Annotated in this window: 52 protein-coding genes and 2 pseudogenes (1 of these 54 only partly in view); 35 read left to right on the top strand and 19 right to left on the bottom strand. The window is 67.8% G+C overall.

Annotated features, from left to right (window positions below):
• The 4 genes in view from AB0383_RS35415 to AB0383_RS35400 are tightly spaced (at most 35 nt apart) and all read left to right on the top strand, a layout consistent with a single transcriptional unit that may run on beyond the window.
• A protein-coding gene (locus AB0383_RS35415; protein WP_366189617.1) for a PE domain-containing protein crosses the window boundary here: on the top strand, window positions 1-121 show its 3' end. It extends 287 nt beyond the left edge of the window; the window shows 121 of its 408 coding nt (coding positions 288-408); its start codon lies beyond the left edge, outside the window; it ends in the stop codon at window positions 119-121.
• Window positions 121-723: a DUF3558 domain-containing protein gene (locus tag AB0383_RS35410; protein WP_366189616.1), complete on the top strand. Its 603-nt coding sequence runs from the start codon at window positions 121-123 to the stop codon at window positions 721-723. Before AB0383_RS35415 ends, AB0383_RS35410 begins: the two co-directional genes overlap by 1 nt.
• 35 nt (window positions 724-758) lie before the next feature.
• Window positions 759-1994 carry a hypothetical protein gene (locus AB0383_RS35405; protein WP_366189615.1) on the top strand — a complete coding sequence of 412 codons (1236 nt, stop codon included), beginning with the start codon at window positions 759-761 and terminating at the stop codon, window positions 1992-1994.
• A gap of 11 nt (window positions 1995-2005) precedes the next feature.
• Complete coding sequence (locus tag AB0383_RS35400) at window positions 2006-2779, top strand: ESX secretion-associated protein EspG (protein ID WP_366189614.1); 774 nt, start codon at window positions 2006-2008, stop codon at window positions 2777-2779.
• Between the two features lie 9 nt (window positions 2780-2788).
• Here the strand turns inward: AB0383_RS35400 and AB0383_RS35395 are convergent, their stop codons facing one another.
• Window positions 2789-3958, bottom strand: coding sequence for a hypothetical protein (locus AB0383_RS35395; protein ID WP_366189613.1), 1170 nt, complete (start codon window positions 3956-3958; stop codon window positions 2789-2791).
• 732 nt (window positions 3959-4690) lie between these two features.
• On the opposite strand from AB0383_RS35395, the gene AB0383_RS35390 reads away from it, so the two are divergent.
• Window positions 4691-5062 (top strand): transcriptional regulator, encoded by a 372-nt coding sequence (locus AB0383_RS35390; RefSeq protein ID WP_366189612.1) that lies wholly within the window; start codon window positions 4691-4693, stop codon window positions 5060-5062.
• Window positions 5063-5081: 19 nt separating this feature from the next.
• On the opposite strand, the gene AB0383_RS35385 is transcribed toward AB0383_RS35390, so the two are convergent.
• The 3 genes from AB0383_RS35385 to AB0383_RS35375 form a co-directional block, all read right to left on the bottom strand.
• Window positions 5082-6068: a hypothetical protein gene (locus AB0383_RS35385; protein ID WP_366189611.1), complete on the bottom strand. Its 987-nt coding sequence runs from the start codon at window positions 6066-6068 to the stop codon at window positions 5082-5084.
• Window positions 6069-6425: 357 nt separating this feature from the next.
• A complete protein-coding gene (locus AB0383_RS35380; RefSeq protein ID WP_366189610.1) occupies window positions 6426-7559 on the bottom strand; it encodes a tetratricopeptide repeat protein in 1134 nt (377 codons plus the stop codon).
• Between the two features lie 182 nt (window positions 7560-7741).
• The gene (locus tag AB0383_RS35375) at window positions 7742-8122 is read right to left on the bottom strand and encodes an XRE family transcriptional regulator (protein ID WP_366189609.1); all 381 of its coding nucleotides are present in this window, start codon (window positions 8120-8122) and stop codon (window positions 7742-7744) included.
• A gap of 170 nt (window positions 8123-8292) precedes the next feature.
• Between AB0383_RS35375 and AB0383_RS35370 the strand changes: the two genes are divergently transcribed.
• Genes AB0383_RS35370 through AB0383_RS35350 form a run of 5 tightly spaced genes read left to right on the top strand, consistent with a single transcriptional unit; the run spans window position 8293 to window position 12367 of the window.
• Entirely contained in the window at window positions 8293-8487 is a 195-nt protein-coding gene (locus AB0383_RS35370; RefSeq protein WP_366189608.1) for a helix-turn-helix domain-containing protein, read from the top strand.
• Window positions 8484-8819 carry a WhiB family transcriptional regulator gene (locus AB0383_RS35365; protein WP_366189607.1) on the top strand — a complete coding sequence of 112 codons (336 nt, stop codon included), beginning with the start codon at window positions 8484-8486 and terminating at the stop codon, window positions 8817-8819. Before AB0383_RS35370 ends, AB0383_RS35365 begins: the two co-directional genes overlap by 4 nt.
• Window positions 8816-9151, top strand: coding sequence for a hypothetical protein (locus tag AB0383_RS35360; protein WP_366189606.1), 336 nt, complete (start codon window positions 8816-8818; stop codon window positions 9149-9151). The genes AB0383_RS35365 and AB0383_RS35360 overlap by 4 nt, the downstream gene beginning before the upstream one ends.
• On the top strand, window positions 9148-10005 hold the full coding sequence (locus AB0383_RS35355; protein ID WP_366189605.1) for a hypothetical protein: 858 nt from the start codon (window positions 9148-9150) through the stop codon (window positions 10003-10005). Before AB0383_RS35360 ends, AB0383_RS35355 begins: the two co-directional genes overlap by 4 nt.
• Window positions 9998-12367, top strand: coding sequence for an FtsK/SpoIIIE domain-containing protein (locus AB0383_RS35350; RefSeq protein ID WP_366189604.1), 2370 nt, complete (start codon window positions 9998-10000; stop codon window positions 12365-12367). The genes AB0383_RS35355 and AB0383_RS35350 overlap by 8 nt, the downstream gene beginning before the upstream one ends.
• A 572-nt stretch (window positions 12368-12939) precedes the next feature.
• Here AB0383_RS35350 and AB0383_RS35345 read toward each other — a convergent pair.
• Window positions 12940-14469 carry a HEPN domain-containing protein gene (locus tag AB0383_RS35345; RefSeq protein WP_366189603.1) on the bottom strand — a complete coding sequence of 510 codons (1530 nt, stop codon included), beginning with the start codon at window positions 14467-14469 and terminating at the stop codon, window positions 12940-12942.
• On the opposite strand from AB0383_RS35345, the gene AB0383_RS35340 reads away from it, so the two are divergent.
• A complete protein-coding gene (locus tag AB0383_RS35340; RefSeq protein ID WP_366189602.1) occupies window positions 14458-16281 on the top strand; it encodes a hypothetical protein in 1824 nt (607 codons plus the stop codon). The two genes, AB0383_RS35345 and AB0383_RS35340, sit on opposite strands and share 12 nt — an antisense overlap.
• On the opposite strand, the gene AB0383_RS35335 is transcribed toward AB0383_RS35340, so the two are convergent.
• Window positions 16265-17875: a recombinase family protein gene (locus AB0383_RS35335; protein ID WP_366189601.1), complete on the bottom strand. Its 1611-nt coding sequence runs from the start codon at window positions 17873-17875 to the stop codon at window positions 16265-16267. The two genes, AB0383_RS35340 and AB0383_RS35335, sit on opposite strands and share 17 nt — an antisense overlap.
• A 53-nt stretch (window positions 17876-17928) precedes the next feature.
• Between AB0383_RS35335 and AB0383_RS35330 the strand changes: the two are divergent.
• Both AB0383_RS35330 and AB0383_RS35325 read left to right on the top strand, forming a co-directional pair.
• Window positions 17929-18743: pseudogene (locus tag AB0383_RS35330) on the top strand (alkaline phosphatase D family protein); the annotation flags it as partial.
• Between the two features lie 277 nt (window positions 18744-19020).
• Entirely contained in the window at window positions 19021-21000 is a 1980-nt protein-coding gene (locus tag AB0383_RS35325; RefSeq protein ID WP_364186301.1) for a S53 family peptidase, read from the top strand.
• 79 nt (window positions 21001-21079) lie between these two features.
• Here the strand turns inward: AB0383_RS35325 and AB0383_RS35320 are convergent, their stop codons facing one another.
• Together AB0383_RS35320 and AB0383_RS35315 are read right to left on the bottom strand one after the other, a co-directional pair.
• The gene (locus AB0383_RS35320) at window positions 21080-21514 is read right to left on the bottom strand and encodes a hypothetical protein (RefSeq protein ID WP_366189600.1); all 435 of its coding nucleotides are present in this window, start codon (window positions 21512-21514) and stop codon (window positions 21080-21082) included.
• Complete coding sequence (locus AB0383_RS35315) at window positions 21508-22296, bottom strand: MFS transporter (RefSeq protein WP_366189599.1); 789 nt, start codon at window positions 22294-22296, stop codon at window positions 21508-21510. Before AB0383_RS35315 ends, AB0383_RS35320 begins: the two co-directional genes overlap by 7 nt.
• 93 nt (window positions 22297-22389) lie before the next feature.
• Between AB0383_RS35315 and AB0383_RS35310 the strand changes: the two genes are divergently transcribed.
• The 8 genes from AB0383_RS35310 to AB0383_RS35275 all read left to right on the top strand — a co-directional run bounded on the left by AB0383_RS35310 (window position 22390) and on the right by AB0383_RS35275 (window position 29669).
• Window positions 22390-22578, top strand: a complete 189-nt coding sequence (locus AB0383_RS35310) for a hypothetical protein (RefSeq protein ID WP_364186304.1) — start codon at window positions 22390-22392, stop codon at window positions 22576-22578.
• A 30-nt stretch (window positions 22579-22608) separates the two neighbouring features.
• Window positions 22609-23982 (top strand): cytosine permease, encoded by a 1374-nt coding sequence (locus tag AB0383_RS35305; RefSeq protein WP_366189598.1) that lies wholly within the window; start codon window positions 22609-22611, stop codon window positions 23980-23982.
• A gap of 43 nt (window positions 23983-24025) precedes the next feature.
• A complete protein-coding gene (locus AB0383_RS35300; protein WP_364186308.1) occupies window positions 24026-24706 on the top strand; it encodes an SDR family NAD(P)-dependent oxidoreductase in 681 nt (226 codons plus the stop codon).
• Complete coding sequence (locus AB0383_RS35295; RefSeq protein ID WP_366189597.1) at window positions 24703-25740, top strand: S-adenosylmethionine:tRNA ribosyltransferase-isomerase; 1038 nt, start codon at window positions 24703-24705, stop codon at window positions 25738-25740. The genes AB0383_RS35300 and AB0383_RS35295 overlap by 4 nt, the downstream gene beginning before the upstream one ends.
• 115 nt (window positions 25741-25855) lie before the next feature.
• Window positions 25856-26914: an ABC transporter substrate-binding protein gene (locus AB0383_RS35290; protein WP_366189664.1), complete on the top strand. Its 1059-nt coding sequence runs from the start codon at window positions 25856-25858 to the stop codon at window positions 26912-26914.
• A 48-nt stretch (window positions 26915-26962) separates the two neighbouring features.
• Window positions 26963-27754, top strand: coding sequence for an ABC transporter ATP-binding protein (locus tag AB0383_RS35285; RefSeq protein ID WP_366189596.1), 792 nt, complete (start codon window positions 26963-26965; stop codon window positions 27752-27754).
• The gene (locus AB0383_RS35280) at window positions 27741-28622 is read left to right on the top strand and encodes an ABC transporter permease (RefSeq protein WP_220246860.1); all 882 of its coding nucleotides are present in this window, start codon (window positions 27741-27743) and stop codon (window positions 28620-28622) included. Before AB0383_RS35285 ends, AB0383_RS35280 begins: the two co-directional genes overlap by 14 nt.
• Window positions 28623-28670: 48 nt before the next feature.
• Window positions 28671-29669 carry a YdcF family protein gene (locus AB0383_RS35275; protein WP_364186314.1) on the top strand — a complete coding sequence of 333 codons (999 nt, stop codon included), beginning with the start codon at window positions 28671-28673 and terminating at the stop codon, window positions 29667-29669.
• A 65-nt stretch (window positions 29670-29734) separates the two neighbouring features.
• On the opposite strand, the gene AB0383_RS35270 is transcribed toward AB0383_RS35275, so the two are convergent.
• Window positions 29735-31498 carry a DEAD/DEAH box helicase gene (locus AB0383_RS35270; protein ID WP_366189595.1) on the bottom strand — a complete coding sequence of 588 codons (1764 nt, stop codon included), beginning with the start codon at window positions 31496-31498 and terminating at the stop codon, window positions 29735-29737.
• Between the two features lie 234 nt (window positions 31499-31732).
• Between AB0383_RS35270 and AB0383_RS35265 the strand changes: the two genes are divergently transcribed.
• From AB0383_RS35265 to AB0383_RS35245, 5 genes are all read left to right on the top strand, one after another.
• Window positions 31733-33445 carry an acyl-CoA dehydrogenase gene (locus AB0383_RS35265; protein WP_366189594.1) on the top strand — a complete coding sequence of 571 codons (1713 nt, stop codon included), beginning with the start codon at window positions 31733-31735 and terminating at the stop codon, window positions 33443-33445.
• A gap of 133 nt (window positions 33446-33578) precedes the next feature.
• The gene (locus AB0383_RS35260) at window positions 33579-34295 is read left to right on the top strand and encodes an alpha/beta hydrolase (RefSeq protein WP_366189593.1); all 717 of its coding nucleotides are present in this window, start codon (window positions 33579-33581) and stop codon (window positions 34293-34295) included.
• A gap of 22 nt (window positions 34296-34317) precedes the next feature.
• The gene (locus AB0383_RS35255) at window positions 34318-34866 is read left to right on the top strand and encodes a hypothetical protein (protein WP_366189592.1); all 549 of its coding nucleotides are present in this window, start codon (window positions 34318-34320) and stop codon (window positions 34864-34866) included.
• 12 nt (window positions 34867-34878) lie between these two features.
• Window positions 34879-35523, top strand: coding sequence for a helix-turn-helix domain-containing protein (locus tag AB0383_RS35250; protein WP_364189933.1), 645 nt, complete (start codon window positions 34879-34881; stop codon window positions 35521-35523).
• An 84-nt stretch (window positions 35524-35607) separates the two neighbouring features.
• A complete protein-coding gene (locus AB0383_RS35245) occupies window positions 35608-36114 on the top strand; it encodes a GNAT family N-acetyltransferase (protein ID WP_364189935.1) in 507 nt (168 codons plus the stop codon).
• A 2-nt stretch (window positions 36115-36116) separates the two neighbouring features.
• Here AB0383_RS35245 and AB0383_RS35240 read toward each other — a convergent pair whose 3' ends face one another.
• Window positions 36117-38519, bottom strand: a complete 2403-nt coding sequence (locus tag AB0383_RS35240; RefSeq protein ID WP_364189938.1) for a Tex family protein — start codon at window positions 38517-38519, stop codon at window positions 36117-36119.
• Between the two features lie 169 nt (window positions 38520-38688).
• On the opposite strand from AB0383_RS35240, the gene AB0383_RS35235 reads away from it, so the two are divergent.
• Window positions 38689-40185 (top strand): glycosyl hydrolase family 18 protein, encoded by a 1497-nt coding sequence (locus AB0383_RS35235; protein WP_364189941.1) that lies wholly within the window; start codon window positions 38689-38691, stop codon window positions 40183-40185.
• Between the two features lie 434 nt (window positions 40186-40619).
• Here AB0383_RS35235 and AB0383_RS35230 read toward each other — a convergent pair whose 3' ends face one another.
• From AB0383_RS35230 to AB0383_RS35220, 3 genes and pseudogenes are all read right to left on the bottom strand, one after another.
• A complete protein-coding gene (locus AB0383_RS35230; RefSeq protein ID WP_364189943.1) occupies window positions 40620-42326 on the bottom strand; it encodes a GMC family oxidoreductase in 1707 nt (568 codons plus the stop codon).
• Window positions 42323-43786, bottom strand: coding sequence for an NAD(P)/FAD-dependent oxidoreductase (locus AB0383_RS35225; RefSeq protein ID WP_364189946.1), 1464 nt, complete (start codon window positions 43784-43786; stop codon window positions 42323-42325). Before AB0383_RS35225 ends, AB0383_RS35230 begins: the two co-directional genes overlap by 4 nt.
• An 80-nt stretch (window positions 43787-43866) precedes the next feature.
• Window positions 43867-44955 (bottom strand): annotated as a pseudogene (locus tag AB0383_RS35220) (winged helix DNA-binding domain-containing protein).
• 81 nt (window positions 44956-45036) lie between these two features.
• Here AB0383_RS35220 and AB0383_RS35215 point away from each other — a divergent pair.
• Window positions 45037-46086 carry an AraC family transcriptional regulator gene (locus tag AB0383_RS35215; RefSeq protein WP_364189950.1) on the top strand — a complete coding sequence of 350 codons (1050 nt, stop codon included), beginning with the start codon at window positions 45037-45039 and terminating at the stop codon, window positions 46084-46086.
• Here AB0383_RS35215 and AB0383_RS35210 read toward each other — a convergent pair.
• Window positions 46013-46678: a helix-turn-helix domain-containing protein gene (locus tag AB0383_RS35210; RefSeq protein ID WP_364189953.1), complete on the bottom strand. Its 666-nt coding sequence runs from the start codon at window positions 46676-46678 to the stop codon at window positions 46013-46015. The genes AB0383_RS35215 and AB0383_RS35210 overlap by 74 nt on opposite strands.
• Window positions 46679-46875: 197 nt before the next feature.
• Here AB0383_RS35210 and AB0383_RS35205 point away from each other — a divergent pair, with 197 nt between their 5' ends.
• On the top strand, window positions 46876-47181 hold the full coding sequence (locus AB0383_RS35205; RefSeq protein ID WP_364189956.1) for a hypothetical protein: 306 nt from the start codon (window positions 46876-46878) through the stop codon (window positions 47179-47181).
• 56 nt (window positions 47182-47237) lie between these two features.
• On the opposite strand, the gene AB0383_RS35200 is transcribed toward AB0383_RS35205, so the two are convergent.
• From AB0383_RS35200 to paaI, 3 genes are read right to left on the bottom strand one after another with little or no spacing between them, the layout of a single operon-like run.
• A complete protein-coding gene (locus AB0383_RS35200; RefSeq protein ID WP_364189958.1) occupies window positions 47238-47831 on the bottom strand; it encodes a TetR/AcrR family transcriptional regulator in 594 nt (197 codons plus the stop codon).
• On the bottom strand, window positions 47828-49111 hold the full coding sequence (gene paaK, locus AB0383_RS35195; RefSeq protein ID WP_364189961.1) for a phenylacetate--CoA ligase PaaK: 1284 nt from the start codon (window positions 49109-49111) through the stop codon (window positions 47828-47830). The genes AB0383_RS35200 and paaK overlap by 4 nt, the downstream gene beginning before the upstream one ends.
• Window positions 49108-49503: a hydroxyphenylacetyl-CoA thioesterase PaaI gene (gene paaI / locus AB0383_RS35190; RefSeq protein WP_364189977.1), complete on the bottom strand. Its 396-nt coding sequence runs from the start codon at window positions 49501-49503 to the stop codon at window positions 49108-49110. The genes paaK and paaI overlap by 4 nt, the downstream gene beginning before the upstream one ends.
• A gap of 212 nt (window positions 49504-49715) precedes the next feature.
• Here paaI and paaZ point away from each other — a divergent pair, with 212 nt between their 5' ends.
• The 6 genes from paaZ to paaE are packed head-to-tail and all read left to right on the top strand — an operon-like array spanning window position 49716 to window position 55405.
• Window positions 49716-51743 (top strand): phenylacetic acid degradation bifunctional protein PaaZ, encoded by a 2028-nt coding sequence (gene paaZ / locus AB0383_RS35185; RefSeq protein ID WP_366189591.1) that lies wholly within the window; start codon window positions 49716-49718, stop codon window positions 51741-51743.
• Window positions 51740-52681: a 1,2-phenylacetyl-CoA epoxidase subunit PaaA gene (paaA, locus tag AB0383_RS35180; RefSeq protein WP_366189590.1), complete on the top strand. Its 942-nt coding sequence runs from the start codon at window positions 51740-51742 to the stop codon at window positions 52679-52681. Before paaZ ends, paaA begins: the two co-directional genes overlap by 4 nt.
• The gene (gene paaB / locus AB0383_RS35175) at window positions 52678-52962 is read left to right on the top strand and encodes a 1,2-phenylacetyl-CoA epoxidase subunit PaaB (protein ID WP_220246877.1); all 285 of its coding nucleotides are present in this window, start codon (window positions 52678-52680) and stop codon (window positions 52960-52962) included. The genes paaA and paaB overlap by 4 nt, the downstream gene beginning before the upstream one ends.
• Window positions 52963-52969: 7 nt before the next feature.
• Window positions 52970-53827: a 1,2-phenylacetyl-CoA epoxidase subunit PaaC gene (gene paaC / locus AB0383_RS35170; RefSeq protein ID WP_364189968.1), complete on the top strand. Its 858-nt coding sequence runs from the start codon at window positions 52970-52972 to the stop codon at window positions 53825-53827.
• On the top strand, window positions 53821-54327 hold the full coding sequence (gene paaD, locus AB0383_RS35165) for a 1,2-phenylacetyl-CoA epoxidase subunit PaaD (protein ID WP_364189970.1): 507 nt from the start codon (window positions 53821-53823) through the stop codon (window positions 54325-54327). The genes paaC and paaD overlap by 7 nt, the downstream gene beginning before the upstream one ends.
• Window position 54328: 1 nt before the next feature.
• A complete protein-coding gene (paaE, locus tag AB0383_RS35160; protein WP_364189972.1) occupies window positions 54329-55405 on the top strand; it encodes a 1,2-phenylacetyl-CoA epoxidase subunit PaaE in 1077 nt (358 codons plus the stop codon).
• Here paaE and AB0383_RS35155 read toward each other — a convergent pair whose 3' ends face one another.
• Both AB0383_RS35155 and AB0383_RS35150 read right to left on the bottom strand, forming a co-directional pair.
• Entirely contained in the window at window positions 55406-56509 is a 1104-nt protein-coding gene (locus AB0383_RS35155) for an adenylate/guanylate cyclase domain-containing protein (protein WP_364189974.1), read from the bottom strand. It lies immediately after the preceding gene.
• Window positions 56510-56512: 3 nt separating this feature from the next.
• Complete coding sequence (locus tag AB0383_RS35150; RefSeq protein WP_220246882.1) at window positions 56513-56962, bottom strand: universal stress protein; 450 nt, start codon at window positions 56960-56962, stop codon at window positions 56513-56515.
• Window positions 56963-57122 lie beyond the last annotated feature (160 nt).

The raw sequence follows: 57122 nt of genomic DNA, 5'->3' as shown, positions 1-57122 counted from the left end.
TCAGCGCGATTTCGTGGGCGTCTTCATCGGAAAAATTGAAGAGGCGCTCGGGATTTATGAGTCCAGCGACGAGCAGGCCGCGCAGACCGTGAATACCCAGGGCGACGGAGGTCACTTCTGATGGCTCGTGTGTCCCGACTCGCCGGTGCCGCATCCGTGTTGGCTCTTACGTGCGTAGTCGCCGCATGCTCAGGATCTACAGGGGGCACGCCGGAGCCGAGCCCGTCGTCCCCGTCTAGCGCTGGGCCCGCGACCCCCAAGATCGAGTCACCTTTGCCCGCGTCACTCATTCAGGGCGACCCATGTGCCGCTCTGACTCCTGCGCAAGTCGACAGCCTGTTCACGAATCCTCCGACGCGTGACCAGGCTGCGAAGGATACTGGTGTAGCCAAGTCATGTGGTTGGCACGACATTGATCGCGGCTCCCTCGTTGGCATCCAATTCGTCTACGCGTGGAAGCACGGATTGTCCGACGTCTATGCGACTCAGGGTCGGGGATTTTTCAAGGTCTTGGCTCCTGTTCAGGGATATCCAGTGGCCGCCTATGGCCCGTCGGACCTGCGCTCCAAGGGTATGTGCAACGTGGCGGTCGGGATCGCCGACAACGCCGCGTTCGAGGCCGATGTTCAGTTCGCCAACTCGGCGGTGGGCAAGGGGGATCCCTGTGATGATGCACGGAAGGTTGCGGATCTGGCAATCACGACCTTGAAGGCGAGTGTGTGATGTCTGGTGGGCCTGCTGAGGTTTTCGAGTCGTGGATGGACCAGCAGCAGAAAGAGGGAAAGTTGATCCTGCCCGGCGAGCTGGTGCGACGGGTTAAGAACGGCGCGGGGTTGGATAGCTGGGGACGAGCGCAGCACGTGACCATGTCGCAAGCCGCAGAGCAACAGGGGATCGACTCGGATACGCGAGCGATGATTGCACGGTTGGAGGCGGCGTGGTCCGGGCAGAGCGGCGACGCAGCTCGCGCCGGGTTGCAACCGATGGCGGAATTCGCTACCTCGTCGTCGTCCGCGCTGTCCACCAGTCAGGGCACGCTTACTGATCAGGGTCATGCGTTCCAGTCCACTCGCGACTCGCTCCAGGAAGTGTCCGATTGGCCGCCGACACGGGATGCCGTCGACGTGGTAACTCCGTGGGATACCGACACCGAGGACCAAATCAACCAGCGCAACGCGGCGGTCCAGCGGAACAACGAGATCTATCAAGGCTTCACCTCGATCAGCGACGGTCACGCACGGGCGATGCCGACCGAATACGGCCAGATGCCTTATGCGCAAGGTGACGTCACGGCCGGGAATCCTTCTGCCGTAACGAATCAACAGGCAACGAACAGTGGGCCTTCGACGTTCCGGCCGCAGTCGTCCGGTCTGAACGGCGGGTCGTCGCAGTCAAGCCAGAACAACTCGTTCGTCTCACAGCACGTGCAAGACCACGCCGGGAATAGTCACGGGCCGATCGGCAACGAACAGTTGCCGGCCGCGCAGGAAAACGGCGGCGACGGCACGCAGTCGGCCGGTTTTGTCCCGCCGGCGGAGCCGGGCACGGGTGGTGGCGACGCGACCCGATTCACGCCGAACGGCCCGGGCGTAAGTGGGTCATCCTCCTACGGCCCGGGGAACGGACCCGGCGGTGGCTCCGGCTTCAGTGGCGGCTTCAGCGGTGGTGTCCCGGGTCTGGGAGAGCCGGGTTCCGGTGGACGTACGCCGGGAACGCCTGGGGCGGATCCGCGTACCGGCGGCCTTGGCGGGCCGGGGCGCTCGACCGGTTCGGGCCGGCTCGGCGGCGCGACGGAAGAGCCGGTGACGCGCGGCGGAGCGGGTGCGACTGGTGCGCGTGGTGCTAACGGCATGCCGATGGGCTCTGCTGGTGCCGGGAAGGGCGCCAACGAGGAGGACAAGGAGAAGAAGTCCGCCTCCTACCTGCTGGAACCGGACCCGAACGCGTTGTTCGGATACGACGGTAAAGCCACTCCACCGGTGATCGGCAAATAACGGCTACCCGCATGCTCATCGACGAACCAGTGACGGTGCCGCGCGTGGCCCTGGCCAGGGCGTGGGAGTGGGAACGAATCGGTGCGGCGCACCCCGTGCTGGGTGTGGTCGAGTGGTGGCTGGAAGACGACGCATCAGCCACGTTCGACGATCTCACGCGGCAGGTCCTCGCCGAGCCCGGGTTCTACGACCTGCGCCGGCAGCGACTTACGGGGGATTTCCGCGACGTCCTGTGGGCAATTTCGACTGCGGACGCGGAGTGCTATCGCCTCTCCGGTGCTCGTGACCGGCAGACTTCCGGAGCGTTGGCCGTCGTCGCTGGACGCACGGGTTTGCTGGTCACAGTTGAGGACGAGCAAGCGACGCTGGTGCGCATCCCGACCGGGCGTTTGTGTCGAGCGGTCGTCGACACCCTGCCCAACGCCCGTCCCGCCGCGATCGGAGAGATCAGGGTGCCTCGCGCGGAATACGGCGCGGGGTCGGTGTCCGAGTCGTTCGACTTGGACACGACCAGCGACTACACCGCGCCTGATGCTGCCGGGCAGCTTCGAGAGCTGATGGCCGCGCCCCGCAGCGCAATGCACCAGTTCTACGTGGCCAGCCGCGCAAATGGCCCACGTTCGTCGAGCTATCCCCTGAGTGCGATCGACACTGTTGACCACGGACGGGTGCTGACGATGCTTCAGAACGGCGCCGATGGCCAGGACATCATCTCCTGCGGCCCGGGCAGTGCCGAGTACATCACTGCAACCCTGGAAACCACCATGCGCGGACTGGACGACTGATCCCGGCCGTTACTGACGCTTGCCAGGCAGACGTGCCAGCCGCCGCAGCTGGCGCGCTGAGCCAATTTCCGTTGCCAAGTCACGTGCCTTGGTGATGTGAAGGCTCGCTTCGTCGTGTTCTCCTGAGACGGCAAGAGCGGTGGCCAGATCAACGCGGAGCCCCGCTTCGGCGCGCGTAAAGGTCGGATCCAGACCTCGTAGAGCCGTGTCGAGAACGTGTACGGCGTCCGCCTCTCCGATGCGCGCGAGGGCGTTCCCACGCCAGCGAGTGAGGTGCACTGAGTCGAGAACGAGGTAGGGCCCGTCATCCGTCGACGGGTCAGGCGGAAGCATCAATTCAGCACGGTCGAACGCTCGGAGGCTGTCCGAACGCCTGTCGCTCGCTGCGAGTGCTTCGCCATGGGCAGCAGCCAGCCACGTACGCAGCAGCGGGCTGCCATCTCCCCGGGCCTTGCGTTCAGTCATTGCCAGCAAGTCGACGGCGTCTGTCGCGTGGCCGACGTCGAGCAGCACGAAGGCCTGTTCAGCTTCAACGTGCCGGGCGAAAGCGGCATCGTCAGATTCGCTCGCGGCCTGTTTTGCACGTTCGTAGTGTTTCCACGCGGTGGAGACCCGGCCTTGGTCGAGCGCTTGCCACCCGGCAAGGGCACTCCATTCAGCGAGCAACGCGGCCAGCTGACTGCGAGTTCCGGCGGACAGGCTGTACGAGTGCAGCTGCGCCACCTGGTCAATCTTGACCGCAACTTCGCGATACGCAGTGGCAGCACCCAATTTCCGGTCGAGCTTTCGCACCGTCGCCAGCTGATCACGTAGGAGCGCGACCACGCCCGGATCGATCCGTTTGGCAGTCGCGATAGCTGACCGCAGCTCCTGTCCGGCTGTATCGGCGCTGGCGGCGGACCGCTCGATCGGTACCAGAAGCTCGTCAACGCTGGTTCCGAAGATCTGTTCGAGCAGGCGCGCCGTGGCGGGGCGCGGGCGGCCGACACGGGTGCCGTCGGTGCGGCGTCCAGCAACCAGGCGCTTGAGGTTGCGCTCGCTGAGCGTCCCCGGCTCCCCGGACTGGCGGGCGAACGCCTCAGCGGATTCGACGAACTCGGACAACGACTGGTTGCGCTCCCAGATCTTCTGTTCGAGCAGCGTCCGCGGTTGTCGTGCTCCCTCATCGCCTACTGCCATGTCCCCACCTCTGTGGCCCCGCACTGGCCTGTCACTGGCCTGCCAGTGTCCTTCCGCTGAAATAGCTACATCATACACGCTTATATCAGCTTAATGAACACGCTGAACTCCGGCTGTGAAGCGTGCCGGCGGGGAGGGCTTGGACGATGGAACCGGATCGGGCGCGGCTCTACATCGCGTGGCACCGCTGCGCGAACGATGGACACGACCACGCGATTACCGATGACGAGTTCGTGCGAGCTCGCCGCATGAGGTCTTGCGGTCAGTATCAGGCCGTCTGCGGGCACGTCGTCACTGTAGGGTCGATGCTGGAAGCTCCTGGTGCGCTTTGCGTGGCGTGCCGGACATACGTCTTCGTGCGAAGCCGAGTGCCATCTTCGGATGGGCAAGCTCGCCATGCCCAGCGTTCGGCGCCGTCGCTGTGGTCCCGTGTCCGGCGTCGCGTCACCAATGGCGCGCGCCTCTCCGGCGCGACGTCGGCTGCCACTGAGGGCGCGCAGTGACCGGACACGTGTTCCTTGCGCGTGCCGTGCGCGGACTGGTCGGTGAAACGCGCAGGGTCGTGCACATATTCGCAGCCACTCGTGGTGAAACGCCATCTCGCCTCGTCGCATTCTGCGGTGCAGATTTCGGTCCCGGAGAGCTTGAAATCATGAACGTTCCGGGCGGAATGCCCTGTACGCAATGTTTGCGTGAGGTGCCTTTTGTCGACGATTTGGCGGGAAGAATCTGATGGCACGTTTTGTACACGTCGAAGGATTTACTGAGGGGATCGATCCGATTCTTGTCCCGCCGGTGCGAATACTGATCGCCGTCCTTCTGATTGACCAGAGATGGCGCGAGTATGCCACGCTGCGAGAAGATCTCGGGCTGGAACCGGCCGTGCTTTCGAAACAACTGGCCACGCTACGGTTGGCAGGCTACGTGATCACTAGGTCAGCAACCGATGGTCGAAGATCAGAATGGCGCATCTCGGAGCTCGGAATAGAAAATCTAACCGCTCACCTGGCCGGATGGCATCGCCTTACTGTTATCGCGTCAGAGGCGATATCTGCGGCTCGCGCCGCAGATTCGCGCTCGTCGCGATCTTTGGGAGCTTGCTGACGGGGAAATATTTCGAAACCTACAACTTATGACTTAAAGCCAGGATCGCCACCGTAAGAAAGACTGCCACCACGCCCAGCGCAAAGCCCCACAACCCCCACTTCCACCGCTGGCCGTCGTCTACAATAACTGGCGGTTCACCGACGTCGATAGCCTCGACTCGACGCTCAATCCGCGCGATAGCTACATCTGCTGCCGACTCGATCGATGCCGGTACATCCGGAATCCATTGGTAACCCTCGATGAACTGCGTCAAGCGCCGAGAAGATCCATTAACATCATAATCGGCGAGATTGCCAGCCGCCGTGCTCAGCATACCTGCGGTGTCCTGTAGGTGTTCCAGTTCCCTCGCCGCATGTGCCAGCAGGCCAACGCTGTCTTCAAAGTTTCCCAAGCGCTGAGCGGAAGCATGGAGGAGACCCGCAGTGTCCTGCAGGTGTGAGAGCCGATATGCGGCGTCACTCAGCAGTGCGATCGTTTCCGTGTCGAGGTATTGACTCTCGATTTTCTCGAACAAGGCACGAAGTAGCTCAGCTGCTGATTCACTGACATTCTTAAACTTTGTGATAGCACCATCAATCTCGACCTTCGTGTTCTGAGCTGCGGTTGTCAGCATAACGTTCAGTCGTTCTTCTGTCAGTCGATCAAGACCGTCGACCTTGGCTCGAATATCCCGTTCTGCCAGCTCTTTCCAATCAAGCAGTAGGTCAACCGTGTAGATACGCTCGTTAACCTTGTTGTCAACAAGCCGGTGGTGGCGTTGACACAAAAGTATGAGGTTCGGGAAGGCGTTCCGTTCTTCGGGTGTCATCGACGGTTGACCGGGAGGATCGTACCGTGGCCCATTGGGCTTCACGGCACGGATATGGGCTATCTGGACATTTTTGTCTGGATCATCGACGAATACGGTGACCGTGGGCTGTTGGCACTGTGGCTCGTAGCACGACACGCTCAGTGCGAAGAGCGCCGCCTTCGTTGCTTCGCTGTAGTTCCGGTTATCGCCCACGGCGCTGTCCTCCAGAGTTGATGGTTCGACGACGGGTACGGTAGCTGAAGCCTCTGACAATTCGGCTCCAGCAGCCAGCGCCGCTGCGCACACCCAGGACGACGGCGACCGGCACCTGCCTAGCCATTTGGCGGGCTGCCCCGCACCACTCATGGCCAGTCGCCATTGCCGTCGGCGAGCAAACTTGCCACCGGTCCGTCCGGCGCGCCACGGGCGGCGCTCCCCGAAGACGCTCGCGGTGAGCAGCGGCCATACCGGCAAAGTCGTCGTTAAAACGCCCGGGCAGCGCCAGAAGGCGCCTGACGACGCTGAGGCCAAGGCCAGGCCGAGGCGTCGTTAACGCACTGCGGGCCGGTGTCACGCAGCGCGGGATGTGCTGCCCGGCAAGATCAGACCACTGAGACGGCGTAACTGCCGATCCGACTTGATCTGCGCCGCGAGCCGCCGGGCCTGCCGTGCGTGATCGAGCGAAGCATCTCGGTCGTCGGCCGCCGCGTAGGCGAATGCCAAATCGACCAACATGCCAGTCCTGGCACGAACGAAGTCCGGCGGTAGGAGAGGCAACGCCGTGGTGAGTTGCTGGATCGCATCCGGCTCGCCGAGTTTGCTCAACGCGTTGCCGCGCCATCGGTCGAGGTGTGCTCCGCCTAGAAACAAGAACGGCAACGCCGGGTCCACGGGGTCGGTGGGCAGGTGGGTGCCCGCCGCGTCGAATGCCCGCAGCGCGTCGTCCCTCTGGCCCGCAGCCGCAAGCCCCTCCCCATGCGCTGCGGCCATCCATGCGCGCAGCACGGGCGGTGCCGTGCGGTCCGCAAGCGCACGTGCCTCCGCGAGTTGTCCGACTGCTGCTTGGACTTCGCCCAGGTCAATCAGGATGAACGCCTGCTGCGCGGTCGAATGCGCTAGCAGGATCGGCGACCCCTCTTCACGCGCGGCAGCCTTGGCTGTCTCGTGATGCTCCCACGATTGCCTGATGGCGTTGCGGTCGAGCGCTTCCCAGCCAGCCAGTGCCGATGCCTCAGTCAGGACGCCGGCCAATGCCTGGCGTTGGCCGTTCATCGTGCTGAAACCGAGCAAGCTTTGAAGCTGGTCGATGTTGCTGCGCAGCTGATCGAGCAATGACACGCCGCCAAGACGTCGGTCGACGTGCCGCGCCTGATCTACCTGCCGCTTGAAGACCTCGATGGTCTCGGAGTCAACGGAGCGGGCAAGCGCGAGCCGCGAGATCAGTTCGTCGGCTTCGTCGTTCGCTTCCTCCTCAGGGAAGCCGAGTTCTTCGCTGGTGCGGCCATAGATGTCACGGAAGAGCCGACGGTACGGCTGGCTGACCGCCTCTCGTCCGTTCTCCCAGCGCGAGAGCTTGGTCTTGAGGCTCGTTGCCGACATGACAGGCACCGCGAGCGTGTCGGCGCGGCGGAGCAGCATCCTGATGACCTCGTCGGCCTTGTAGCCGAGATGCTTGCGGACGGCCTGAAGGTTGGTCTCAGCCATTGGCGACTTCTCGCGGATAACGGCTCTGACCTGCGTAGTTAATTGAAGTTAATGGGATTGGGGTTAACCTCAGCCACCTGCGGAATGGTGCCTCGCTGCCGTTTCCTTGAGGCATGAACGCAAACGAAAACCACCTGGCGCTCCGGGTACGAGAGCATTCGACGCCGCGGAACATAGGACTCCTAGCGCCCGTCCGGCCGGCTCAGTACGTCGGCGATGTCGGCTCGCAGCGCGGCGAGCTGCTCAGTGATGTCGGACAGTCGGCGCTCGATCACGGCAAGCCGGGCCGACACGGCGTCTTCCATGTCCTCACGCGGCTGGCCTGGGGCCGGCGGTATGCGGCCGTGCAGCAGGGCGAGCAGGTGCTGCGGGTGCAAGCCGAGCGCCAAGGCCAGCGCTTCAAGCGTCCGGTCGCTGCGCTTGCGCTCCACGGTGTGGTTCTGGATTTCGCGGACGATCGCCTGAGAGACCTGCGAGCGTTCGGCGAGCTCGCGTTGCTTCCAGCCGAGCTCTTGGACGCGCTCGTTGATGGCCCTAGCGACCGCCGCCCAGTCTTCCGACACCCATTCCTCCGTGGTCCGCCTCAGCGCCGACATTAGTGCTTGACGGAGCCGACCGGCGCAGAGATCAACACTGCGTCGCGCGTTCGGACCATTCTCACGCCTATGTGCGACTAAATCAGCGCACATTCTTCGACTAAATCGTCGCTCTTGACTCAAAGGGACTAAATCCAATGACTAAGAAGACTCCTGACGCCGGTCGACCGGCGTTCTACACCCCGGCCGAAGCCGCGTGGATTCTCGGCGTCGACCGCAACGAAGTGCACCGCGCCATCCGAGTCGGCACGATCCGCGCGGAGCGTCGCCGCTCCCGGCTTGTCGTCGCCGCCGCCGAGTTGCGGCGCGTGCTCGACGGCGGTGCGCGATGACTGCCCACGACTACAAGGAGATGGCTGCTCAGCTCGACCGGTACGCGGACGTGCCGCGCGAGGTGCTGCATGAAGTAGTGGCCAGGGACGGCCTGTGCTTCTGGGCTTTCGACCGGGCCGAAATGCCGGAACTGTCCGGTGAGGACTCGCCGGACCGCGAGCTGGCAGCACTGCTGTGTGCCGGGTGCCCGGTGATCGACCACTGCAGGGAACTGGAGTTGCGGACGGCCGGGCCGGACACGGTCGGGGTGTGGGGTGCGCTGCCGGACACCGACCGGCGTGCGCTGTACCCGGTGTGGCTGCGTCGGCGCCACGGTGGTGAGGCGCGATGACCGTCAACCTCACGCCGACACAGCTCCTCGTCGGAATCGGAGTGCTGCTGGCTCTGTTCATGGTGTGGCGCTACAGCGCCAGGAAGGCCCGCCGGGCGGCCGACGCGGCGCGGGCGAGTGCCCGGGTGGTGTCGTTGGCCGGACGGGTGCTGTTCACGGGCGCCGGATTCATGGGCGTTCAGTGGCTGGTGATCACGCACGTGCACAACCCGACGTTGGCTTTGGTCGTCCTCGGAGTGCCGGACATGATCGCCGCGTTCGTCCTGACTCGTGTCCTCACGGTCACGTCGGTGGACAGCACGACACACCGCCGGGGTGGTGGTCGCCGATGACCACTAACCAGAACGAGACGAACCCCGGGCGGGCGCAGCGGCTGGCTGATAACGCGGCCGAGGCTGCCGACGTCCGCCGCTGGCAGACCCACCCGGACGTGGTGGCGCTGCGGGTGGAGCGGGTCCGGACGCAGGTGGACCGGTTGTGCTGGTCCGGGATTGTGCTCGGCTTGGCGTTCACCACGGCCAACGTGCAGTGGTTCGCTGCGTCCGGGGCTGCGTTCGGCTCGCTGCCGTGGCTGACGGCGTGGCTGCTGGACCCGACTGTGTGTCTGGTCCTGCTGGCCATCCTGCGGGCCGAACAAGTCACCGCCCGGTACCAGGTCCACACGGGAACGTGGGTGCGGACGGCGAAGTGGTTCACGTTGGCGGCGACGTACGTGATGAACACCTGGTCGTCGTGGGCGGCCGGTTCGCCGGCCGGGGTGGTTCTGCACTCGGTGCCGCCGCTGGTCGTGTTCGTCGCGGCCGAGGCGGTGACCGACCTGCGGGACAAGCTCACCGACGCGGTGGCAGTGGCGTTCATGAACGCCACCGACCAGGCCGAACCTCCCGCAGCGGCCCCGGTTCACGAACTGGCCGAACCGGTTCATGAACTGACCACCCCGGCACATGAACCGACCACGCAGCCAGCTGAGCTGACGGTGCCCGGTCGGGACTCGGCGGTGCCGAGTCCGGCCAAGCGAAAGCTGTTCGGCGACTACCTCACCGAAGCGCGGGAAGCGTGGACGCCTGGTGTGGAGATCAGTCCCGTGTGGGTGCGCGAAGCCACGGGGTGTTCGCGTGGCTTGTCCTCCCGCCTCGCTGGTGCATTGGCGGCCGAGGTCGGCAAGGGGGTGCGCGCCGATGACTGACCAGAATCGAGAGGAGCAGGGACACGCCGCGCTGGCCTGTTCCGACGTGCGGGACGTCGAACACGTTGGCCCCGTGCTCGACGGGGAGTTGATCGACGACACGTTGCCTCAGCCGCGCGAACGGACGGCGGCGCGCCCGTTGGCGTCGTGGTGGCAACGCTGCCTCCACGCGGCCGGGCGGGCGTGGCGGTCCGGCCCGGTGGTGCGGGCTCGGTCGCTAGCCGCCTACCGGGTGCGGAAGGGCCCGCACGACGCCGCCCGGCTGGTGTGGTTCGTGTTGCGCGGCAACTGGCGGTGGCTGGTCAAGTTCTGGAGCTGGGCCACGTACGCAGACTTGAGGGCAGACGCCCGACGCGCACGGCTCGTCGGGGATGCCGAGGCGCGGCGAGCCGCGCAGGAGCTGATCCGATCGGATGCCACGGCGCGGTGGGCCAAGTTCGGCATTGCCGTGCGCCGCTTGGTGATCACGACGCGAGTAGCCGCGCCGGTCGTGGCGGTGTTGTGGTTGCTCGACGCCGTGATGGACCGAGCGGACATGTGGCCGTGGCTGGCGGACGTCTACACGGGAGTCGATGCCGTGCGGTCGGCAATCACGGTGGTGGTGCCCCCGCTGCTGGTCGTGCTCCCCGTCGTGTGGGCCGTGGCGGCCGCGTTCGAGGGACGTGACCGCACACCAGGCGCTGGGTGGCTGGTCCGACCGGACCGCGACGACGCCGACTCGTGGATTGACGAACGGATGATCTCGAAGGCGTTGGCGCACTTGGGTATCAGTCCGCTGGACCGGTTCTACCGCGACGGCGGGGAGCTGGTCTACACGGTGGCTGCCCGTAAGGACGGTGACGGCACGTTCGCGCAGGTCAGATTGCCGTTGGGGGTAACCGCGGACATGGTCGCGGCGCGTCGGTCCAAACTCGCCGCGAACCTCGGGCGGGCGTCGCTGGAAACGTGGCCCGCCAAGGGAGACGAGGACGGAATCCTTGACCTGTGGGTCGCAGACAAGGGCGTTCTACGGGGCGGGGCCGGCCAATGGCCGTTGGTTCACGATGGACAGGTCGACGTGTTCGAGGGTGTCCCGTTCGGCTTGTCTCAACGCGGTCTGGTCATCAACGCCCCTTTGCTCGGGGTGAACTGGCTGATCGGTGGCCGCCCCGGGCAGGGGAAGTCGGCGGCGTTGCGGACACTGCTGCTTGGTGCCGCGCTCGACCCAACGGCTGAACTGTGGGCGTTCGTGATGGGTGAGTCGCCCGACTTCGAACCGTTCCGCCCGCGCCTGTCCCGCTACCGGATGGGCATGGACGACAGCGTGGCCGAGGCGGCCACGCAGGCGCTGGCGGACTTGCTGACCGAAATGGAACGACGCGGCAAGACACTAGGGGAGCAGCCGGGCCGCCCACCGAAGGTCTCCCGCAAGCTTGCCGACAAGCGTGCGCTCGGGCTGCACCCGTTGGTATGCGGGATCGACGAGTGCCACGAGCTGTTCCAACACCCCAGGTTCGGTAAGAAGGCCGCTGAACTGGCCGTGCGGCTGATCAAGCGGGGACGCAAGTACGGCATCGTGCTGCTGCTGGCCACCCAGTCACCGACGAAGGACAGCATCCCTCGGGAGATCACGCGCAACGTGTCGTGCGGTGTGGCGTTCTCGGTGGCCGATCAGGTCGCCAATGACGGGCTTCTCGGCTCGGGCAAGTACGCGGCCGGCATCCGCGCGACCGAGCTGCGGATCAACACCGACCGGGGAACCTGCGTCGCGGTCGGCATCACCGATGAGACGTTCGAGCTGGTGCGCACGTTCTACGTCCCGTTCGAGGACGAGGTCGACGACGTCACACCGGTGATCGCTCGGGCCGTGGCGGTGATCGAAGAGATTGGCCGCGTGGTCGAGTCCAGTGCACGGCCGGAGATTGTTGCAGTACCGATGGCTGACCACTTGGCCGATGTAGACATGGTGATGAACGGGGAGCGCCGAGTCCGGACCCAGGTGATCCTCGCGCGGCTGGCCCGGCACGATCCCGGCGAGTACGAGGGTTGGACGTTTCGGCGCTTCACGGCCGCGCTCGGTAAGTACGGGATCGCGCCCATCAAGTCCGACGGAAACAAGGTAGTCCGGGCAGAGGACGTAGCTGCTGCGCTCGCTGATAGGGATGGTGACAGCAGGGAGCCGGACAGGGATCCACCAGGGAGCCAGGGAGTTCTCCCCGGCGCGTCCCTGGCCCAAAGCTTTGGCGCTGACCAGGTCATACCTGACCCAGGGACCCCAGGAACCGCCCTCCGGCAAACCTCGAAATCGGGCCGAAAATCGGATGACCTCGGGACGGGTCAAGGTCCCTCGCTCACTCTTCGTCAGTCGGACGGGGAGAGGTGACCAGCCCTTTGCCCGACCACGCCAGCCATGTGCCACACGCGTCCGCTTACCAGCATCCGAAAGGCAGCGACCATAACCGTAGGGGCCACCATGAAGCAGCGCGCGACCACCGAACCGTTGATGGAGGAGCGAGCGATGTCGCCCGTTCAGGAGGAGACGATCGTGCCCACAATGAAGAGGGAGGAGAGCCGCCAGACATCGATCGGCCCCAGCGCACCCAACAGAGCGCCGCCTCCCGATGGCCCGCGCGGGCCGCAAACGCTTCGACGCCATCCAAGCGGGCCGATCTCTCGGCGACGCTCATGACTGGGCCAGACGGGGCACTGTGGGTTGCTATTGAGGGCTCGGATGTCGACGAGGTGGCCGCCAGAATCAGCGTGGCGTGTGATTTGCTGATCCGGCAGAAGTTGCCCTACGAGTGATGACAGCGCGCCCTCCGCCACGCGGCGGAGGGCGCGCTGTCAGTTGTTGCATCGACTACGGTCTGATTGGACTGTGCAATGCGCTCTGCCGGGAAGGAAACCATACTTTCCGAGGTTCGAGTCAGAATTCGACTGCCGACGCCGGCCGGGTCACTGATTTATGTACACATGCGGAAAGGCTAGCTTTGATCGGTGCATGAAGAAGCTAAATTCTGCAGACCTCGCAATACTATCAGACAAGGTCTCTTCACTTATTCCCGCCTCAAGTAAGAGAACGCATCGAAGAAGCCATCGAAGTGACTCAAGAATAGTTATCAATCCATCGATTGCATCAGAGTCAAGGAATCCACCCGTCCTATGCGCATACCCATTTCGGATAGTGGAAACCTCCTCGGCCCACTTGTTCGGTTTCCCGTATATAGCTGGTGCCACACGCTCAAGGCGTTTAGCCAGCGTCTTCAAACGTAAGGTGTAGCCGGGTTCCTCAAGGTGGCTCAATTTTCCGCGAACAATGTTCTTGACCTGATCGCCCATGTGGTCGACTGCGGCGCGCACTGCAGCCTCTACAGCCGAACATGTTTCCTGATCAAGCCGCACTTGGTCTGGGTATAGGCGCGCATGCAGACCTTCGGCCACAGTCGTCATCTCAAGGAGTTCAGTCTCGAGATTGACGCGCGCACCCCTCGATGCGAACCGTGCGACGACCGGCGGAAGAGGGCCAAGTCGATCAACGGTGTTCAGCCATGTGCCAATAGACGCTAGTCCAACCTGTCGAAAACTAAGGAACGCGTCTCCCCGTCTCAGTTCTGGCTCAGCGTGCACAAAGTAGTTCGAGCAAATAGGCATCCAGCCGTTCTCGTCATTCCTCACTTCGACGTCAATGACATCGTTGCTAGTGCCGGTACATAGTGAGATAAGCGTAGTAATGGGTGCTATCACGTTGACATCAACTTCTTGCCAGCACAAATTGCTGAGATGGTCGACCTGGGCCCATACCTTACGTTCAATCGACCCTCCGGTGGAGGTTGGCCCTCGCCTGACCATCGACTGTTCGAACGTTAGAGAAGAGCCGTTGACCAATGGAATGTCAGGAATATCGGGGAGTTTTAGCGAAATTCCGATGCTACCTTCCCCGTTGACGCGCGAAAATCCAATTAGGTCAGCCCATTGATCGAGATCTCTGGTGCGGAGTCTCACCCCCGTAAATTGCTGGCAGTTGGTGGATTCGCGAACATTGAACATTACGTACTTCGGCGCTAGTCGGTATTCCCTTGGCCTGTCTTCAAAAATGTTATACTGCTCATGAACGGTTATGCATTCAATGGCCACGACGGAGCCATTCTGATCGCCGAGAATTCCCTCCACGGTGATCGGAGTATTGTCAGTCGACGCCAAAGGGTCTTCAGTTACCCACTCCGCCGACGAGTCTCCCTGTCGAGAATTAAGGCGAGGCCTTAGATCGCGAAACAGCTGGATCTGCACCCCATCATCAGGCGTTCTAAATATTCGGCCCGGTGAACGGTCAGTACTTTGTCCTTGCAGCCAGAACAGTCCGTACAGATCAAAGGGTTGGTTTACTTCCAACTTGTGCAAAGTGTAGCGCCTCCACTCGAACCTATCGCTTGATGAGGTTATCCTAGTCGCACGGGGATCGTAACGCTGTAACACATGGCCGATCATTTCAGTGAAATCTCGCCATGCCACGGATTCACAGCTCGTTTGGCGCATAGCGACCGGGCAAGCCGCGTGGAGATTTGTTATCATTTGGATATGACATCCGAGGAGTCGCCTGAGATGGCGAACCAAGCATGCGCCGGCGCGCTTTCGTTACTGACATTGCCGTATGTATTTACGCAAGATAAGTTGCTGACCTCAGGTGACTTCATTAAAGCCGCGGAGGAGCGAGGGCACCGCCTGAGTCTTGATGACCTTCAGGCCTTGCATAGCCATAGATTGCTTTTACCTCTGTACCGGGTTAGTGACTGCCCCGTAGAAGGTCGCCGGGTCCCAATTGAACTATCCGGTGCAATGAACATCGACGTACGACGTCGGACTTTCGAAGCCGCTGTCAGTGGGAGACTCCGTGACTCCTCTCGGGAAGGTTACTCGATTGATTGGCCTTACAGGCGTCCAGAAGGTGAGAAGTCTCGGAACTGGTGGAACGGGTTCGTCTACTCCTCCTGGCAGGTGCTTAACATCGATTTCGCCTTGCAGAATTACGAGTTCATCAAACTTGGTTGGCCCTTGTCGCCGCAAGTTGCAAGGAATGCAGAAGGCCAGCGCAAAGTCGCACTTACGCTTTCTGCCCTCGCAACTCGGTACCTGCCTGGGGTTATAGGAAATCTGCATCTTCCTTCGGATGTGGACGAAAATAGGCTTCGGGCGTGGCGGGTCACTTCGGAAATTCCCGATCTGCTTGCGTTCGTCGGCGCGAATTCTTCAGAATTGGTCGCGGAAGCCGAACTATTTCTTCTGGAAACCCGTAGTGACCCGGCCGTCAAGTGGCTACCATTGATTAGGCACGCAAGCTATCAAGGCTGGTCGAAACTTCGGGGCGAGCCTCTCGACGCGATGTGGCGACGTGTCGCCGCAGAGCTGCTATTGGGTGCTTACGAAGAGCTCGCAGGTCAGGGAATCGTCGCCTCGCTGCCAGATCTTACCGGTGCAACCTGGCACTCACCTCAGCATGACCGACTGGCACCGCGCTACGAAGAAGCCGAGACATTAGAAGCAGCGCTCACGGACCTAGGCTTGTCACCTCATCCCAAAGTCCTGCTTCTAGTAGAGGGTGAGACTGAGCGTTACCATTTTCCGAAATTGTTGGCCGAATTTGGAATGGGACAACCCCAAGACATTCGTGTCCAACATGCGAAAGGCTCAAACGTTAACCCCCACCTCGTTGCACGGTATAACGTGGCTCCGCGGGTGGGTCGAAAACTGAACGAGGGGTGGCTTCTGGACTCTTCATCGACGGCCCTACTTGTCGTTATGGACCCTGAGAACAAGTTCAAGACCGTCGCAGATCGCGAAAATATCAGTAGAATCCTTAAAGATTCCATTCGCGAGGAGGTGCAGCTGCAAGAAGCTGAGATCAACGAGGATGAGCTCGACTTTCTAGTACGTGTGAGAGTTTGGGGCGACGACAAGTATGAGATCGCAAACTTCACTGACGACGAGCTTGTGGCCGCGATCACGCAACTCGCGAAGGAGCAACATAATGATCGTGTCGAACGTTCGTTTTGGGAGGACGAACTTCGCGCTGCTCTTGAGAATGCCCGCCGTCATCATAAAGATATTAAGGAGGTCTTTTGGCCGTTAAGAATCCGCGAGGACAAAGTTAATCTAGCAAAGCTGTTATGGCCAAGTCTGCGTGACAAGTGTGAGAAGGAGTATGTTGCGGGCAATATTGTGACTCCGGCCCTCAAAATCGTAATTGAAGCACGGGAAATTGTGGGGCGACTAAATGGAAGGTTCCTCATTGGGGGTCGATAATAAACCTGCTGAGATCATCAGCGGTTTCGAACTTCTTGTCGGAATTGGTGGCCTGCTTGCGCCATTGGGCTATTTCCGGCATTGCCACCTGCCAGCCGTCAGGGACGCGCCAGCCCGTCGACCATGTACCGTCCGACCGCTTTTGCGCTGCAAACGAGAATCCCAATTCGAGCCACCTCAGCCGACGGTCCGCCGGTGTCAGTCCTTGAAGCTCTTGCTGCCAGGTTCGTTCGGTCGGGACCCACTGCACGCCCCCGGGGTCAATGGGCAGTGCCCTTAGTGCGTCAATGTCGGCTAGAATCTTGTCTCCGTCGTCTTTGGCGCGGTGGCGCTCTTCCGGCGACTTGGCTCGTGCCACGTTTGACATAGCCTTGCCGTACTCACGTTCGAGCTTCGCGATCTCGTTCGCGTGGTTAGTCGGCGGTAGGACTACCCGTTCGCGAACCGGAACCATTGAGAAGATCTTGTAGAAGGCTTGTGTGGCTAGCGGTTCGACTTCTTCCGCGTGCATCGCCGGGCCGTGTTTACGTGTTGGGCACTGCCAGTAGTTGTACTCGTAAGCGGCCGAAGTTCCGTCTTTGCGTTTCCGATCATGGTGCGCGATTCGGTGCCAGAGCGGCTCGAAGCACTCCGCGCACACCAGAACTCCGGAGAACTCATAGGGCTGATTGCTTCCGCGTGATTTCCGACGTGATTTCTCGTCGAGCCGGGCGACTATCTCTGCCTGTTCGGCGGGCTCGAAGATCCCGAACTCGACCAAGTTTTGATGTATTAGCAGGCGGCGGAGTACGGTCGGATGCCATTCGTGACCCTTGAACTCGATTGTTGAAGGGTCGTCACCTCGTCGTTCTGCCCCTAGTTGTAGCTGCCTGTCGCGCGGGGCAACAACCTTGTTGTCGTTCAGCCATGCGCACAAATCGGTGAGGCTCTTGCCTTCTCGGGCCAGTTTCGAAAGCTTCTGAAGAACCTTGACTGCATACGGGTCGAGTCCAAGGATCCACCCGCCACCGGGCAGTTCCACCGGCATGGTGCCGTAGTGGTGGCCCTCGCCGCCCCAGCGGCCAGCCTCCTTGAGCGCAGCCTTTGCCGAGCGGAAACGCTCTCGCATGCGTTCTCGTTCCATACGGGCGAACGCAGCTATCAGCGTGATCAGGAACTCTGACATGGAGTTGCTTGAATCGATACCCTCTGCTATGCAGATCAGACGTTTTCCGCGTGCGCGCAACCAGCCCAGCAACGTCAGCGCGTCCATCACGTTGCGCACCAGGCGATCCAGCTTGGAGACAACAAGCGTCTTCCACGGCTTCGGCGGTGCGTCGGACAGCCAAGCCTTGAGGCCGTTTCGCTTGTAGGGCTCCAAGTCTCCGGAGACGTGCAGGTCTTCGACGGTCTCAACGATGGGAATTCCGTAGGCGTTTGTCCACCGGTGAGTCGTGTCCGTCTGAACCTCGCTCGACATGCTCTCATCCGAGAAGAACGACTGACGGATGTAGCAGACGGCCGCGTCGTCCTCGGGCGTGAACGGGACGACCGGCGGCCGTTCGCTGGCCTGCAACTTGTACCGGCGCTTCTTCTGGGGTGTCGGTGCGCTCATCTTCGGTATCCTCGCTGGTAGACGCCTTGATCGAGTGTAGTCAGTTGACGCGCTTCGACGACCACGAGGTGATGAACAACTGGAACTCCACCACGAGCCCGGCTTCGGCCGCCCGCAAGGGCTACGGATTCCAGGCGTTCTACGAGCACATGCCGATCCGGTCCACGGCCAAGCCCAGCGGGTCGTCGACCAGCTGTACCGCCAGTTCCTGTGGGGCGACCTCGCGCGCTTCCACATGATGGACACGCGCCAGTTCCGCAGCGCGCAGGTCACCGGCACGGCGTGCGGTCCGTACCGCGACACCTCGCGCACGATCACCGGCACGGCGCAGGAACAGTGGCTGCTCAAGGCGTTCGAGACGCACCCGGCGACGTGGGACTTTCTGGGCCAGCAGGTGTTCTTCGCCCAGCGTGACGGCGACGGCAATTCGACCACGTGCGAGAGCCCCGACTCGTGGGACGGCTACCAGGCTTCGCGCGATCGCATCACGCAAGGCTGGATCGACCGCAAGGTACCCAACCCGGTGGTGCTCACCGGCGACGTCCACCGCCACTGGGCGGCCGACCTGCGCAAGGACTACTTCGACCACGGCGACCCGATCGTCGGCTCGGAGCTGGTGACCACCTCGGTCACGTCCAACAGTGACGACGCCGCGCCGCCATCGGCCGCGTGGCTCGCGAACAACCCGCACATCAAGTACTGCAAGGGAGAACGCGGCTACGTGCGCGTCACCGCGACGCCGGCGCAGATGCTGGCCGACTTCGTGGTGGTGTCGGACACGAGCGTGAACGACCCGGCGAAGCTGTTGATCAAGACGGACAAGAGCTTCGTGGTCGGTGCGGGTTCGAAGGGGCTGCAGGCGGTGTGAGCAACCGACGGAAGTAGGTGGTGCTTCCCCGTTCGGCGTGCTCCGTGATACCGCGATGCGGAACTTTCGAATCGGACTTTTGTTCCATTAGGCGACATTCCACTCGGGACAGTGTGGACGAACCGGACTTCCTCCTTGTGTGCCAACGAAGATCGAGTGTGGCTTCGAGATAACGGTTCCGCACCGGCGGGCCGGACGCTTCCCCGGCGGCCGGTGCGGACCTAGTCTCGGGCCGGACGTCTGCGGCCTGGGGCCGCGATTCACGAGGGAGTTGCCTGTGCGAAGAAGTCTCACCGTGTTCCTTTCGCTGGCGATGGCGGGTGGCCTCGCGGCCGCCACGCCGGGGCTGGCGTCTGCGGCGTCGGCCCCGGGTCGGGCCGACATCCCCGCGTCGCACCCGCTCTGGGCGAACGCCGGGGCCAGGGTCGCGAACACCGCGCCGGCGTCCAAGCTGGACTTCCGGGTGTACCTGAACCTGCGTGACGAGGCCAGTGCCGAAGCTGTGGCGGCGGGCGTGTCCGACCCGCAGTCCAAGAGCTACCGGCAGTACCTGTCGCCGCAGCAGGTGCGCGACCGCTTCACCGCTTCGGACCAGACCGTGTCCGCGGTCAAGACGTGGCTGTCGGGCGCCGGGTTCCAGATCGGCGACGTGCCGTCGAACCGCGCGTACGTGGAGGCCGTCGGTACGGCGGACCAGGTGCAGAAGACGTTCGACGTCACGCTCGGCAAGTACGCCGTGAAGGGCCAGACGCTGCGGGCGGCGGACAAGAACCTGTCCGTGCCGGCAACGCTTGCTTCCTCCGTGCTGGGTGTCGTGGGCATCGACCAGGCGACGAGCCTGCTGGAGCCGGACCACACTTCGGGTGCCGACACCGCTTCCGCGAAGTCTTCCGGTCCGGCGACCGCGCCTCCCGGCGCCGGTTTCCGCAACTCGGGCCCGTGCAGCGACTACTACGGCCAGAAGACCGACACGACCGACCCGGCGTACAACGGCAAGCAGCTGCCGTACGCGCCGTGCGGCTACAAGCCGGCGCAGCTGCGTTCGGCGTACGGCCTCGACCAGGCCGCCAAGCTCGGCGCCGACGGCCGCGGCACCACGATCGCGATCGTGGACGCCTTCGCCTCGCCGACCATCTACGCCGACGCGTCGGAGTACGCCAAGCGCAACGACCCGGCGCACCCGCTGACAAAGGCGCAGTTCAGCCAGCACGTCTTCCCGGTCAACCCGGCCGACGAGGGCCCGGACCAGTGCGACGCCTCGGGCTGGTACGGCGAGGAGACCCTCGACGTCGAAGCCGCCCACGGCCTCGCGCCGGGTGCGAACATCCTCTACGTCGGCGGTTCCGACTGTGAGGACCTCTCGCTCGACACCGCGCTGAACTACATCATCGCCGGCCACAAGGCCGACATCGTGTCGAACTCCTACGGCGACACCGGCGAGGACCTGCCGGCCGACGAGATCAAGGCGTTCAACCAGATCGCCGTGCAGGCCGCGCTCGAGGGCATCGGCGTGTACTTCTCCTCCGGCGACAACGGTGACGAGGTCGCGCGCCTCGGCACGCCTTCGCCGGACTTCGCGGCTTCCTCGCCGTGGGTCACCGCCGTCGGCGGCACCTCGCTGGCGGTCGACGCCTCCGGCAAGCGGACCTTCGAGACCGGCTGGGAGACGGGCAAGTCCACGCTCACCGCGGGTGCCTACACCCCGTCCTTCCCGGGCGCCTTCAACGGCGGCGCGGGCGGCGGCACCAGCCGCGTGTTCCCGCAGCCGGCGTACCAGAAGGGCATTGTGCCGGACGCGCTGTCCACGAAGAACCAGAAGGGCAAGGCCAAGGGCCGCGTCGTCCCGGACATCTCCGCGGTCGCCGACCCCAACACCGGCATGCTCGTGGGCCAGACCCAGCGCTTCCCCGACGGCGACTACTACGACCAGTACCGCATCGGCGGCACCAGCCTGGCGTCCCCGGTCTTCGCGGGCGTGATGGCCGTGGCCGACAGCCTGGACCACTTCCACCACGGCTTCATCAACCCGGCGCTCTACCAGCTCACGTCACGCACCGGCACGATCTACGACGTGAAACACGTGGACGCCGCCGTGCAGCGCGTGGACTTCGCCAACAGCGTCGACGCGTCGGACGGTCTGCTGACCTCCGCCCGCACGCTCGACTACCCCAACCTGACGATCCACACCACCAAGGGCTACGACGACGTCACCGGCCTGGGCTCGCCGAACGGCTTGCCGTTCTTGTTGCTCGTGTGATCCGCTACTGAGGGTCGGTGCAGGCCCCCGCTTTGCCGCGTTTCGGCAGGGTGGGGGCCTGCGTCGTTTTCGGGGGACTTCAGGCGCCGCCCGAACCCGCCTCCACCGGTGTGTGGCGCATCTTCCGCACCGCCGGCGACAACAACGGCACCAACGCCGCCACCGCCAGCACCACCCCACCGGCCGTGGCAACGGGCCCGGTGCCGAACGCCGACGCCAACGGCCCTGCCGACAGCTGCCCGATCGGAATCCCCACGTACGACCCGAAGTCGTCATACGCGGCCATCCGCGAGAGCAGGTGCTCGGGGACGTTCTCCTGCACCGTCGTATCCCAGGCCACGTTCGCGACCCCACCCCCGAGCCCCGCCACCAAAGCCGCGCCCGCCAGGGCCACGAACCCCGGCTGCAAGCCGAGCACGATCAGCGGCGCGGCCGACAACGCGGCGCACACCTGCCCCAAGGTCAGCAGCCGGCGAGCCGCCACCCGGTACATGACCACACCCGTGATCAGCACCCCGCGGCCCGTACGCTCAGCACCGCACCCCACGACGCCTCGCCGATGGTGGCGCGCGCGATGGTCGGCCCGAGGACCTGCCAGACGCCGGTTTGCGCGATGTTGACGACCGTGAACGCGGCCACGATCTGCCACAGCCACGTGATCCGCCGGAACGCGTGCCAGCCCTCGCGGATGCCCGGCAAGACGCCCGCCCGTGACGAGCCGGCGACCGGGGGCAGGCGGAGAAAGCTGAACACCAGGCCGGCCACCACGAACGACAAGCCGTCCGCCGCGATGGCCCAGCCGCCGCCGACGGTGGCCACGAGGACACCCGCGACGGAAGGCCCCGCCACCTTCGAGATGTTGCGCGCCGAGGACAACAGCGAGTTCGCCTGACGCAACAACCCCCGGTCGACCAGCTGCGGCACGATCCCGCGCAGGGCCGGCGTGGTGAACGCCGTGAGCACCCCGTTGGCGAACTCCGTGCACACCAGGAACGGCAGCGAGTAGTTCCCCGTCAGCAGCACCCCCGCCGCCACGAGCTGGGTCGCGCCGCTGCCCAGGTTGGCGAGGCGCAGCACCAGGTCACGCGGGAAGCGGTCGGCCACCGAGCCGCCGACCAGCAGCAACGCGAGCAATGGCACCATGTTCGACGCCAGCACGATGCCGAGGTCCCCGGAGTCCGGGCTGGCGTCGAGCACCGCGAACGCGAGTGCCACCGGCGTCATCGAGCTGCCGAGCAACGACACCATCCGCGCGCCGAAGAACACGGCGAAGCGCCGCGACGCCAGAACCCCCATTCGATCATCGTGCCAGCGGGGACGGAGGCCGTCGAAAGAGTTTCAAGACCGAGCTGGAAAGGGAACAACAATGACCGGGCGCATTGTCGTCCTGTGGCGAGCGGGTACCGCTCCCGAGCGCCGAACCCGTTCGAACGGCTCGCGGTGTCCGGGACGATCGTCGAGGTCACCGGCAACCTGGGCAACTCGATCACTTTCGACCTCGAAGACCCCGAGTTCTCCTGGCCAGGGGAGACGTTCGTCGCGGAAGCTTCCCCCAGCCCCGGCCAGCGGCAATCATGACACCCGGCAAAACGGGAGAAGGGCCAGTACATGAGCGGGATCGACGCGGACGTCTTCGGGGGACGCATGCCGTCCGGCGCGGGCGACTTCGCCATCGAGACGCACGGCATCACGCCCGTGCCCGAGGCGAACCGGTTCGGCCGGCCGTGGCGGCTTGCGAGCGTGTGGTTCGCACCCAACCTCACCATGACCGCCGTCTTCACCGGCACGCTCGGGTCGACGTTGGGGCTGGGCTTCACGACCGGGTTCATCGTCGCGCTCGTCGGCACGGTCCTCGGCTCGCTGCCGCCCGCGTACCTGTCCACGTGGGGCCCGAAAACCGGCGCGGGACAATTGCCGCTCGCGCGCCTGCCGTTCGGCAAGACCGTGGTGCTGCCAGGGCTCGTGCAGTGGCTCGGCAGCATCGCGTGGGACGCGCTGGTGGGGCTCTTCGGCGGCGAAGCGCTGGCGGAGTTGACCGGGCTGCCGTTCTGGCTCGCCGTGGTCCTCGTGCTTGCCCTGCAATGCCTGCTCGGCGTGTTCGGCTACGCCGTGATCCACCGCGTCCAGGCCGTGATGAGCGCGGTGCTCGTGGTCGCGTTCGTGGCGCTCGCGGTCAAGGTCGTGCTCGACCACCCGATCACGTTCACCGACTCCGCGACCGGCGGCGACTATGCGGGCGCCATCGTGCTGTTCTCCACGATCACGCTCAGCCTCGCCATCTCGTGGGCGCCCTACGCCGCCGACTTCAGTCGCTACCTGCCCGCCGACACGAAGCCGGCCGGGGTCTTCTGGTTCACGCTGCTCGGGCTCGTCGCGTCCTACGCGCTGGGCGAGGGCATCGGCCTCGCGCTCGGCTCGGCGCTGGGCGACCAGACCGCCGCCGGCGTCTCGCAGCTGGTCGGCGGCGGCGTGGTCGGCGGCCTGGCGCTGCTGGTGATCGCGCTGGCCGCCGTGTCGTCCAACGCCATGAACGACTACAGCGGCTCGCTCGCCCTCCAAACCGTGGGCGTGCGGCTGCGCCGCCCGGTGTCCGCGGTCGTGGTGACCGTGCTGGCATTCGTGCTGATCCTCTGGATGCACAGCGGCGACCTGTCGGCGAAGTTCGAGAACGTGCTGCTGTTCGTGAGCTACTGGATCCCGCCGTTCCTGGGTGTCGTGGTGCCCGACTGGCTACGTCGCACGAAGGCCGGCCGGCGCTTCGACATCGGCGCTGAGCTGCGTAAATCCACCCGGACGTGGGCCGCGCTGGTGGCGTTCCTGGTCGGTTTCGCGGCGGCGGTGCCGTTCATGAACACCACTGTCTACACCGGACCTGTCGCCGCCGCCCTGCACGGTGCGGATCTGGCGTACTACGCGGGGTTCGTGGTTTCACTGGTGGCGTATTTGATCCTGCGCGGCGGAAAGAAGGTTGACCTCCAGTAAAGTAGAGGTCGCACGCTGGTTGGTACCTACTCCAGGAGGAACCATGCCAGTCGCCGTCATCACCGGCGCGTCAGCCGGGCTGGGGCGGGCCCTCGCCGGGGCCCTCGTCCGTCGCAAGTGGACAGTGCTGGGCACCGCGCGGGGTGCGGAAGCGTTGCGGACTACCGCCGACGAGATCGGCTTCACCGCCGTGCCCGGCGACGTCACGGACCCGGCGCACCGCGCCGCCCTCGCCGAGGCCGCCGGGCCGCGGCTCGATCTGCTCGTGAACAATGCCAGCAGCCTCGGCATCAGCCCGCTGCCGCCGCTGGCCGACTACCCGCTCGAAGCCCTGGAATCCGTCTACCGCACCAACGTCTTCGCGCCCCTCGCACTCACTCGAACGCTGCTGCCCGCACTGAAAACCGCGAACGGCACTCTCGTCGACATCAGCTCCGACGCCGCCGTCGAACCCTACGAGGGCTGGGGTGCCTACGGCTCCGCGAAAGCCGCGCTCGACCACGCCACGGCCGTGCTCGGCGTCGAGAACCCGGAGCTCGCCGTCTACGCCGTCGACCCCGGTGACCTGCGCACGGCCATGCACCAGCTCGCCTTCCCCGGCGAGGACATCTCCGACCGGCCGCTGCCCGAGACGGCTGTTCCCGCGTTCCTCAGGCTGCTCGACGAACGCCCGCCCAGCGGCCGCTACCGCGCCGCCGACCTCGCCACGGCGGTGCGCTCGTGACCACTCCGCACACCCGCTTCACGCTGTCGGACGATCTGCTCGCCGTCGCACCACCCGAAGCACGGGGCCTCGCCCGCGACGAGGTCCGGCTGCTCACCGCGAGCCCGGCCGGGGTCCACCACGCCACGTTCCGCGAGGTCGGCGACCACCTGCGGCCCGGTGACCTGCTCGTCGTCAACACTTCGGGCACGCTCCCGGCGGCCGTCGACGCCGTGCGCGGCGACCACGTCGTCGGCGTCCACTTCTCCACCGAGCTCGACGCCGTGGAGTTCGACGAGGGCACCTGGGTCGTCGAACTCCGCGCCACCGGTGGTCCGCTGCTCGACGGCCGCGAAGGCGAGCACCTCGCGCTGCCCGCCGGAGCCGGCCTCACCCTGCTCGAGCCGCACATCGCCGGCCGGCGACGACTCTGGCGCGCCCGCGTCGACGTCGAAGGCGGCGTGGGGAAGTACCTGGCGCTCGTCGGCCGCCCCATCCGCTACGGCTACGTCCCGCGCACGTGGCCGCTCACCGACTACCAGACCGTGTTCGCCCGCGACCCCGGCTCGGCGGAAATGCCCAGCGCCGCCCGCCCCTTCACCGCGGAACTGGTGACGCAGCTGGTCTCCCGCGGCGTGCTCTTCGCGCCGATCCTGCTGCACACCGGCGTCTCGTCGCCGGAAGCGGGAGAGCCCCCGTACGCGGAGCGCTTCCGCGTCCCCGTCACCACGGCCGCGCTGGTCAACTGGGTTCGCACGCAGGGTGGCCGCGTCGTCGCCGTGGGGACGACCGCGGTCCGCGCGCTCGAGTCGGCCGCGGTGGACGGCTCCGTCACCGCCGCGTCGGGCTGGACGTCGCTGGTGCTGGGCCCGGACCACCCCGCCCAGGTCGTCGACGGGCTCGTCACCGGCCTGCACACGCCTGAGGCCTCGCACCTGCTCCTGCTCGAGGCCGTCGTCGGCCCCGCCCTGGTGCAGCGCGCCTACGACGCGGCCGTCGAACGGAGGTACCTCTGGCACGAGTTCGGTGACGTCTCGTTGCTGCTGAGCAAGTAACGGCACCCCTGTCAAGGGCCTCCCGCCGGTTTTCCCGCGATGCGGATGTCGATGCGCCCGGGTGAGTGACCGTGCGAACCTCGCCGGGACCCGTCGCCGCTGGAAGGGCCCACCCGTGCGCAAGCTCCCGAGAACCCGTCTGTTCGCCGCCGCGCTCGTCGCGCTGACCGCAGTGGGCGCACTCACGGGCTGTTCACGCGCGGACCGGCCCCAGGCCGCGGCCACGGACGAGGGCGCGGCGACGGAGGTCCGCCTCGGCTACTTCCCGAACGTCACCCACGCGCCGGCGCTGATCGGCGTCGACAAGGGCTTCTTCACCCAGCAGCTGGGCAAGACGAAGCTGACCACGCAGACGTTCAACGCCGGCCCCGACGAGGTCAACGCGCTGCTCGGCAAGTCGCTCGACATGGCGTTCATCGGCTCGGGCCCGGCCATCACGGCCTTCAGCAAGTCCGAAGGCGCCATCCAGCTGGTCTCGGGCGCGGTCTCGGGCGGTGCCCAGCTCGTGGTGAAGCCGGACATCACCAGTGTCGACCAGCTCAAGGGCAAGACGCTGACGACGCCGCAGCTGGGCAACACGCAGGACGTGGCGCTCAAGAAGTTCCTCGCCGGCAAGCAGCTCACCGGCCAGGTCACCGTGACCACGATGGACAACCCGAAGACACTCGACGCCTTCCGCAAGGGCGACGTCGACGGCGGCTGGCTGCCCGAGCCGTGGTCCTCGCGGCTGGTGCTCGACGCCGGCGCGAAGGTGCTCGTCGACGAGAAGTCGCTGTGGCCCGACGGCCGGTTCCCGACCACCGTGGTGATCGTGCGCAGCGAGTTCCTGCAGCAGCACCCCGACACCGTGCGCGCGGTGCTGCAGGGCGAGCTGGCGGCCATCGACTGGGCCAAGGCCAATCCGGCGGACGCGAAGACGGTCGTCAACGGAGCGCTCAAGAAGCTCGCCGGCAGCTCGCTGAGCCCGGCCGTGCTCGACCGCGCGTTCTCCGGCATCGAGCTGACCACGGACCCGATCCCCGAGCAGTTCCCGCAGCTGGCGCAGGACTCCGTCACCGCGGGCGTCGCGAAGTCCGCCGTGGCGCTCAAGGGGTTCGCCGACTTCGGTCCGCTCAACGAGGTCCTGCAGGAAGCGAAGCAACCCGCCGTCGAAGCCCCCGCCCTGGCCAAGTGACCGCGTCCCGGTGATCCAGCCCTGGTGATCGAAGAGAGGCAGCGAGCGATGACCATCACCCTCCCCAGTGGACGGACCGAGTTCACCGGCACGGCCGCGGTGCGGCTTTCCGGCGTCGGCAAGGCGTTCGGCCCGGCCGGGCGCGCCGTGGTGGCGCTCGACGGCATGGACCTGGCGGTGGCGCCAGGTGAGTTCGTGTGCCTGCTCGGCGCGTCGGGCTGCGGCAAGAGCACGCTGCTGAACCTCGTGGCCGGCCTCGACGCGCCGTCGGCGGGGGAGATCACGCTCAACACCTCGCGCCCGGCGGTGATGTTCCAGGAGGCCGCGCTCATGCCGTGGCTCACGGCCAGCCGCAACGTCGAGCTGCCGCTGCGCCTGGCCGGGTTCGGCCGCGCCGAGCGCCGCCGCAAGGCCGCCGAGCTGCTGGACCTGGTGCGCCTGAGCGGAGTGGGCGACAAGCGTCCGCACGAGCTGTCCGGTGGCATGCGCCAGCGGGTCGCGCTGGCCCGCGCGCTCGCGGCGACCCACCGCGTCGGCGGTGACGCCGAGCAGGCACTGCTGCTGATGGACGAGCCGTTCGCCGCCCTCGACGCCATCACCCGCGACGTGCTGCAGGGCGAGCTGCTGCGCGTGTGGGGCAGCACGGGCACGTCGGTGCTGTTCGTGACCCACGACGTGCGCGAGGCCGTGCGGCTGGGCCAGCGCGTGGTTCTGCTGTCCTCGCGCCCGGGCCGCGTGGTGCGCGAGTGGACCGACGTGCCGCTGGCCGACACCGAGGAGCTGACCGAAGAAATCACCGGCCACCTGCGAAAGGTGATCAGCACCCATGCCGCAGCCTGACGGACCCGTCGACGAGCTGGACGCCGTCGGTTCCGGCCTCGACGCGCTCGACGCCCCGGTAGGGGAGCGCCGCCCGTCGTTCTGGCGGCGGTTCGCGTGGGGTTTCCTGCCGCCGGTCGTCGCGCTCGTGCTGCTCGTGGTCGTGTGGCAGATCCTGTGGGCCGCCGCGTTCTGGCCGGAGGCGCAGCTGCCCGCGCCGCTGGCCGTGTGGAACGAGTTCTGGGACCGCCTCACCGACGGTGAGGTGTTCGGCTTCATCTGGACGTCGCTGCACCGCGCCGCGCTCGGCTTCGCCGCGGGCGTGGTGATCGGGACGCCGCTCGGGCTGCTCGTCGCCAAGGTCCGCGTGGTGCGCGCGGCGATCGGGCCGCTGCTCACGGGGCTGCAGAGCCTGCCGTCCGTGGCCTGGGTGCCGGCCGCGATCCTCTGGTTCGGCATCAACGACGCGGCGATCTACTTCGTCGTGTTGCTCGGGTCCGTGCCCTCGATCGCCAACGGCCTCGTGTCCGGCATCGACCAGATCCCGCCGATCCTGCCGCGCGTCGGCCAGGTCATGGGCGCGCGCCGGCTGGCCGCGGCCCGCCACATCCTGCTGCCGGCCGCGTTGCCCGGCTTCCTCGCCGGGCTGAAGCAGGGCTGGGCGTTCTCGTGGCGTTCGCTGATGGCGGCCGAGCTGATCGCGCTCTCGCCGCAGCTCGGCATCGGCCTGGGCGCGTACTTGAACCAGGGCTCGTCGCTCAACGCGATCGAGAAGGTGATCGCGGCGATCTTCTTGATCCTGCTCGTCGGGATCGGGATCGAGCTGCTGGTGTTCCGGCCGCTGGAGCGCGCCGTGCTGCGGGCGCGCGGCCTCACGTCTTCGCTCTGACGGGGTTCATCGGACGCGGTTTCGCGGCACCCGCCACAATGTCCGATCATGGCCCCCGCGATCCTGGCGCTGCTCGCCGATCTGATCTTCTTGGTGCGGTTCCTGCGCGAGCCACGGCGGTTCGGCAACGCCGTGTGGTTCGCGATCGCTTTGGTGTTGACGGCGTTGTGGCTCTTCAGCCTCACGGCGGGGCTGGTGTGGCTGCAGACCGTGGTTCTGATCGTCGTCGCGGTGGTGGCGGTGATCGCCGCGCTGGTGCTGCCGTGGGCGCTGGTCGCCAACGGCGCGGTGATGTGGCGCCGCGAGGGGCATCGGCCGGCGAACCTGCTGTCGCTGCTCGCGGGGCTGGCGATTCTGGCGGTCTACGTCTTCACGGTGGGCGCGGTCGCTTTCACGCGCGCGGCGCCGTGGCTGATCGTGGTGGCGCTGTCGGCACTGCTGCTCTCGGCGTATCTGGCGTTCGTGTTCACGGCGCTGCTCATGTACTCCGTGCTCTACAGCCGGTTGAACCGCCGCGCCCGCGCCGTCGCGATCATCGTGCTGGGCTCCGGTTTGCTGGGTGACCGCGTGCCGCCGCTGCTGGCCAGCCGGCTGGACCGCGGGGTGCAGTGCTACCAGCGCTCGCCCGAGGCCGTCGTGGTCGTGTCCGGTGGCCAGGGCAGTGACGAGCTCACCTCGGAAGCCGTGGCGATGGCTGCGTATCTGGAGAACGCCGGAGTGCCTCGGGAGTCGGTGCTGCTGGAGGACAAGGCCACGACGACCGACGAGAACCTGCGCTTCAGCGTGGAACTGCTGCGCGCGCGGGGGATTTCCGGCCGGATCCTCGCCGTGACGAACAACTACCACGTCTTCCGCACCGCCATCCTCGCTCGCCGCCTGCGGTTGCGCCTGGACGTGATCGGGGCGAAGACGGCGTCGTACTTCGTGCCGAGCGCTTTTCTGCGGGAGTTCGTGGCTTTGCTGGTGCAGTACAAGAAGACGAACATCGCCGCGTTCGTGGTGCTGGGCGGTTTCCCGCCGGCGTTCGCCTTGCTCGGCCAGCTCTGACGCGCCTGCGGCACAAAAAACCGGCCCGCAGGCGAGGAGCCTGCGGGCCGGTCTGAAGTGGACGGTCAGCGCCCGGTGCGGCGAGATCCCGCGCGGGTGCCGGCCGAGAATGCCGCGGCGCCACGGCTGGAGCCGGAGGCCGAGCCGGCGCGGCTGGGCTGCTGCGAACGCGTCGCCGACTGGCCGGAACCACCGCGGCGCGGTTCGCCCTGCGTGCGGGCGGCGGCTGCGCCACCGCGACCGCCACCGGTGCGGCCGGCTGCGGCGCCACCGCGGCCGGCGTTCGCGCGCCCGGCGCCGCTGCGCCCCCCGGCTGAACGTCCGGCGTCACCACGACCGCGCCCGGCGCCGTCGGCGACGGCTTCCCGCGAAGTGCCGCCGCGACCACGGCCGCCGCTCTCACCGAACGATTCGCGAGCAGCACCGCCGCGACCGCGGCCTTCGCCGAACGAGTCCCGCCCGGCGCCACCCCGGCTGCCGCGGCTGGAGCCGCCGCGTCCGGCCGGCTCGCCCCGGTGCGACTGGGCGTTGGCGCGAGCGCCCTGCCCACCGCGGTTCTCCGGAGCCGGCCCGCCGCGACGGCCGCCGCGGGCGGAAGCGTCGCCGCCGGAAGCGGTGACCTTCTTCGGGCGGTTGTCGACGATCGGGCGGCGCGGCGAGGCGTCGAACGTGCGATCGCCGGGGGCGAGCTCGGCCAGCAGCGGGTGGCCGGGGCCGATCTGCGTGGTCGTGGGCTTGATGCCGGCCTTGCGGGTGAGGTCGCGGACGTCGGCGATCTGGTCGTCGGTCATCAGCGTCACCACGGTGCCCGACGCGCCCGCACGCGCGGTGCGGCCGGAGCGGTGCAGGTAGGCCTTGTGCTCCACGGGCGGGTCGGCGTGGATGACGAGGGTGACGTCGTCCACGTGGATGCCGCGGGCCGCGATGTCGGTGGCGACCAGGGTCTTGGCCGCACCGGAGGAGAACGCCTCCAGGTTGCGCGTGCGCGCGTTCTGGCCGAGGTTGCCGTGCAGCTCGACGGCCGGCACGCCGCTGGCCACCAGCTTGCGCGTGAGGCTCTTCGCGCGGTGCTTGGTGCGCGTGAACACGAGCGTGCGGCCGGGCGCGGCCGTGAGGTCGACGAGCACCGGCAGGCGGTGGGTCTCCTCGAGGTGCAGCACGTGGTGCGTCATGGTCGAGACGGGCGACTGCGCCGAGTCGACACTGTGCGTGACCGGGTCGTGCATGAAGCGCTTGACCAGCACGTCGACGCCGCCGTCGAGGGTCGCGGAGAAGAGCAGCCGCTGCCCGCGCTCGGGCGTCTGGTCCATGATGCGCCGCACTTCGGGCAGGAAGCCCAGGTCGGCCATGTGGTCGGCCTCGTCGAGCACGGTGATCTCGATCTGGTCGAGCTTCACCTCGCCGGAGCGCATGTGGTCGGCCAGGCGGCCGGGGCAGGCGACGACGATGTCCACGCCGTCGCGCAGGCGCGTGATCTGCGGAGACGCGCTCACGCCGCCGAAGATCGTGGTCGTCTTCAGGCCCAGCACCTTGCCCAGCGGCGCGATGGTGGCCTCGATCTGGGTGGCGAGCTCGCGCGTCGGCGCGAGGATCAGCGCGCGCGGGCGGCCGGGACGCCGGCGCGTGGGGCCGGCGGCGAGGCGGGCCAGCACGGGCAGCGCGAAGCCGTAGGTCTTGCCGGAGCCCGTGCGGCCGCGGCCGAGCACGTCGCGGCCCGCGAGCGTGTGCGGCAGCGTGGCTTCCTGGATCGGGAACGGCGAGGTGACGCCCTGGGCCGCCAGCGCGTCCACCAGGGACTTTGGCAGGCCGAGTTCAGTAAAAGTGGTCATAAGTGCGTACGGGCGCTCGAAACGCCCCGGTTCTCCATACGTGAGAAGGGTTGTCCTGCCCGGCGCAGACCTCGGGGGGCCGCGGCGCGTGGTAGTCGACAACAACACGCGATCCGAGGCAGAACTGAGCGGACCGCAAGATCAGTATAGCCGAACGCGCACGCAGGGCCGAGTGAGTTTGCCCGCACCCCGGCCCCTTGCTAAGTTACCCGTCGGTAATCACGGAGGAGAGCCATGCCGCTGCTCAACCCGCGGGCCTACGACCCGCAGTCGTTCGACCCGGAGACCCGGCGCCTGCTGCTGGCCACGATCGAGTGGTTCGAGTCACGCGGCAAGCGCAAGCTCACCGAGGACTACCACAACCGCACCTTCTACGCGGACTTCCTCGAGTTCGCCGGCAAGGAAGGCCTCTTCGCCACGTTCCTCACGCCTGCCGCGGCCGCCGATGGGGCGCCGGACAAGCGCTGGGACACCAGCCGCGTGGCCGCGCTGTCGGAGCTCCTCGGCTTCTACGGCCTCAACTACTGGTACCCGTGGCAGGTCACCATCCTCGGGCTCGGCCCGGTGTGGCAGAGCGGCAACGAGGTCGCGCGCAAGCGGGCGGCCGACGCCCTGGACGCGGGCGGCGTCGGCGCGTTCGGACTGTCCGAAAAGGACCACGGCGCCGACATCTACTCGTCCGATCTCGTCCTCACGCCCGACGGCGCGGGCGGCTACCGCGCCAACGGCTCGAAGTACTACATCGGCAACGGCAACGTCGCCCGCACGGTGTCGGTCTTCGGCCGCATCGACGGCGTCGAGGGCCCGGACCAGTACGTGTTCTTCTACGCCGATTCGACGCACCCGAACTACCACGTGGTGAAGAACGTCGTGCCCTCGCAGATGTTCGTCGCCCAGTTCCGGCTCGAGGACTACCCGGTGCACGCCGAGGACCTCCTGCACGTCGGCCCGGAGGCCTTCAGCGCCGCGCTCAACACCGTGAACATCGGCAAGTTCAACCTGTGCTTCGGTGGCATCGGCATGGCCACGCACTCGCTGTACGAGGCCATCACCCACGCCCACAACCGCATCCTCTACGGCAAGCCCGTCACCGACTTCCCGCACGTGCGCCGCGAGTTCGTGGAGGCCTACGCCCGGCTGGTCGGCATGAAGCTGTTCTCCGACCGCGCCGTGGACTACTTCCGCTCCGCCGGCCCGGACGACCGCCGCTACCTGCTGTTCAACCCCATCACCAAGATGAAGGTGACCACGCAGGCGCAGAAGGTGATCGGCCTGGTCGCCGACGTCGTCGCGGCCAAGGGCTTCGAGGCCGACACCTACCTCGCCATGGCCAAGAACGACATCGACGGCCTGCCCAAGCTGGAGGGCACGGTGGCGGTCAACCTCGCGCTGATCGCGAAGTTCATGCCCGCGTACCTCTTCGCGCCCCAGGACTACGCCCCGGTTCCGACCCACGATGACGCTGCGGACGACGAGTTCCTCTTCCGCCAGGGCCCCGCGCGCGGCCTGTCGAAGGTCCGCTTCCACGACTGGAAAACGGCCTACGGCAAGGCTTCGCACATCCCGAACGTGGCGCTCTTCCGCGAGCAGGCCGACCACCTCGTGCGCCTGCTCACCGAAGCCGCGCCGGACGAGGCCCAGCAGGCCGATCTGGACTTCGGGCTGGCTCTGACGGAGCTGTTCACCCTCGTCGTCTACGGCCAGCTGATCCTGGAGCAGGCCGAGCTCACCGGCGAGTCCGACGACGTCGTGGACCAGCTCTTCGCCGTGCTGGTGCAGGACTTCAGCGCGGCCGCGGTGGACCTCAACGGCAAGGCGAGCTCCACGGCGAAGCAGCAGGAAATCGCGCTCGCGGCCCTGCGCAAGCCCGTGGTCGACGCCGACCGATTCGGTCGCGTGTGGACAGTGGTGCGCGACCTTTCGGGGGCGTACGAGATGAACGCCTAGGGCTCGAGCCGGGTTGTCCCCGCGGACAACAAAAGGCCTCGTTCAGGTTGGCCGGGAACATCGCCACCGCGGCGACCCTGCTGCACGGTGAGCAGGCAATCCCTTTCACCTCACACCAGGAACGAGACTTGTCATGGCCGCTCCCGCACTACCCACCGTCGTCCTGATCCACGGCGCTTTCGCCGACGCTTCCGGCTGGCAGGCGGTGGCCGCCGGCCTGCGGGAACGCGGGTTTCCGGTGCTCGCGCCGGCCAACCCGCTGCGCGGGGTCGCCGCCGACGCCGGCTACGTCAGGGACGTCCTGTCGACGATCGAGGGCGACGTCGTGCTCGTCGGCCACTCGTACGGCGGTTGCGTGATCACCAACGCGAGCACGGGCCTCCCGAACGTGCGGGCGCTGGTCTACATCGCCGCCTTCGCACCGGACGAGGGAGAGACGTTGCTCGAGTCCTTCGCGCTCGGCGGCGGGACGTCCGAACTCGGCGAGCGCCTGGTTCGGCGCCCGTACCCGGGCGCGCCCGAGGGCGACGCAGACGGGTACATCGAGCTGGCGTCCTTCCACCGGCTGTTCTGCGCCGATCTCGACCCCGACCTCGCCGCTTTCATGTCCGTCGCCCAGCGCGGGTTCGCGTTGTCCTGCCTGTCCGCCCCTTCCGGCGTGCCCGGCTGGCGGACCATCCCGAGCTGGTACCTCGTGGCCGCCGACGATGTCACGATCCCGCCGGAGGCCGAGCGGTTCATGGCGAAGCGCGCCGGAGCGCAGACGGTGGAGATCGCCAGTTCGCACGTTGCGATGATCAGCAAACCGGCCGAGACGGTCGACCTGATCGTCGCCGCTGCCGCCGGGTGAAACAGGCCACTAGGCTGACCTGGTGACGCGACGCGTAGCCACGAGCGGGCCCGATCCGGAGCTCGTGGCACTCGCCGGACGGCTGCTGGGCACCATCGAAGCGTTCGCGGATGAGATCGCGTCCGCGATCGAGACCCGCGTCGAGTTCTACGCCATGCACAGCGTTGTTTCGGCCGACGACCTGCGGCGCTCGGTGCAAGGCAACCTCGAGTACGTCCTGCGGTCCTTGCGCGAGGACCGGTTCGCCGACGTCGCGGCGGCCCGGGCGACCGGTGCTCTGCGAGCCGAGCAAGGGGTGCCGCTGTCGGTGGTCATGGCGGCGTTCCGCGTGTTGTTCAGCCAGATCTGGCACAGCCTCGTGCGGCACGCCCGGACCCGGGCACAGGTCTCCGATCAGGCGCTGGTGGACGCGGCGTCCGACCTCTGGTCCGCCCACGACACCTTCGCCGAGGAGATGGCCGCCGCCCACCGCGAGGCGACGATGGCTCTGGTGCTGCGCAACGAGGGCGAGCGCTCGGCCCTGGTCGGCGCCCTTCTGGAGGGGCGCCCGCTGAACGAGACGTCCGTCTGAGAAGTCGCGGACGTGCTCCGCCTGCCCAAACGGGGGCCGTTCGTCGTGGTCGCGGCCGAATCGGTGCAGCGCGCGCAGGAAGCGCTGCCCGGCATCGAGAACCGCTTGCGGGTACGACGCATCGGTTCGGCCTGGCGGCTGACGCCCGACGCGCAGATCGGGATCGTCCGCTTCGAGAACGACGCCGACCTGCGCCCGCTCACATCGACCCTGACGGAGTCGGCCCGCAGCCGGATCGGCGTCAGCCCGCCGTACCTGGCACTGACGGAAACGGCGGCCGCGCTGCGGTTCGCGCGCATCGCACTGGCGAGCACGGTCGCCGGCACCCCGCACGTGACGATGTTCGACGACTTTCCGCTCGCCGTCGCGGCGGTCAGCGCGCCCGACGCGATGCAGCGAGTCCGGCAGGCCGTCCTCGGGCCGATCCTGGACCTGCCCGCCGAGCACAGCAAGGTCCTCCTCGACACCCTGGCCGCATGGCGGGACAGCAGGGGATCGGCGTCGGGCGCCGCGGCGGTGCTGTTCTGCCACCCCAACACGATCCGCCACCGGCTGCGGCGGATCGAGGCCGCCACGGGTCGGTCCTTGAGCGACCCGAAAGCAACTGCGGAGATCCTGATCGCGCTCGAGGCCGCGTTGCTGGGAATCGCGCAGTGACGAACGTCTGAGTGCACCGGGTTCGCGGCCGCACCGGTCCGCGAACCCGGGCCGCGCTCGTCCGCGCGGCTACGCTGGCGCGTCGTGACCGCACCCCGCCTCGAAGCCCAGGCCATCACCACCGCGCGGCTGGACCTGCTGCCGCTGCTCGTCGAGCACGCCGGGGAGATGGCGCGGGTGCTGTCCGATCCGGCGCTGCACACCTTCATCGGCGGCAGCCCGGACAGTCCGGAAGCCCTGCGCACGCGCTATCAGCGCATGACCGCCGGCTCGCCTGACCCGGCCGTGACGTGGCTGAACTGGGTGATCCGGCTTCGCGGCGAGGACTGCCTGACGGGCACCGTCCAGGCGACCGCGAGCGCCGCCGGCGCCGAGATCGCCTGGGTGGTGGGGACGCCGTGGCAAGGCCGCGGCATCGCCACCGAAGCCACCCAGGCGCTCGTTGCCTGGCTCGACCGGCAGCCGGTGGCCGTCGTTCTCGCCCACATCCACCCCGGGCACCGGGCTTCCGCCGCCGTGGCCACCGCCGCCGGGCTCACGCCCACCGACGAGTGGCACGACGGCGAAATCCGCTGGTCGAAAACCCGCTAGACCTACTTGCCGAATCCGGCCCGCCGCAGCGCGTCGGCCATCGAGCCGTTTGCGCCGGAGTTGCCCCCGCGGTCACGACCGCCGCCGCCACCGCCGCGGTTGCCCTGCTGGCCACGACGCTGACCGCCGCCACCGCCCTGGCCGCCACCGCCGCCGCCCTGACCGCGGTCGCGACCGCCGCCACCACCACGACGGTCCTGCGACGAAGCACCCGGCTCGTCGTCCAGGCGCAGCGTCAGCGAGATCCGCTTGCGCGGCACGTCGACGTCGAGCACCTTCACCTTCACGATGTCGCCGGGCTTCACGACGTCACGCGGGTCCTTCACGAAGTTCTTCGACAGCGCCGACACGTGGGCGAGGCCGTCCTGGTGCACGCCGACGTCGATGAACGCGCCGAACGCCGCCACGTTCGTGACCACACCCTCCAGCCGCATCCCGGGCTTGAGGTCACCGATCTTGTCCACGCCCTCGGCGAAGGTCGCCGTCTTGAACGCCGGACGCGGGTCGCGGCCGGGCTTCTCCAGCTCGGTCAGGATGTCCGTGACGGTCGGGAGCCCGAAGGTCTCGTCCACGAACTCCGTCGGCTTGAGCGCCTGCAGCGTGCGTGCGTTGCCGATCAGCTCGCGGATGCCCGAGCCGGTGCGGTCGAGGATCCGCCGCACCACCGGGTACGCCTCGGGGTGCACCGAAGACGCGTCGAGCGGGTCGTCGCCGTCCGGGATGCGCAGGAAGCCGGCGCACTGCTCGAACGCCTTGGGCCCGAGCCGCGCGACCTCCTTCAGGGCCGTGCGCGACTTGAACGGGCCGTTCGTGTCGCGGTGGGACACGATGTTCTCGGCCAGCCCCGTGGTGATGCCCGAAACGCGCGTGAGCAGGGGAGCGGACGCGGTGTTCACGTCCACGCCGACCGCGTTCACGCAGTCCTCCACCACCGCGTCGAGCGAGCGCGACAGCGACACCTCGGACAGGTCGTGCTGGTACTGCCCGACGCCGATCGACTTCGGGTCGATCTTCACCAGCTCGGCCAGCGGGTCCTGCAGCCGGCGCGCGATCGAGACGGCGCCGCGCAGCGATACGTCCATGCCCGGCAGCTCCTGCGACGCGAACGCCGACGCCGAGTACACCGACGCGCCCGCCTCGCTGACCACGGCCTTCGTGAGGCTCAGTTCGGGGTGCTTCTTGATGAGCTCCTGCGCGAGCTTGTCCGTCTCACGCGACGCGGTGCCGTTGCCGATCGAGATCAGGTCCACGTGGTGCTTCGCCGACAGCACGGCGAGCTCGGCGATCGACTGGTCCCACTTGTTCGCCGGCTGGTGCGGGTAGATCACGTGCGTGTCCACGACCTTGCCGGTCGCGTCGACCACGGCCACCTTCACGCCGGTGCGGAAGCCCGGGTCGAGGCCCATCGTCGCGCGCGTGCCGGCCGGCGCGGCCAGCAGCAGGTCCCGCAGGTTGGCCGCGAACACCCGCACGGCGTCGTCCTCGGCCGACTGGCGCAGCCGCATCCGCAGGTCGATGCCCAGGTGCAGGAGGATCTTGGTGCGCCAGGCCCAGCGCACGGTGTCGCCGAGCCACTTGTCGGCGGGCCGGCCCTGCTGGGTGACGCCGAACTTGTGCGCGATCCGCATCTCGTACTCGGTCGGACCGACGCGCGGCTCGGCGTCCTCGGCCCGGGGTTCCTCGGCCTCCATCGACAGGTCGAGGATTTCTTCCTTCTCGCCGCGCAGCATCGCGAGGATGCGGTGCGAGGGGAGCTTCGTGTACGGCTCCGAGAAGGTGAAGTAGTCGGCGAACTTGGCGCCTTCCTCTTCCTTGCCCGCGCGGACCTTCGACGCGATGTGCCCCTCGGTCCACATCTTCTCGCGCAGCTCGCCGATCAGGTCGGCGTCTTCCGCGAAGCGCTCCACGAGGATCGAGCGGGCGCCGTCGAGCGCGGCCTGCGCGTCGGCGACGCCCTTTTCGGCGTCGACGAACACCGCGGCCGCGGCCTGCGGGTCGGTGTTCGGGTCGTTCATGAGGCCGTCGGCCAGCGGCTCGAGGCCGGCCTCACGGGCGATCTGCGCCTTCGTCCGCCGCTTCGGTTTGTACGGCAGGTAGATGTCTTCCAGGCGCGACTTCGTGTCCGCGGCCATGATCTGGGCCTCGAGCGCCTCGTCGAGCTTGCCCTGCGTGCGGATCGACTCCAGCACGGCGACGCGCCGCTCGTCGAGTTCCCGCAGGTAGCGCAGCCGTTCCTCGAGCGTGCGCAGCTGCGCGTCGTCGAGCATCCCGGTGACTTCCTTGCGGTACCGGGCGATGAACGGCACGGTCGACCCCCCGTCGAGGAGGTCGACCGCGGCCTTGACCTGACCTTCGCGCACCCCCAGCTCTTCGGCGATCCGCTCCTCGACCGACTGCACGCTCACAACCAGGCTCCTGCTCCGTCTCGGTGTCCCGTGCCGAGCATTCTGCCGTCCGGTTCGGTGCGACTTTCGTATGGCCCCGTCGAAGCGACGCCCGAACGGTTCCTTGACACCGGGATTGGTCTAGTCCACTTTGTGGTGACCTGCCTCACTCTTTCGTGGAGGTCAAGCTGTGTCCCCATTCCCACGTTCTTCCCGCAGACCCAAACTGGCGATCGGCGCCCTGATCGCCACCGTGGCCGCGTGCCTCGGTGTCACCTTCGTCATCGGCGGCAGCGCCTCAGCGGCCAACATCCTCGCCAACCCCGGCTTCGAAAGCGGCAGCCTTTCCGGCTGGACCTGCAGTGGTTCCGCCTCCGTGGTGTCCAGCGGCGCCCACGGCGGAACCAAGGCGCTGAGCGCCGCGCCGTCCTCGTCCGACACCGCCCAGTGCTCGCAGCAGGTGACGGTGAAGGCGAACACCGCCTACAAGCTGTCGGCCTGGGTGCAGGGCAGCTACGTCTACCTGGGCGTCTCCGGCACCGGCGGCGCCGACACCAGCACCTGGACGCCGGGAACGAGTGGCTGGAGCCAGCTCTCGGTCGCCTTCACCACCGGCGCGTCCACGAGCATCACCGTCTACCTGCACGGCTGGTACGGCCAGCCGGCCTATCTGGCCGACGACGTCAACCTCGACGGCCCGGGCACCCCGCCGCCCACGACCCCGACCACGCCCACCACGCCGACGACACCGACCACTCCGTCGACGACGCCCACCACCTCCCAGCCGCCGACCACCGGTGACCTGGCCAAACACGTGCTCACGGGCTACTGGCAGAACTTCTACAACGGCGCCAAGGCCCTCAAGCTGGCCGACGTGCCCACGCGCTACAACATCATCGCCGTGGCCTTCGCCGACGCCACGGGCTCGCCGGGCGCCGTGAACTTCACGCTCGACCCCGGCCTGTCGTCGCAGCTCGGCGGCTACACCGACGCGCAGTTCCGCGCCGACATCAAGACCGTGCAGGCTCGCGGCCAGAAGGTGATCATCTCCGTCGGCGGCCAGAACGGCACGATCAACGTCAGCGACTCGTCGTCGGCGAACAACTTCGCCAACTCCGTGAAGTCGCTGATCTCGAGCTACGGCTTCGACGGCGTGGACATCGACCTGGAGAACGGCATCAACGCCACCTACATGGGTCAGGCCCTGCGCAGCATCCACAACGGCGGCGGCTCGGTCATCACCATGGCGCCGCAGACGATCGACATGCAGTCCACCCAGGGCGGCTACTTCCAGCTCGCGCTGGGGATCAAGGACATCCTCACGGTCGTCAACATGCAGTACTACAACTCGGGCACCATGCTCGGCTGCAACGGCCAGGTCTACGCGCAGGCCACCGTCGACTTCCTGACGGCGCTGGCGTGCATCCAGCTGCAAGGCGGTCTGCGGGCCGACCAGGTGGCCCTCGGTCTGCCGGCTTCCGGCTCGGCGGGCGGCGGCTACCAGGCTCCGTCGAACGTCGTCTCGGCGCTCAACTGCCTCGCCCGCGGCACCAGCTGCGCCGGCTTCAAACCCTCGGCCACGTACCCGGCGATCCGCGGTGCCATGACCTGGTCGATCAACTGGGACGCGTCCGCCGGGTACGCGTTCGCGAACACCGTTGGCGGCGCGCTCGCGAATCTGCCTTAGGGGCGCTCCGGACAGACCTTGGAAGGACTCCCGCGACGGCAGGGAGGGCGTCGTCGCGGGAGCTCCTTTCAAGACACCCCCAGTGCACGTGCTCAGAGGGGGGTGAGCGCGTGCGACGTCGCAAGCGTGCCTGGTGGTGGTTGGTGTATGTGTTGAGGAACTGTTGAATCTGCTGGTGAGAGTCGGTTCCGTCGGCTCGGCGCGCGGAGCGCACCATTGCCGAGGGGGTGGGGGAGAGCACCCCGATCTTTGATTGTGACGACGGTCTGGATCACCTTGTCAAGGCGGGAAAGCGTGCCTTGGCAAGGTGATCCAGACCGCGTTGAAGCTGGGGATCGAGGTGCAGGGGCGGGTCTGGGTGCGTGGCGAAGTGGCGTTGTCGGCCGGAGGCTAGGTGCGGATGTCGATGGTCGGTAGGTGGGGTGTGCCGGAGGTCAGGTGTGGATGTCGATGATCGGCAGGTGCAGTGCGCCGGGGGCGGACGGCGGGACGGCGGGCTTCAGCGGGGCCACCGGGGTGATCCGGCGGTAGGTCTCGCCCAGCGCCGGGCGTGGATCAGCCTCGCCCTTGTTCGGCCACAACGCCATCGCGCGTTCGGCCTGGGCGGTGATCGTCAGCGACGGGTTCACGCCCAGGTTGGCGGAGATCGTCGAGCCGTCCACGATGTGGAGGCCCGGGTGGCCGTACACGCGCTGGTAGGGGTCGACGACGCCGGTGTCGGGGGAGTCGCCGATGGTGCAGCCGCCGATGAAGTGGCCGGTGATCGGGGTGTTGGCGAGGTCGGTCCACGCGCCCTGCGGGATGCCGCCGATCTTCGCGGCGACGCGGCGGGTCACGTCGTGGCCGGCGGGGATCCAGTCAGGGGTTGGTTCGCCGGTGCCTTGACGAGTGGTCATGCGGCGGCCGAGCAGGCCCCGTTTCGTGTACGTGGTCACGGAGTTGTCGAGCGTCTGCATCACGAGCAGGCCGATCATGCGTTCCGACCAGTGTCGCGGGTTGTGCAGGCGCGGCAGCTGGCGCCAGCGCCTCGCCAGTTCGCGAAGCCCCAGCGCCCATCGGCGTTTGCCGGGTTCGGCGTCCACGAGGACGGTGGCCATGAGGCCCATGACGTTGCTGCCCTTGCCGTAGCGCACGGGCTCGACGTGGGTGACGGCGTCCGGGTGGATCGACGACGTGATGGCCACGCCGCGCGTGTAGTCGGTGTCCTTGCGCAGCGAGCGGGCGGCGAGCACGGCCTCGGAGTTGGTGCGCGCCAACAGGCCGAGGCGCGGGGACAAGCCCGGGAGCGTGCCGTCGTCGCGGAGCTGGTGCAGGAGCCGTTGCGTGCCCAGTGCCGCGGCCGAGAAGACGACCTCGCGCGCGGTGAAGGTGCGCCGGCCGCGCCGGACCCAGCGGCCGGTGCGTTCGGTGTCCACCGCGTAGCCCCCGTCGACCGGGCGCACGGAGACCACCGTCGTCAACGGGTGGACCTCCGTGCCGGCTTGTTCTGCGAGGTAGAGGTAGTTCTTCACCGTGGTGTTCTTCGCGCCGACGCGGCAACCGGTCATGCACTCGCCGCAGTGGGTGCAGGCGCGCCGTGCGGGGCCGGCGCCGCCGAAGAACGGGTCGGGCGACTCCTCACCGGGGCGCGAGCCGAAGTACACGCCGACGGGCGTGCTGCGGTAGGTGTGGCCGATCCCCATGTCGTCGGCGACCTCGCGCAGCACCTCGTCGGCCGGCGTCGTGAGCGGGTTCTCGACGACGCCCAGCATGCGTTTGGCCTGGTCGTAGTAGGGCGCCAGCTCGTCCTTCCAGTCCGTGATGTGCGCCCACTGCTTGTCCCGGTAGAACGCGTCCGGCGGCTCGTACAGCGTGTTCGCGTAGACGAGCGAACCACCTCCGACTCCGGTGCCGCTCATCACGAAGGTGTTCTTCAGCAGGGTCAGCCGCTGGATGCCGTACAGGCCGAGTTTCGGGGCCCACAAGTACTTCCGCAGCCGCCACGACGTCTTGGCGAACTCGTCGTCGGCGAAGCGGCGCCCGGCTTCGAGCACGCCGACGCGGTACCCCTTCTCCGTGAGCCGCAACGCCGTGACGCTGCCGCCGAAGCCCGAGCCGATCACGAGCACGTCGTAGTCGGTGTTCAAGACCGTGCTGTTCAAGACGAGGCCACCACCCTGAAGTCGGCCGGGTCGAGCACCCGGGTCCTGCGGTCGTACTCGGTCACCAGGCCGGGCCAGTTGGTGCTCACGCGCCCGTCGGCCTGGCGGTACCAGCTCGTGCACGCGCTCCACACGCTGTGGCCCAGCCGCTGCTGCACCTCGCGGTCGTAGCGTTCCTCCACCTCGGGCCGCACGTCCACATAGGACACCCCCGGCCGCGCGAGCTGTTCCACGGCCTGGCGGATGTAACGCGACTGCCGCTCGATCATGTAGATGATGGAGCCGGCGCCGAGGTTGGTGTTGGGGCCGTAAACGCAGAACAGGTTCGGGAACCCGGGCACCGTCATCCCCAGGTACGCGCGGGCGCCGCCGCGCCACGCGTCGTCGAGACTGCGCCCGTCGAGTCCGAGTACCTTCATCGAGCCGAGGAAGTCGGTGGCGTTGAAGCCGGTGCCGTACACGATCACGTCGGCTTCGTGCTCCACGCCGTCTTCGGTGCGCACTCCACGCGGTGTGATCTCGCGGATCCGGCCGGTCTCGACCTCGACGTTCGGCTGCGCGAGCGCGGGCAGGTAGTCGTTGGTGAACAGGATCCTCTTGCAGCCCAACGGGTACTTCGGCGTCAGCTTCCGCCGCAGCGCGCGATCCTTGATGTGCTTGTGCCGCAGCTGCGCCGTCCGGAGCTCGAAGGCTTTCGCCAGCACGGGGTGGCGCGTCATCGCGTACGTCGCGTACTCGGCGAGCAGGAAGATCCGCAGGCGGCCGAGCAGCTGCGTCGCCGGGAGGCGTTCGAACAGGCGCTTCTGCCAGCGTGCGTACCGCGTGTCGTTCTTGGCCATGATGTAGGGCGCCGTGCGCTGGAAGATCGTGAGCTTGGCGGCGCGTTTCTGCAGCTCGGGCACGAACTGGATCGCGCTCGCCCCGGTGCCGATCACGGCGACGCGCTTGCCCTCGAGGTCCGCCGCGTGGTTCCACTGCGCGGAGTGGAACGCCACGCCCTCGAAGCTGTCGCGCCCCGCGATGTCGGGCAGCACCGGCCTCGACAGCTGCCCGACCGCCGGCACGAACACGTCGGCCTCGAACGTCTCGCCACCGGCCGTCTCGACGCGCCAGCGGCCCTCGTCGAACGTCGCGGCCGTCACCTCCTGGCCGTAGCGGATGTGGGGGCCGAGGTCGTAGTCCGCCACCACGCGCTTGAGGTAGGCGTGGATGTCCGGCTGCATCGAGAACCGCTTGGGCCAGTGAGGATTGGGCGCGTAGGAGAACGAGTACAGCGGCGACGGGATGTCGCACGCCGCGCCGGGGTAGGTGTTCTCGCGCCACACCCCGCCGGGCTCGTTCGCGCGCTCGAGGATCGTGAAGTCGTGGAAGCCGGCGCGCTTCAGTTCGATCGCCGTGCCGACCCCGCCGAACCCGGCGCCCACGATCAGCACCGACGGCGTCCTTGCCGTGTCACCCATCCTGAGCAAGTTACCGATGCGTCCCCCGAGGTGGAAGGACACGAACGGTCAGAGAATCGAGAATTCCGGCCAGTGCCGGATTACTCGGGAAACACCTGGATGTCGTGGCGCAGCCCGGGTTCGGCCCAGGTCAGCAGGCGCTTGCCGAAGCTTTCCAACGCGGCCGTGTCGCGCTTCGGCAGCCATTCGTACGGCGTGAGCACGAGCGTGGCCGCGTCGCGGGTGGTCTTGAGGTCCCAGGCGCCCTTCACGAAGCCGCCGACGAGCAGCGTGCCCTTGACCAGACCGTTCTAGCTGATCACGCGCTTGCGGTGCTCGTCGCGGATCACGCGCGTGCGGTCGGCGTAGGAGAGCAGCGGCTGGTCGAACGGCGCCAGCAACCGCGGCGGCGCGGGGACGTCCTCGCCGGGCAGTGTCGCGCCGGGCAGGTCGTAGAGCGTGCGGCCGGCGGTATCGACGTACGTGCGCAAGTCCATCCCGTCGATCACTTCACCGAGCTTCGTGAGACCCGACCACGCCTGCGCGTCGGCCACCGTCGCCGGGCCGAACGCCGCGAGGTAGCGCCGCACGAGCTGTTCGGCCGAGGGCACGGCTTCGGTGCCGGCCAGCCAGCGGTCCGCGAGCTGGTACGTCGGCCGGCCGGCCTGACCCCACACGCCGCGCGGCGGGATCTGCACCAGCGGCAGAAGACAGCGCGCCAGGTGCATCAACGCGTCGCTCTCGCGCTCGGGCCACTTCTCGGCGAGCGCGGCGCCCAACTGCGCGCTCGTGTGCGGGCGGCCCGCGAGCAGTTCGCGCGTCACGGCCGCCACCTCGCCGTGGTCGAGGCCGGCCACGCGGGCCGCGTGCAGCGTGTTCGTGCGGAGGTCGCGGTCCATGATCGGCTGCACGAGGGGGCGCCACGCCAGCGCGTCGGCCGCCGTCACGAGGTGCACGGTGCCGCGCATCAGCACGATCCGCGCCACGCTGCGGTCCAGGAGCAGCTTCGCCAGGTCGTGTGGCTTGAAGCCGTGCAGCCGCGCCCACAGCGCGTAGTACGGCGGGAACGGCGCCTGCGCCTGCAATCCGGCGAGGTGCTCGACGGCCGCCAGCGCCGGCATCGATGCCCGGCGCAGCAGCAGCTGCCGATCCATCGTCGCGCGGTTGAGGGCTCGCAGACTCAGCTTCATGCGCCCGAGCGTAATGGGCATTGCGGACAGAATACGTCCTCGACGAGCACAGCCGAACTGACCTGATCCATAATTCCGGCCATGGCAGAGCTGGCAGCCCCCGCGGTCCGCGACTGGGACTTCCCCCGCGGCACCGCCAGCGTCCTGCTCATGCTCGGGTTCGCCGAGGACCACGGTGTGCCCGCCGAAAAGCTGCTGCCCGGTACTCCGCGTGAGGCGCTGTCCGGCCCGGACCGGCAGGTCGACGCGCGGCAGGAGCTGGCCGTGGTGCGCGCCGTCGCCACGCACACCGGCGGTGGCGACGACGTCGCCCTCGAACTCGGGCGCCGCTATCGCGTGACGACGTTCGGCATCTTCGGCTTCGCGTGCATCAGCAGCCCGACGATGCGCGACGCGATGCTGTTCGCGTTGCGCTACCTCGACCTGAGCTTCACCTTCTGCATCCCCCACGTGGAGCTCGACGCGAACGGAATCAGCCTGGTGCTGGACGATTCGCGCGTACCCGCCGACGTCTCGCGGTTCCTCGTGCTCAGGGACCTCGCCGCGATTCACACCGTGATGAGCGACCTGCTGCCGGGGATTTCCCCACGGGGCCTCGAGTTCCGGCATCCGGCACCGCCGTCGACGAAGTCCTATGTGGACACCTTCGGCGTCGAACCGGAATTCGGCGCCGAACGTCACCGCGCCGGCTTCGATCCCGCGTTCCTCACCATGCCGTTGCCGCAGGCCAACGAACAGACCGTGGCCCTGTGCGCCGCCCAGTGCGATGCCCTCGTGGCCCGTCGCCGCGAACGGTCCGGCATCTCCCAGCTCGTGCGCGAACGCCTGGTGCGCCTGGGCGGCGTCGACGCCGGCATGGACGAGATCGCGCGCCAGCTCACCGTCAGCCCGCGCACCCTGCGTCGCCGGCTCACCGACGCCGGCACCGGCTACCGCCAGCTCGTGGACGAGGTCCGCCAGACGCTCGCCGAGGAAATGCTGGACACCGGCGCGTTGTCCGTCGAGGATGTCGCGCTGCGCCTGGGTTACGCCGAGGCGTCGAGCTTCATCTACGCGTTCAAACGGTGGACGGGGACGACTCCGGCGGCCTACGCGCGCCGTTCCGCTCCGCGAGCACTGCCGGGTAGGTGACCTCGATCAGGCCCATGATCGATTCCACGAGGAAGGTCCGCAGCTCGGCGCGGTTCAGCGTGCCGCGGATCAGCCATTCGCGAGACGCCGCGCGCAACATCCCGCCGTACGACCGGATCATCGCGCGCAGCTCTTCCCGGCCCTCGGTGACGTCGGTCATCAGGGCCCCGGCCAGCACGCGGTCGGCCGCGACATCGTCGGCCTCCAGCATGATCCGCTCGATCTCCGGGTCACGGCCGGCGGACTCCGGGCCGATCGCGGTGAGCCACGCGTCGCGGTTGCGGTCGACCACGTCGATCCAGCGCTCGATGCCGACCTCCAGCCGGCGCCGCACGGGGCCTTCGGGCAGCGACTCGACCACGGGCGCGGGCACGATCATCATCTGCCGCACGACCTCGAGGTAGAGCTCGCGCTTGCCGCCGAAGTAGTGGTTGATCAGGGGCCTCGCCACCCCCGCGGCCGCCGCGATGTCCGAAGTGGACACTGACGCGTAGCTGCCGGCCCCGAACAGGCGCCGCGCCACCGCGAGGATCTCGGCCCTGCGCTCGGCCGGTTCCAGCCGGCGCCGCGTGGGCCGGGTTCCGGTGCTCATCGTGCCAGCCTTCTCGTCCTCCGTCCCGCTGTCAACAAGTTGTTGACTGCACGTAAAGACCGTGTCCCGCTGTTGTGTGTGACGGTATTTGTACGGTCGACCCGGGCCGTTACTGAACCGGAACAACCGGCCGGTAACTTCGCCGACCGCTGGGACGACGGATCGAACGGGGGCTGGGCGCGGTGGGGTAGGAGCAGATGAGCGATGCGGAGGGTGGCACGACTCGGCCTGCGGGGCGCTGGGTCAGCGTGCGCTTGCAGCACCGCCAGGTGCGCGTGGACGAACCGTGCTGCACGGGCGAGTGCCGCGGCGAGTGCGCGGCGGACCTGTCCTACGACGGCATCGTCATCAGCAACTACGACGAGGGCGCGCTCGTCAGCGAGCGCTGGATCCCGCTGGGTGCCGAACCGAGCGAAGAGGACGACGAGGTCCTGATCGAGCAGCTGCGCGCCGCCATGCTCTGGCAGGCGCGCCGGCCGCCGAAGACCACGACGGGGGAGTGAATCGCCGCCGGGCGGGACTTTCCGGCGGCAAGTGTCACTTCGGCAGGCTCTGCGGCTCAGGCGCGCAGGCCGTCGAACGCCATCTTGCACACCGCGTCCGCCAGCTCCTCACCCGACGAGCCGCGCCGCGGCCGGTACCACTCGATCAGCGAGTTCACCGTGCCGAACAGCAGCCGCGCGGCGACGGCGGGGTCGATGTCCGGCCGCACGTCACCCTCGGCCTCGGCCTGCTTGACCAGATCCGTCACCAGACGGTCGAACTCGCGCCGGCGGGCCAGCGCCGAACGCTCCACCTTTGTGTTGCCGCGCACGCGAAGCAGCAGCGTGACGAACGGCAGCCGGTCGGCGAGCACCAGCACACTGCCGCGCACGAGGTGCTCCAGCCGGTCGATCGCACGCCCGTCGAGCTGCTCGGTGGACGCCGCGACCTCGAACAGCCCGTCGAGCGCCCGGTCCACCGACAGCCGCAGCAGCTCTTCCTTGCTGCGCACGTGGTGGTAGATCGCCGACTTCGTGATGCCCAGCTTGCGCGACAGGTCTTCCATACTGGTGCCGTCGTAGCCGCGCTCGTTGAACAGCTTCACCGCGACCTGCAGCAACGACTCCAGGTCGTACCCGGGTCGCCCCCGCCGGGCCGGAGGGGGCGTCACGTCTTGTCTCGTTCGTCGATCACGCGGCGCATTTTGCCAACTGAACGCTCCAGGGTGTCCGGCTCCACGATGTCGACACCCACCGTCACACCGACGCCGTCCTTCACACCCGCGATCAACGCCGCCGCCGCAGCCGCTCGCGCGTCAGCCGACGCGTCGTGACGCGCCTCCACCCGCACGGTCAGGTGGTCCAGCCGCCCCCGCGTCGAACGCACCAGCTGGAAGTGGGGGCTCAACGCGTCGGTCCGCAGCACGATCTCCTCGATCTGCGTGGGGAAGACGTTGACGCCACGCAGAATGATGAGGTCGTCGCTGCGCCCGGTCACCTTCTCCATGCGCCGGAACGCGGGCCGCGCCGTGCCCGGCATCAGCCGCGTGAGGTCGCGCGTGCGGTAGCGGATGATCGGCAGCGCCTGCTTCGTCAGCGACGTGAACAGCAGTTCGCCCTGCGCGCCGAACGGCAGAACCTCTTCGCTGAACGGGTCGATCACCTCGGGGAAGAAGTGGTCCTCCCAGATGTGCAGGCCGTCCTTGGTCTCCACGCACTCCTGCGCGACACCCGGCCCCATCACCTCGGACAGGCCGTAGATGTCCACGGCGTCGAGCGCGAAGCGTTCCTCGATCTCCGCGCGCATCTGCTCGGTCCACGGCTCGGCGCCGAAGATGCCGACCTTCAGCGAGCTCGCCCGCGGGTCCACGCCCTGGCGCTCGAACTCGTCGAGCAGCGTGAGCATGTACGACGGCGTGACCATGATGATCTCGGGCTTGAAGTCGGTGATCAGCTGCACCTGGCGCGCAGTCATGCCACCCGACGCCGGGATCACGGTGCAGCCGAGCTTTTCCGCGCCGTAGTGCGCGCCAAGCCCGCCGGTGAACAGGCCGTAGCCGTAGGCCACGTGCACCTTGTGCCCGGGGCGCCCGCCGGCCGCGCGGATCGAGCGCGCCATCACGGTCGCCCACGTGTCGATGTCGCCCTCGGTGTAGCCCACGACGGTCGGCTTGCCCGTGGTGCCGCTGGACGCGTGGATGCGCCGGATGTCCTTCTGCGGCACGGCGAACATGCCGAACGGGTAGTTGTCGCGCAGGTCCGCCTTGGTGGTGAAGGGGAACTTCGCGAGATCGGCCAGTTCCTTGCAGTCGTCCGGGTGCACGCCTGTCTCGTCGAACTTCTTGGTGTAGAAGGGCACGTTGGCGTAGGCGTGCCGCAGTGTCCATTGCAGTCGTTCGAGCTGGAGGGCGGCGAGCTCGTCGGCAGACAGCTTCTCGGCTGTGTCTTTCATCGGGTTTCCCGGCTCTTCTCGATGACGCGGCTGCGGCCGCGGAACTCGGCGACGACCTCGGGCCCTTCGGGGGTGTCCCGGTGCACGGTGACGTCGTAGATGCCGTTGCGGCCGTAGCGGGTGCGCTCGGTGGCCGTAGCGGTGAGGTAATCGCCGAGGCGGCCGGCCGCGACGAAGGAGATCTCGGCGCCGGCGGCGACGGTGACCGGTCCGTGGGTGTTGCACGCGAGGGCGAACGCGGTGTCGGCGAGCAGGAACAGGTAGCCGCCGTGGGCGATGTCGTGGCCGTTGACCATCTGCTCGGTCACCTTCATCGTGGCGACCGCGCGTCCCTCGGCAGCCTCCACGAGTTCGATGCCCAAGCCCTTCGACGCCTCGTCGGTGTCGAACATGGCGTGGGCCGCGTTGCGCGCCGTCACGTCGGGCGACCTCCCCGTGAGTAACTGACCGAATGGCCGGTAATCCAGGCCCGCGGCTAGTAAAGATGTGCCGCAGGTTCCCTGTCAAGCACCAGGACTTCCGATCAGCCGGTGAAGCGGCTACGATGGAATTACTGAACGTCCGGTTGGTAAATCGGTACGACACGGCGAGAGGGTCGGGCCCCATGGTTTTGCTCCGCAGCTACGTCTCCGGCGGCTGGCACACGGCGACGGACGAGGGGGCGCCGCTGCACGACGCGGCGACCGGTGAGGAGGTCGCCCGCGTCTCGTCGACCGGTGTCGACTTCGCCGGCGCGCTCGACTACGGCCGCCGCGTGGGCGGTCCCGCCCTGCGTGAGCTCACGTTCCACCAGCGCGCGGCCCTGCTCAAGGCCCTCGCGTCCCACCTGCGCGAGCACCGCGAGGAGCTCTACGCGGTGTCGGCGCGCACCGGCGCCACGCTGGGCGACTCGAAGTTCGACGTCGACGGCGGCATCGGCGTGCTGTTCAGCTATGCCTCGAAGGGCAAGCGCGAGCTGCCCAACGACACCGTCTACCTCGACGGCGCGGTGGAGCCTCTGAGCAAGGGCGGCACCTTCTTCGCGCAGCACGTCGCCGTGCCGCTGCACGGTGTCGCGATCCAGATCAACGCGTTCAACTTCCCGGTGTGGGGGCCGCTGGAGAAGTTCGCGCCGGCGTTCCTCGCCGGTGTACCGAGCCTGGTCAAGCCCGCGAGCCAGACGGCCTACCTCACCGCGAAGCTCGTCGAGCTGATCATCGAGTCCGGCATCCTGCCTGAGGGGGCGCTGCAGTTCATCGCCGGCAGCGTCGGCGACCTGCTCGACCACGTGACCGCGCAGGACCTGGTGTCGTTCACCGGTTCCGCGTCCACCGCGCAGAAGCTGCGCGCGCACCCGGCGGTCGTGCGCAACTCCGTGCGCTTCAACGCGGAGGCCGATTCGCTGAACTGCTCGATCCTCGCGCCCGACGCGCGGCCGAGCACACCGGAGTTCGACCTGTTCGTCAAGCAGCTGGTCACGGAGATGACCGTGAAGGCCGGCCAGAAGTGCACGGCGATCCGCCGCGCGTTCGTGCCCGAGGAGATGCTCGACGACGTCGCCGAGGCCGCGAGTGCGCGCCTGGCGAAGGTCGTGGTCGGTAACCCGACCGCCGAGGGCGTGCGGATGGGTGCGCTGGCCAGCCTGGAGCAGCGCGAAGAGGTCCGCCGTTCGCTCAAGGCCCTGCTCGACGCCGGCAGCGTCGTCTACGGCGACCTGGAGCACGTCGACGTGGTCGGCGCCGACGAGTCGACGGGCGCGTTCATGTCGCCGGTGCTGCTGAAGGCCGACCCGCAGCGTTCGGAGCCGCACGAGGTCGAGGCGTTCGGGCCGGTGTCCACGCTGATGCCCTACACGTCGATCGAGCAGGTCATCGAGTTCGCCGCGCGCGGCGGTGGCAGCCTCGCCGGGTCGATCGTGACCGGCGACCCGGAGTTCGCGCGGACGATCGTGCTCGGCGTCGCGCCGTACCACGGCAGGCTGCTGGTGCTCGACGCCGACGACGCGAAAGAATCGACGGGCCACGGCTCGCCGATGCCGCAGCTCGTGCACGGCGGGCCCGGTCGCGCCGGTGGTGGCGAGGAGATGGGCGGCATCCGCGGCGTGCTGCACCACATGCAGCGCACGGCCGTGCAGGCCAGTCCTAAGGTGCTCAGCACCGTCACCGGCCGGTGGGTCGAGGGCGCGCCGCGCGTCGAGGGCGACCACCCGTTCCGCAAGTCGCTGGCCGAGCTGCGCGTGGGCGACTCCGTGGTGGCCGGCCCGCGCACGGTGACCCGTGCCGACATCGATCACTTCGCCGAGTTCACCGGCGACACCTTCTACGCCCACACCGACGAGGCCGCCGCGGCCGCGAACCCGCTGTTCGGCGGGATCGTCGCCCACGGCTACCTGGTCGTGTCGTTCGCCGCCGGCCTGTTCGTCTCGCCGGAGCCGGGCCCGGTGCTCGCCAACTACGGCATGGAGAACCTGCGCTTCCTCACGCCGGTCAAGGAAGGCGACGCACTCACCGTGACGCTCACCGCCAAGCAGATCACCCCGCGCATCGACCAGGAGTACGGCGAGGTCCGCTGGGACGCCGACGTCGTGAACCAGACCGGCGATTCCGTGGCGAAATACGACGTGCTGACGCTCGTTTCGAAGGAGCAGCCGTGACCGCTGTAGCTGAGGAAGACCTGCTCGGCCACTTCGAGCACACCATCGAACGCGACCAGCGCATCGAGCCGCGCGACTGGGTGCCCGAGGGCTACCGCAAGACGATGATCCGCCAGATCGCGCAGCACGCGCACTCGGAGATCATCGGCATGCAGCCCGAGGGCAACTGGATCACGCGCGCGCCTTCGTTGCGCCGCAAGGCGATCCTGCTCGCGAAGGTGCAGGACGAGGCCGGCCACGGGCTCTACCTGTACTCCGCCGCGGCCACGTTGGGCGCCGACCGCGCGGACCTCACCGACAAGCTGATCACCGGCCGGCAGAAGTACTCGTCGATCTTCAACTACCCGACGCTGACCTTCGCCGACGTCGGTGTGATCGGCTGGCTGGTCGACGGCGCGGCGATCTGCAACCAGGTGCCGCTGTGCCGGTCGTCGTATGGGCCGTACGCGCGGGCGATGATCCGGATCTGCAAGGAAGAGTCGTTCCACCAGCGGCAGGGTTACGAGCTGCTGATGACGATGATGCGCGGCACGCAGCAGCAGCGGGACATGGTGCAGGAGGCCGTGAACCGCTGGTGGTGGCCGTCGCTGATGATGTTCGGCCCGCCCGACGCGGAGTCGCCGAACACCGCACAGTCCATGGCGTGGAAGGTCAAGCGGCACACCAACGACGAGCTGCGGCAGCGCTTTGTCGACATGTCTGTGCCGCAGGCGGAGGCGCTGGGCGTCACCTTCCCGGACCCGGACCTGAAGTGGAACGCCGACCGGGAGCACTACGACTTCGGTGCCGTCGACTGGGACGAGTTCAAGAACGTGTTGCAGGGCAACGGTCCGTGCAACAAGGAGCGCGTTTCTCATCGGAAGCAGGCGCACGACGACGGTGCGTGGGTTCGTGAGGCTGCCGTTGCGCACGCCGCGAAGAAGGAGGGGGCGTTGTGAAGCACGATTGGCCGTTGTACGAGGTGTTCGTGCGGGGCAAGCGCGGGCTGAACCACGTGCACGTGGGCTCGCTGCACGCGGCGGACGACCAGATGGCGCTGCACAACGCCCGTGACCTGTACACGCGGCGCAACGAGGGCGTCTCGATCTGGGTCGTGAAGGCGTCGGACATCACCGCGTCGTCGCCGGACGAGAAGGACCCGTTCTTCGCGCCCAGCGGCGACAAGGTCTACCGGCACCCGACGTTCTACGACATTCCCGACAACGTTCCGCACATGTGAGGCCTTGATGTCCTTCGACAACGTCTATGAGGCCATCACCGAGGACAACGACGCCCGGTGGGCCTTCGGCACGGGCTTCGCCGACCCGCTGTCCGGTGTGGACACTTCGGTGCCTTCGGGCGTGGACGCCGCCGGCTTGGCAGCGTATTGCCTGATGCTGGGCGACGACGCGCTGGTGTTCTCGCACCGCCTGCAGGAGTGGGTCACGAACGCGCCGGAGCTCGAGGACGAGGTGGCGATCGCCAACATCGGCCTCGACCTGCTCGGCCAGGCCCGGCTGCTGCTGGCGCGCGCCGGCAAGGCCGACGGGACCGACCGCTCGGAGGACACGCTCGCGTTCCTGCGGGCCGAGCACGAGTTCCGCAACGTCCGGCTCGCCGAGCTCGGCGGAGGCCACTTCGGGCACCTGATGGCGCGGCTGCTCGTGTTCTCCACGTGGCGGCTGGCGTTGCTGCAGCAGCTCGAATCCAGTGTGGACCCGGTGCTCGCGGCGATCGCGGCCAAGGGCGTGAAGGAGCTGGCCTACCACCGCGATTACGCGGCGCAGTGGGTCGTCCGCCTCGGCGACGGCACTCCGCTGTCGCACGAGCGGATGCAGGAGGGGCTCGACGCGGTGTGGCCGTACGTCGACGAGCTTTTCCTGACGCACCCGCTGGAGCTGGTCGACGCCCCGACGCTGCGGCCGGAGTTCGACGTCGTGCTCGACCAGGTGCTGGCCGCGGCGACGCTGGAGCAGCCGACCGCGGGGGCCGTGGCCGGCGTGTCCGGGCGGACCGGGCGCGACGGCGTCCACACGGAGCAGATGGGGTTCCTGCTGGCGCACCTGCAGAGCGTGGCGCGGGCGATGCCGGACGCGACATGGTGACCGCGGTGTCGTCGCGCGCGGAATCCGTGGCGGCGACCGTCACCGACCCCGAGCTGCCGATGCTCACGCTCGCCGACCTGGGCGTGCTGCGGTCGGTGTCCGTGCAGGACGGTCGCGTGACGGTGGCCATCACCCCCACCTACACCGGCTGCCCCGCCATGGACACCATGCGCGATGACCTGGAGCACGCGTTGCTCGGCGCCGGCTACTCGGACGTCGAGATCCGCACCGTGCTCGAACCGGCCTGGACCTCGGACTGGATCTCGGCCGACGGGCGGCGCAAGCTCGCCGAGGCCGGCATCGCGCCGCCGGGTGTGGCGCCGCGGCGCGCGAGTGGACCGGTACCGCTCACGTTGTCACCGCCCGTGTCGCGCATCGCGTGCCCGCACTGCGGTTCGCTCGACACCGAGCAGCAGTCGCGGTTCAGCGCCACCGCGTGCCGGGCGCTGCGCCGGTGCCGTGCGTGCCTGGAACCGTTCGAACACGTCAAGGAGATCTGAGTTGACCAGCACGATTTCCCGGCGCACCGGCTTCCACTCGCTGCGGGTGGCCGACGTCGAGCGGCTGTGCGACGACGCGGTCGCCGTGACCTTCGACGTGCCGGAAGAGCTCGCGGAGACGTTCGCCTTCGCGCCCGGCCAGTCGCTGACCTTGCGCCGCACCGTCGACGGCCGCGACGAGCGCCGGTCGTACTCGATCTGCGCTCCGGCGGGCCAGCGGCCGCGCGTGGGCGTGCGCCTGGTGCCTGAGGGCGTGTTCTCGTCGTGGCTCGTGCAGGACGTGCGCCCGGGTGACGTCGTCGAGGTCTCCGCACCGACCGGGACCTTCACGCCGGATCTGACCACAGGCGGTCACCACGTGCTGATCGCCGCCGGTTCGGGGATCACTCCGGTGCTGTCGATTGTCGCGTCGCTGCTCGCGACGCCCGACGCCACCGTCACCGTGCTGTACGGCAACCGCCGCACGGACACAGTCATGTTCGCCGACGAGCTGGCCGACCTGAAGGACCGCTACCCGGCGCGGCTCGAGCTCATCCACGTGCTCTCACGCGAACCCCGCGAGGCCGAGCTGTTCACCGGCCGCCTCGACGCCGACAAGCTGCGCGCGCTGTTCGGCTCGCTCGTGCCGGTGGAGTCGGTGGCCCACTTCTGGCTGTGCGGACCGTTCGGGATGGTCACGGGGGCGCAGGAGGTGCTGACGGCCCTGGGCGTGGCGGAGTCGAGTGTCCACCAGGAACTGTTCTACGTGGACGACGTGCCGCCGGAGCCGGTCAAGCACGTCGACCCGGCGGTGGCCGGCGCCGCGTCGGAGGTCACGCTCATCCTCGACGGTCGCTCGACCACGATGAGCCTGCCGCAGGAATCGTCCATTTTGGACGGTGCGCAGAAGTTCCGGCCGGACCTGCCGTTCGCGTGCAAGGGCGGGGTGTGCGGCACCTGCCGGGCCCGCGTGACGGATGGTGCGGTGGACATGCGGCGCAACTTCGCGCTGGAGAAGGCCGAGGTGGATGCGGGGTTCGTGCTGACGTGCCAGTCGCACCCGGCGAGCGAGCGCGTGACGGTGGACTACGACGCCTGATCAGCGCCTGCGGCGCCGGCGCCGTGAACCGAGCGTCAGGTCTTCGGGGCCGTCCGGTTCGGTCGCGGGGCGGGTCGTCTCGGGCAGGCCCATGGCTTCGGCCGCGCGTTCCTGCGCCTGGGCGAACTTCCCCGACGGCCGGTCCTGGGCGCGCCGAAGCACCGAGGTCCGCAGCCGGTTGTACCCGCGCACGGCGACGGGCCGGCGTGACCGCAGCTCGTACTCCGGCAGCGGTTCGAGCGCGGCCGCCAGCTCGCGGTCGGCCAGCACCGTGCCGGGGCGGGCGACGGACGTCAGCCGCGCGGCGAGGTTCACGACGGAGCCGTAGACGTCGCCGAAGCGGGACAACACCCGCCCCGAAGCCAGCCCCGCGCGCACGGCGGGCAGGTCGTCGGAAGCGGACGTGCGTTCGGTGAGGGTGAGCGCGATCTCGGCACCTGACTCGGGGGAGTCGGTGACGAAGAAAACCTCGTCGCCGATCATCTTCACGATCCGCCCGCGGTGGTCGGCGACCACGCCCGCGGCCAGCGACTCGAACGCGTCGAGCACGCGGCTGAGCTCGTCCTCGTCGACCTCGCGGGTCATTTTGGTGTAGCCCACCATGTCGACGAAGCCGACGACCTGCGGCCGGGCCTCCAGGTCCTCGTCGGTGGCGAACGCGCGCCCGGCGAACGCCACGAGGTGGCGGCGCCACACGAAGTTCTGCACCTGCTCCAGCTCGGGCAGCAGCCGCGCGACGAGCTTGGTGACCTGGCTGTCGTCGAGGCCCGGGTTCTCGGCGATGAGCGACCACAGCATGTGCACCTGCCACTCGGCCAGGCGCGACAGGTGCTGCCCGAGCGCCCGCGTCACGGCGACCTCGAGGTTGCGCGCGACGAGCCCGGACGCGATGAGCTGGTCGGCGGTGCGCATGGCAGCGACGTCGGCGTCGGTGAACACCACCTCGTCGTCCTCGGCAGCCGCAAACCCGAGGGCGCGCCACAGCCGGCGCGAGCGTTCCTCGGGCACACCGGCCTTTTCCGCGACCTCCAGGCGCGTGTACTTGCGCGGCCCGCCGAGGAGAAGCTTCTCGAGCTGGTGCTGCACCTCAGGGGATTCGGCCACGGCTCAGGTCGTGTGCACGATCAGCACGTCGACACCCGACTTGCGCGCCACCTCCGCCGGCACCGAGCCGAGGATCCGCCCGGCGAGCGTGTTGAGGCCGCGGTTGCCCACCACGAGCAGGTCGGCCGACGTCTCGTGCACGACCTTGCGCAGCGCGTGCACCGGCTCACCGTTCACGGCGATGGTCTGGATGTCCTTCGCCCCGGCCTTCGCGGCCCGGTCGCGCGCGCTCTGCAACGTGTCCTCCGCCGGCGCCGACCCGACGACCTGGTAGGCCTCGTCGCCGAGCTCGTCCTGCGCCTGCTCCACGTCGTGCTTGCTGGCGGGGTAGTACGCACACACCAGGACCAGCTTCGCCTCGGCATCCGCGGCCACCCCCGCCGCCCGATCCACCGCGGCGAACGACGAGTCCGACCCGTCCGTCCCCACCACCACGGTCCGATAGACAGCCATCCGAAACCTCCCGGCAAGCCCGACTCGGAGCCTCACTGCCCCGCTTTTCCGGGGGAAGGTTACTCGCCAGTTGGCTCGCCCGCTGTTCGCCTCGGCTCCGCCGGGGCGATCCGCGGGGAGGCGGGGGGTGTGTTGGGCCGGAGCGCCGCGCGGGGGGCGG

Origin of the sequence: Amycolatopsis sp. NPDC051373, from assembly GCF_040689465.1 — a bacterium.
GTDB lineage: Bacteria > Actinomycetota > Actinomycetes > Mycobacteriales > Pseudonocardiaceae > Amycolatopsis.
Note: the sequence above shows the minus strand (reverse complement) of the source record. Positions and strands in the feature narration are given on the sequence as shown.

Coding starts and splice junctions, on each gene's coding strand:
- AB0383_RS35410 (WP_366189616.1), top strand. CDS start 121: ATGGCTCGTGTGTCCCGACTCGCCGGTGCCGCATCCGTGTTGGCTCTT.
- AB0383_RS35405 (WP_366189615.1), top strand. CDS start 759: ATGGACCAGCAGCAGAAAGAGGGAAAGTTGATCCTGCCCGGCGAGCTG.
- AB0383_RS35400 (WP_366189614.1), top strand. CDS start 2,006: ATGCTCATCGACGAACCAGTGACGGTGCCGCGCGTGGCCCTGGCCAGG.
- AB0383_RS35395 (WP_366189613.1), bottom strand. CDS start 3,958: ATGGCAGTAGGCGATGAGGGAGCACGACAACCGCGGACGCTGCTCGAA.
- AB0383_RS35390 (WP_366189612.1), top strand. CDS start 4,691: ATGGCACGTTTTGTACACGTCGAAGGATTTACTGAGGGGATCGATCCG.
- AB0383_RS35380 (WP_366189610.1), bottom strand. CDS start 7,559: ATGGCTGAGACCAACCTTCAGGCCGTCCGCAAGCATCTCGGCTACAAG.
- AB0383_RS35370 (WP_366189608.1), top strand. CDS start 8,293: ATGACTAAGAAGACTCCTGACGCCGGTCGACCGGCGTTCTACACCCCG.
- AB0383_RS35365 (WP_366189607.1), top strand. CDS start 8,484: ATGACTGCCCACGACTACAAGGAGATGGCTGCTCAGCTCGACCGGTAC.
- AB0383_RS35360 (WP_366189606.1), top strand. CDS start 8,816: ATGACCGTCAACCTCACGCCGACACAGCTCCTCGTCGGAATCGGAGTG.
- AB0383_RS35355 (WP_366189605.1), top strand. CDS start 9,148: ATGACCACTAACCAGAACGAGACGAACCCCGGGCGGGCGCAGCGGCTG.
- AB0383_RS35350 (WP_366189604.1), top strand. CDS start 9,998: ATGACTGACCAGAATCGAGAGGAGCAGGGACACGCCGCGCTGGCCTGT.
- AB0383_RS35340 (WP_366189602.1), top strand. CDS start 14,458: ATGGCCGATCATTTCAGTGAAATCTCGCCATGCCACGGATTCACAGCT.
- AB0383_RS35345 (WP_366189603.1), bottom strand. CDS start 14,469: ATGATCGGCCATGTGTTACAGCGTTACGATCCCCGTGCGACTAGGATA.
- AB0383_RS35335 (WP_366189601.1), bottom strand. CDS start 17,875: ATGAGCGCACCGACACCCCAGAAGAAGCGCCGGTACAAGTTGCAGGCC.
- AB0383_RS35315 (WP_366189599.1), bottom strand. CDS start 22,296: ATGGGGGTTCTGGCGTCGCGGCGCTTCGCCGTGTTCTTCGGCGCGCGG.
- AB0383_RS35305 (WP_366189598.1), top strand. CDS start 22,609: ATGAGCGGGATCGACGCGGACGTCTTCGGGGGACGCATGCCGTCCGGC.
- AB0383_RS35300 (WP_364186308.1), top strand. CDS start 24,026: ATGCCAGTCGCCGTCATCACCGGCGCGTCAGCCGGGCTGGGGCGGGCC.
- AB0383_RS35285 (WP_366189596.1), top strand. CDS start 26,963: ATGACCATCACCCTCCCCAGTGGACGGACCGAGTTCACCGGCACGGCC.
- AB0383_RS35280 (WP_220246860.1), top strand. CDS start 27,741: ATGCCGCAGCCTGACGGACCCGTCGACGAGCTGGACGCCGTCGGTTCC.
- AB0383_RS35275 (WP_364186314.1), top strand. CDS start 28,671: ATGGCCCCCGCGATCCTGGCGCTGCTCGCCGATCTGATCTTCTTGGTG.
- AB0383_RS35270 (WP_366189595.1), bottom strand. CDS start 31,498: ATGACCACTTTTACTGAACTCGGCCTGCCAAAGTCCCTGGTGGACGCG.
- AB0383_RS35265 (WP_366189594.1), top strand. CDS start 31,733: ATGCCGCTGCTCAACCCGCGGGCCTACGACCCGCAGTCGTTCGACCCG.
- AB0383_RS35260 (WP_366189593.1), top strand. CDS start 33,579: ATGGCCGCTCCCGCACTACCCACCGTCGTCCTGATCCACGGCGCTTTC.
- AB0383_RS35225 (WP_364189946.1), bottom strand. CDS start 43,786: ATGGGTGACACGGCAAGGACGCCGTCGGTGCTGATCGTGGGCGCCGGG.
- AB0383_RS35215 (WP_364189950.1), top strand. CDS start 45,037: ATGGCAGAGCTGGCAGCCCCCGCGGTCCGCGACTGGGACTTCCCCCGC.
- AB0383_RS35210 (WP_364189953.1), bottom strand. CDS start 46,678: ATGAGCACCGGAACCCGGCCCACGCGGCGCCGGCTGGAACCGGCCGAG.
- AB0383_RS35205 (WP_364189956.1), top strand. CDS start 46,876: ATGAGCGATGCGGAGGGTGGCACGACTCGGCCTGCGGGGCGCTGGGTC.
- paaK (WP_364189961.1), bottom strand. CDS start 49,111: ATGAAAGACACAGCCGAGAAGCTGTCTGCCGACGAGCTCGCCGCCCTC.
- paaI (WP_364189977.1), bottom strand. CDS start 49,503: ATGTTCGACACCGACGAGGCGTCGAAGGGCTTGGGCATCGAACTCGTG.
- paaZ (WP_366189591.1), top strand. CDS start 49,716: ATGGTTTTGCTCCGCAGCTACGTCTCCGGCGGCTGGCACACGGCGACG.
- paaC (WP_364189968.1), top strand. CDS start 52,970: ATGTCCTTCGACAACGTCTATGAGGCCATCACCGAGGACAACGACGCC.
- paaD (WP_364189970.1), top strand. CDS start 53,821: ATGGTGACCGCGGTGTCGTCGCGCGCGGAATCCGTGGCGGCGACCGTC.
- AB0383_RS35150 (WP_220246882.1), bottom strand. CDS start 56,962: ATGGCTGTCTATCGGACCGTGGTGGTGGGGACGGACGGGTCGGACTCG.